This is a genomic window from Cellulophaga sp. L1A9 (assembly GCF_009797025.1).
In the GTDB taxonomy this organism is placed as follows: domain Bacteria; phylum Bacteroidota; class Bacteroidia; order Flavobacteriales; family Flavobacteriaceae; genus Cellulophaga.
This window is the reverse complement of record NZ_CP047027.1, coordinates 5017415-5072468: the sequence shown is the minus strand read 5'-3', so window position 1 is coordinate 5072468 and position 55054 is coordinate 5017415. Positions and strand designations below refer to the sequence as shown.

The 55054-nt window shown below is 33.6% G+C and carries 56 protein-coding genes, 1 tRNA gene and 2 pseudogenes (1 of these 59 only partly in view); 35 read left to right on the top strand and 24 right to left on the bottom strand.

The genetic code is table 11. The features are described 5' to 3' along the window. Positions 1-125 precede the first annotated feature (125 nt). Entirely contained in the window at positions 126-551 is a 426-nt protein-coding gene (locus tag GQR94_RS22400) for a thioesterase family protein (RefSeq protein WP_158979416.1), read from the top strand. Here GQR94_RS22400 and GQR94_RS22395 read toward each other — a convergent pair. The 4 genes from GQR94_RS22395 to ribD are packed head-to-tail and all read right to left on the bottom strand — an operon-like array spanning position 535 to position 3660. Then, positions 535-1149 (bottom strand): YigZ family protein, encoded by a 615-nt coding sequence (locus GQR94_RS22395; protein WP_158979414.1) that lies wholly within the window; start codon positions 1147-1149, stop codon positions 535-537. The genes GQR94_RS22400 and GQR94_RS22395 overlap by 17 nt on opposite strands. Beyond that, positions 1149-2012, bottom strand: a complete 864-nt coding sequence (locus tag GQR94_RS22390; protein ID WP_158979412.1) for a DMT family transporter — start codon at positions 2010-2012, stop codon at positions 1149-1151. The genes GQR94_RS22395 and GQR94_RS22390 overlap by 1 nt, the downstream gene beginning before the upstream one ends. Next, positions 2013-2615: an HAD family phosphatase gene (locus GQR94_RS22385; protein ID WP_158979410.1), complete on the bottom strand. Its 603-nt coding sequence runs from the start codon at positions 2613-2615 to the stop codon at positions 2013-2015. It lies immediately after the preceding gene. After that, entirely contained in the window at positions 2608-3660 is a 1053-nt protein-coding gene (gene ribD / locus GQR94_RS22380) for a bifunctional diaminohydroxyphosphoribosylaminopyrimidine deaminase/5-amino-6-(5-phosphoribosylamino)uracil reductase RibD (RefSeq protein ID WP_158979408.1), read from the bottom strand. Before ribD ends, GQR94_RS22385 begins: the two co-directional genes overlap by 8 nt. Positions 3661-3703: 43 nt before the next feature. Between ribD and GQR94_RS22375 the strand changes: the two genes are divergently transcribed. From GQR94_RS22375 to ligA, 3 genes are read left to right on the top strand one after another with little or no spacing between them, the layout of a single operon-like run. Beyond that, positions 3704-4192, top strand: coding sequence for a GNAT family N-acetyltransferase (locus GQR94_RS22375; protein WP_158979406.1), 489 nt, complete (start codon positions 3704-3706; stop codon positions 4190-4192). A 5-nt stretch (positions 4193-4197) separates the two neighbouring features. Beyond that, entirely contained in the window at positions 4198-5049 is an 852-nt protein-coding gene (gene prmC, locus GQR94_RS22370) for a peptide chain release factor N(5)-glutamine methyltransferase (protein ID WP_158979404.1), read from the top strand. Between the two features lie 18 nt (positions 5050-5067). After that, the gene (gene ligA, locus GQR94_RS22365; RefSeq protein ID WP_158979402.1) at positions 5068-7068 is read left to right on the top strand and encodes an NAD-dependent DNA ligase LigA; all 2001 of its coding nucleotides are present in this window, start codon (positions 5068-5070) and stop codon (positions 7066-7068) included. Between the two features lie 74 nt (positions 7069-7142). On the opposite strand, the gene GQR94_RS22360 is transcribed toward ligA, so the two are convergent. Next, the gene (locus tag GQR94_RS22360; protein ID WP_158979400.1) at positions 7143-7310 is read right to left on the bottom strand and encodes a lmo0937 family membrane protein; all 168 of its coding nucleotides are present in this window, start codon (positions 7308-7310) and stop codon (positions 7143-7145) included. A 207-nt stretch (positions 7311-7517) separates the two neighbouring features. On the opposite strand from GQR94_RS22360, the gene GQR94_RS22355 reads away from it, so the two are divergent. From GQR94_RS22355 to GQR94_RS22345, 3 genes are all read left to right on the top strand, one after another. Then, positions 7518-8522, top strand: coding sequence for a sugar kinase (locus GQR94_RS22355; protein ID WP_158979398.1), 1005 nt, complete (start codon positions 7518-7520; stop codon positions 8520-8522). Between the two features lie 91 nt (positions 8523-8613). Next, a complete protein-coding gene (locus GQR94_RS22350) occupies positions 8614-9852 on the top strand; it encodes a sodium:proton antiporter (RefSeq protein ID WP_158979396.1) in 1239 nt (412 codons plus the stop codon). Continuing rightward, positions 9849-10142 carry a hypothetical protein gene (locus GQR94_RS22345; protein WP_158979394.1) on the top strand — a complete coding sequence of 98 codons (294 nt, stop codon included), beginning with the start codon at positions 9849-9851 and terminating at the stop codon, positions 10140-10142. Before GQR94_RS22350 ends, GQR94_RS22345 begins: the two co-directional genes overlap by 4 nt. Positions 10143-10186: 44 nt before the next feature. On the opposite strand, the pseudogene aqpZ reads toward GQR94_RS22345, so the two are convergent. The 5 genes and pseudogenes from aqpZ to GQR94_RS22320 all read right to left on the bottom strand — a co-directional run bounded on the left by aqpZ (position 10187) and on the right by GQR94_RS22320 (position 13505). Next, a pseudogene (gene aqpZ / locus GQR94_RS22340) lies at positions 10187-10886 on the bottom strand (aquaporin Z). 152 nt (positions 10887-11038) lie between these two features. After that, a complete protein-coding gene (locus GQR94_RS22335) occupies positions 11039-11230 on the bottom strand; it encodes a cold-shock protein (RefSeq protein ID WP_158979392.1) in 192 nt (63 codons plus the stop codon). A gap of 136 nt (positions 11231-11366) precedes the next feature. Next, on the bottom strand, positions 11367-11813 hold the full coding sequence (locus GQR94_RS22330) for a GNAT family N-acetyltransferase (RefSeq protein ID WP_158979390.1): 447 nt from the start codon (positions 11811-11813) through the stop codon (positions 11367-11369). 12 nt (positions 11814-11825) lie between these two features. Continuing rightward, on the bottom strand, positions 11826-12734 hold the full coding sequence (locus GQR94_RS22325) for a bifunctional UDP-sugar hydrolase/5'-nucleotidase (protein ID WP_158979388.1): 909 nt from the start codon (positions 12732-12734) through the stop codon (positions 11826-11828). Between the two features lie 3 nt (positions 12735-12737). Beyond that, positions 12738-13505: a 5'-nucleotidase C-terminal domain-containing protein gene (locus GQR94_RS22320; protein WP_233268570.1), complete on the bottom strand. Its 768-nt coding sequence runs from the start codon at positions 13503-13505 to the stop codon at positions 12738-12740. A 67-nt stretch (positions 13506-13572) separates the two neighbouring features. Here GQR94_RS22320 and GQR94_RS22315 point away from each other — a divergent pair, with 67 nt between their 5' ends. The 13 genes and pseudogenes from GQR94_RS22315 to GQR94_RS22255 all read left to right on the top strand — a co-directional run bounded on the left by GQR94_RS22315 (position 13573) and on the right by GQR94_RS22255 (position 26094). Continuing rightward, positions 13573-14109 (top strand): hypothetical protein, encoded by a 537-nt coding sequence (locus tag GQR94_RS22315; RefSeq protein ID WP_158979384.1) that lies wholly within the window; start codon positions 13573-13575, stop codon positions 14107-14109. A gap of 1 nt (position 14110) precedes the next feature. Further along, positions 14111-15003, top strand: a pseudogene (dapA, locus tag GQR94_RS22310) (4-hydroxy-tetrahydrodipicolinate synthase). A gap of 125 nt (positions 15004-15128) precedes the next feature. Next, entirely contained in the window at positions 15129-15953 is an 825-nt protein-coding gene (locus GQR94_RS22305) for an outer membrane protein assembly factor BamD (RefSeq protein WP_158979382.1), read from the top strand. Between the two features lie 15 nt (positions 15954-15968). Then, on the top strand, positions 15969-16304 hold the full coding sequence (locus GQR94_RS22300; RefSeq protein WP_029665057.1) for a DNA-directed RNA polymerase subunit omega: 336 nt from the start codon (positions 15969-15971) through the stop codon (positions 16302-16304). 1 nt (position 16305) lies between these two features. Continuing rightward, on the top strand, positions 16306-17511 hold the full coding sequence (gene coaBC / locus GQR94_RS22295) for a bifunctional phosphopantothenoylcysteine decarboxylase/phosphopantothenate--cysteine ligase CoaBC (RefSeq protein WP_158979380.1): 1206 nt from the start codon (positions 16306-16308) through the stop codon (positions 17509-17511). After that, positions 17504-18394, top strand: a complete 891-nt coding sequence (locus tag GQR94_RS22290; RefSeq protein WP_158979378.1) for a DUF4835 family protein — start codon at positions 17504-17506, stop codon at positions 18392-18394. The genes coaBC and GQR94_RS22290 overlap by 8 nt, the downstream gene beginning before the upstream one ends. 110 nt (positions 18395-18504) lie before the next feature. Beyond that, the gene (gene recN / locus GQR94_RS22285; RefSeq protein WP_158979376.1) at positions 18505-20157 is read left to right on the top strand and encodes a DNA repair protein RecN; all 1653 of its coding nucleotides are present in this window, start codon (positions 18505-18507) and stop codon (positions 20155-20157) included. A gap of 100 nt (positions 20158-20257) precedes the next feature. Then, positions 20258-21070 carry an enoyl-ACP reductase gene (locus GQR94_RS22280; protein ID WP_158979374.1) on the top strand — a complete coding sequence of 271 codons (813 nt, stop codon included), beginning with the start codon at positions 20258-20260 and terminating at the stop codon, positions 21068-21070. A 67-nt stretch (positions 21071-21137) separates the two neighbouring features. Beyond that, the gene (locus GQR94_RS22275; protein ID WP_158979372.1) at positions 21138-22142 is read left to right on the top strand and encodes a glycosyltransferase family 2 protein; all 1005 of its coding nucleotides are present in this window, start codon (positions 21138-21140) and stop codon (positions 22140-22142) included. 80 nt (positions 22143-22222) lie between these two features. Then, positions 22223-23107: a CdaR family protein gene (locus GQR94_RS22270; RefSeq protein ID WP_158979370.1), complete on the top strand. Its 885-nt coding sequence runs from the start codon at positions 22223-22225 to the stop codon at positions 23105-23107. Continuing rightward, positions 23107-23706, top strand: a complete 600-nt coding sequence (gene coaE / locus GQR94_RS22265) for a dephospho-CoA kinase (protein ID WP_370458264.1) — start codon at positions 23107-23109, stop codon at positions 23704-23706. The genes GQR94_RS22270 and coaE overlap by 1 nt, the downstream gene beginning before the upstream one ends. A 64-nt stretch (positions 23707-23770) precedes the next feature. Further along, positions 23771-25369 carry a sensor histidine kinase KdpD gene (locus GQR94_RS22260; RefSeq protein WP_158979368.1) on the top strand — a complete coding sequence of 533 codons (1599 nt, stop codon included), beginning with the start codon at positions 23771-23773 and terminating at the stop codon, positions 25367-25369. An 8-nt stretch (positions 25370-25377) separates the two neighbouring features. After that, on the top strand, positions 25378-26094 hold the full coding sequence (locus GQR94_RS22255) for a response regulator transcription factor (protein ID WP_158979366.1): 717 nt from the start codon (positions 25378-25380) through the stop codon (positions 26092-26094). 54 nt (positions 26095-26148) lie between these two features. On the opposite strand, the gene GQR94_RS22250 is transcribed toward GQR94_RS22255, so the two are convergent. From GQR94_RS22250 to GQR94_RS22215, 8 genes are all read right to left on the bottom strand, one after another. Continuing rightward, a complete protein-coding gene (locus GQR94_RS22250; protein ID WP_158979364.1) occupies positions 26149-27483 on the bottom strand; it encodes a GntP family permease in 1335 nt (444 codons plus the stop codon). Continuing rightward, positions 27483-27986 (bottom strand): gluconokinase, encoded by a 504-nt coding sequence (locus tag GQR94_RS22245; protein ID WP_158979362.1) that lies wholly within the window; start codon positions 27984-27986, stop codon positions 27483-27485. Before GQR94_RS22245 ends, GQR94_RS22250 begins: the two co-directional genes overlap by 1 nt. Beyond that, complete coding sequence (gene miaA, locus GQR94_RS22240; RefSeq protein WP_158979360.1) at positions 27983-28888, bottom strand: tRNA (adenosine(37)-N6)-dimethylallyltransferase MiaA; 906 nt, start codon at positions 28886-28888, stop codon at positions 27983-27985. The genes GQR94_RS22245 and miaA overlap by 4 nt, the downstream gene beginning before the upstream one ends. After that, positions 28888-29736: an ion transporter gene (locus GQR94_RS22235; RefSeq protein WP_158979358.1), complete on the bottom strand. Its 849-nt coding sequence runs from the start codon at positions 29734-29736 to the stop codon at positions 28888-28890. Before GQR94_RS22235 ends, miaA begins: the two co-directional genes overlap by 1 nt. A gap of 3 nt (positions 29737-29739) precedes the next feature. Next, entirely contained in the window at positions 29740-31110 is a 1371-nt protein-coding gene (locus GQR94_RS22230) for an exonuclease domain-containing protein (protein ID WP_158979356.1), read from the bottom strand. Between the two features lie 111 nt (positions 31111-31221). Next, entirely contained in the window at positions 31222-31872 is a 651-nt protein-coding gene (locus GQR94_RS22225) for a YggS family pyridoxal phosphate-dependent enzyme (RefSeq protein WP_158979354.1), read from the bottom strand. Positions 31873-31886: 14 nt separating this feature from the next. Beyond that, positions 31887-32777 carry a 3-hydroxyacyl-CoA dehydrogenase family protein gene (locus tag GQR94_RS22220; RefSeq protein WP_158979352.1) on the bottom strand — a complete coding sequence of 297 codons (891 nt, stop codon included), beginning with the start codon at positions 32775-32777 and terminating at the stop codon, positions 31887-31889. A gap of 25 nt (positions 32778-32802) precedes the next feature. Then, positions 32803-33762, bottom strand: coding sequence for a Gfo/Idh/MocA family protein (locus tag GQR94_RS22215; protein WP_158979350.1), 960 nt, complete (start codon positions 33760-33762; stop codon positions 32803-32805). Between the two features lie 151 nt (positions 33763-33913). Here GQR94_RS22215 and GQR94_RS22210 point away from each other — a divergent pair, with 151 nt between their 5' ends. Next, positions 33914-34555 carry a protein-L-isoaspartate(D-aspartate) O-methyltransferase gene (locus GQR94_RS22210; protein WP_158979348.1) on the top strand — a complete coding sequence of 214 codons (642 nt, stop codon included), beginning with the start codon at positions 33914-33916 and terminating at the stop codon, positions 34553-34555. A 13-nt stretch (positions 34556-34568) separates the two neighbouring features. Here the strand turns inward: GQR94_RS22210 and smpB are convergent, their stop codons facing one another. Continuing rightward, positions 34569-35030, bottom strand: a complete 462-nt coding sequence (smpB, locus tag GQR94_RS22205; protein ID WP_041558419.1) for an SsrA-binding protein SmpB — start codon at positions 35028-35030, stop codon at positions 34569-34571. Between the two features lie 115 nt (positions 35031-35145). Between smpB and GQR94_RS22200 the strand changes: the two genes are divergently transcribed. Next, positions 35146-35883 (top strand): DUF6503 family protein, encoded by a 738-nt coding sequence (locus tag GQR94_RS22200; RefSeq protein WP_158979346.1) that lies wholly within the window; start codon positions 35146-35148, stop codon positions 35881-35883. Here GQR94_RS22200 and GQR94_RS22195 read toward each other — a convergent pair. Then, on the bottom strand, positions 35880-36413 hold the full coding sequence (locus GQR94_RS22195) for a histidine phosphatase family protein (RefSeq protein WP_158979344.1): 534 nt from the start codon (positions 36411-36413) through the stop codon (positions 35880-35882). The genes GQR94_RS22200 and GQR94_RS22195 overlap by 4 nt on opposite strands. Before the next feature lie 253 nt (positions 36414-36666). Here GQR94_RS22195 and GQR94_RS22190 point away from each other — a divergent pair, with 253 nt between their 5' ends. Continuing rightward, complete coding sequence (locus GQR94_RS22190; RefSeq protein WP_158979342.1) at positions 36667-38697, top strand: transketolase; 2031 nt, start codon at positions 36667-36669, stop codon at positions 38695-38697. A 92-nt stretch (positions 38698-38789) separates the two neighbouring features. On the opposite strand, the gene GQR94_RS22185 is transcribed toward GQR94_RS22190, so the two are convergent. Together GQR94_RS22185 and GQR94_RS22180 are read right to left on the bottom strand one after the other, a co-directional pair. Further along, on the bottom strand, positions 38790-40826 hold the full coding sequence (locus GQR94_RS22185) for a tetratricopeptide repeat-containing sensor histidine kinase (protein WP_158979340.1): 2037 nt from the start codon (positions 40824-40826) through the stop codon (positions 38790-38792). Positions 40827-40885: 59 nt separating this feature from the next. Continuing rightward, complete coding sequence (locus GQR94_RS22180; protein WP_158979338.1) at positions 40886-42934, bottom strand: tetratricopeptide repeat-containing sensor histidine kinase; 2049 nt, start codon at positions 42932-42934, stop codon at positions 40886-40888. A 324-nt stretch (positions 42935-43258) separates the two neighbouring features. On the opposite strand from GQR94_RS22180, the gene GQR94_RS22175 reads away from it, so the two are divergent. Beyond that, positions 43259-43334, top strand: a tRNA-His gene (locus GQR94_RS22175). A 109-nt stretch (positions 43335-43443) separates the two neighbouring features. Here GQR94_RS22175 and GQR94_RS22170 read toward each other — a convergent pair. After that, positions 43444-45006: a M28 family peptidase gene (locus GQR94_RS22170; RefSeq protein WP_158979336.1), complete on the bottom strand. Its 1563-nt coding sequence runs from the start codon at positions 45004-45006 to the stop codon at positions 43444-43446. Positions 45007-45162: 156 nt separating this feature from the next. Between GQR94_RS22170 and GQR94_RS22165 the strand changes: the two genes are divergently transcribed. The 3 genes from GQR94_RS22165 (at position 45163) to GQR94_RS22155 (ending at position 47624) form a co-directional block, all read left to right on the top strand. Then, positions 45163-46170, top strand: coding sequence for a 4-hydroxyproline epimerase (locus tag GQR94_RS22165; protein WP_158979334.1), 1008 nt, complete (start codon positions 45163-45165; stop codon positions 46168-46170). Between the two features lie 173 nt (positions 46171-46343). Then, entirely contained in the window at positions 46344-47237 is an 894-nt protein-coding gene (locus GQR94_RS22160) for a helix-turn-helix domain-containing protein (protein ID WP_158979332.1), read from the top strand. Between the two features lie 117 nt (positions 47238-47354). Continuing rightward, entirely contained in the window at positions 47355-47624 is a 270-nt protein-coding gene (locus GQR94_RS22155; RefSeq protein ID WP_158979330.1) for a hypothetical protein, read from the top strand. 73 nt (positions 47625-47697) lie between these two features. Here the strand turns inward: GQR94_RS22155 and GQR94_RS22150 are convergent, their stop codons facing one another. After that, a complete protein-coding gene (locus GQR94_RS22150) occupies positions 47698-48081 on the bottom strand; it encodes a helix-turn-helix domain-containing protein (RefSeq protein WP_158979328.1) in 384 nt (127 codons plus the stop codon). A 224-nt stretch (positions 48082-48305) separates the two neighbouring features. Here GQR94_RS22150 and nfsB point away from each other — a divergent pair, with 224 nt between their 5' ends. The 8 genes from nfsB to aspT all read left to right on the top strand — a co-directional run. Continuing rightward, positions 48306-48959: an oxygen-insensitive NAD(P)H nitroreductase gene (gene nfsB, locus GQR94_RS22145; RefSeq protein ID WP_158979326.1), complete on the top strand. Its 654-nt coding sequence runs from the start codon at positions 48306-48308 to the stop codon at positions 48957-48959. Positions 48960-48981: 22 nt separating this feature from the next. Beyond that, positions 48982-49911 (top strand): alpha/beta fold hydrolase, encoded by a 930-nt coding sequence (locus GQR94_RS22140; protein ID WP_158979324.1) that lies wholly within the window; start codon positions 48982-48984, stop codon positions 49909-49911. Positions 49912-49914: 3 nt separating this feature from the next. Beyond that, positions 49915-50763 (top strand): hypothetical protein, encoded by an 849-nt coding sequence (locus GQR94_RS22135; protein WP_158979321.1) that lies wholly within the window; start codon positions 49915-49917, stop codon positions 50761-50763. Between the two features lie 29 nt (positions 50764-50792). Next, positions 50793-51416 (top strand): putative quinol monooxygenase, encoded by a 624-nt coding sequence (locus tag GQR94_RS22130; RefSeq protein WP_158979319.1) that lies wholly within the window; start codon positions 50793-50795, stop codon positions 51414-51416. Between the two features lie 32 nt (positions 51417-51448). Then, entirely contained in the window at positions 51449-52306 is an 858-nt protein-coding gene (gene budA, locus GQR94_RS22125) for an acetolactate decarboxylase (RefSeq protein WP_158979317.1), read from the top strand. Positions 52307-52329: 23 nt separating this feature from the next. Then, complete coding sequence (locus GQR94_RS22120) at positions 52330-53268, top strand: NADP-dependent oxidoreductase (RefSeq protein ID WP_158979315.1); 939 nt, start codon at positions 52330-52332, stop codon at positions 53266-53268. Between the two features lie 445 nt (positions 53269-53713). Continuing rightward, positions 53714-54973 carry a DcaP family trimeric outer membrane transporter gene (locus GQR94_RS22115; RefSeq protein ID WP_158979313.1) on the top strand — a complete coding sequence of 420 codons (1260 nt, stop codon included), beginning with the start codon at positions 53714-53716 and terminating at the stop codon, positions 54971-54973. Between the two features lie 27 nt (positions 54974-55000). Next, on the top strand, positions 55001-55054 hold the 5' end (the start) of the coding sequence (gene aspT / locus GQR94_RS22110) for an aspartate-alanine antiporter (RefSeq protein WP_158979311.1). 1644 nt of this gene lie beyond the right edge of the window; only the first 54 of its 1698 coding nucleotides appear in the window; it begins with the start codon at positions 55001-55003; its stop codon lies off the right edge, out of view.

Genomic DNA, 55054 nt, shown 5'->3' with positions numbered 1-55054 from the left:
GACAAATATGTGAACAAAAAAACTAAAAAAAAAATTCATTAGTATTGAATTTTCGGTTTTTTTTTACCATGTTGCCCCCTCAAAGAAGTACAGCCTTTAAATATATAATTTTTAGTTTAAAAATAATGGATATTAACAAAATTTCTTTTAGAGTAAGATATGGTGAAACAGATCAAATGGGAGTCGTATATCACGGTAACTATGCGCAATATCTAGAGATGGGACGAGTGGAATGGTTACGTGGGTTAGGAATTTCTTACAAAGCGTTAGAGGAAAGTGGTATTATCTTACCCGTAATTTCTTTAAGTGTTAATTTCAAGAAATCTGCCTTATATGATGATCTTATAACCGTAGTGACAAACATAAAAAAATTACCGGCAGTTAAGATAGAATTTGACTATATGATTTTCAACGAGAAAAAGGAGTTGTTGGTCGAAGCTCATACCGTTTTGGCATTTATTGATGCTAAAAAAAATAAACCGATGAGATGTCCTGAAGAGTTGTTAGAGAAAATTTCTGCGTACCAAAATGCAGTTAAGAAACAGGTTTGATTTTAATGGTATGCATTTCTGAAAAAATCCCATGAATTTTTTCTTCGTCATTTTTTCGAACTGAAATAACAATTTTGCAATCCAATTCCATCTTTTGAGAAACGATGGATAGTTGTTCTTGCTTTATAATGCGCATTACTTTATCCATAGCTGCATATTCAAAAAATAGCGCAAACTGTACTTGAATAATTTTCTCTATAATTTTTGAAGATTCCAAAGCCATTTGGGCTCCAGTTTTATAGGAGCTAATTAAGCCTCCTACACCAAGTTTTGTGCCTCCGAATATACGAGCAACTGCAACAAGGACATTGGTGACCTCAAATGACTGTATTTGGCCATAAATGGGCATTCCTGCAGAATTGTTAGGTTCGCCATCATCATTTGCTCTGTAATTTTGAGTTTTAATACCTAATTGCCAGGCGTAACATACATGACCTGCCGTATGATGTTTTTTCTTTATTTCTTCTAATAGTGGTTTTACCTCGTCTTCTGATTGTATGGGGAATGCATAGCCGAAAAATTTGCTCTTTTTCTCTTTAAACAGAATTTCTTCTGAAGGTTTAGAAAGTGTTTTGTAGGTGTCTGAGGCTATTTCCATTAGAACAAAGCTACTAATATGATACTGATTACCGCCAATCCAATTCCAATCCAATTTTTAGGGATTAATTTTTCTTTAAAAAGTAGAATACCTAAAAGGGTAGAAAATAATACGGTTGCCACATTATTAATGGTGAAAATAGAAGAGCTGTCCGAAAAGTCGTTTTGTAATGCCCGCAGTAAAAAATGCAAGGTTAAATAGTTGAAAATGCCGAGAACTAGTCCGCCTAAAATATTTCGATAATTTATTTTTAGTGGTACTTTAAATGACCTTATTAAAATGAACAGGACGCCAAAAATTCCAGCTGATGTAAAGACTACAGTGCAAAAAAATGGGAATTCATGTTTGGGTACGTACGTAGCTTGTATGTACTTGATACTGGTGTCTACGAATCCAGATCCTAGAAATAAAAGTAAAGGCAGTACCAGCGTTCCTGTTTTGACGGTGATTGTGCGGTCTTTTAAGGAGGCAAAATATACAGCAATGAGCGCTAAAATTATTCCAACTATTTTTATGATTCCTAGTTCTTCTTTATACAAGATTACACCCGCAAGTACAGGAATAACTAGTGACATTTTGGAAGACACAGAAGCTACGGAAACACCAATTTGTTGTGATGTTTTTGCCGTAATATAGAAAACTAAAATAAACAAAAAGCCAAGGCTTATAGTGGGTAAAAACCAATCTTTACTGGGCAATGTTGTAAAATCTATAGATTCTTTGTAAAAGAAAGTTGAAAATGTAGCCGCAACAAAATAGTTGGTGATAATAGCAAAAAGCGTTTGAACTTTATAGGTACTATAAAGTTTAAAGATCACAAAGAGTGAACTAGAAAAGAGGATGCATAATATTAAGTCTATCATTTACAATTTGCTCTTTAATTGCGTAATATCTTCTTTGCCTACAATTAGATTCCAGCTTTTAATTCCTAAGGCAGAAGAAGTGTCTGTATTCTCTTTGGTATCATCAACAAAAAAAGTTTCCTTAGCGATAAGGTTGTTTTCTGATAAAACAAACTCGTAAATATCTTTGTTGGGTTTTCTTAAATTTATTTCGTGGGATAAGTAAAATTTTTCAAAACAGGCTTTGAATTTATTAAACCGATCTGCTCCCATATATTCAATAGCGTGATCTATATGAATTTCATTGGTGTTACTCAATAAAAATAGGCGGTATTTATTTTCGGAAGCTAATTGCTCTAGAAATTCTAATCGGTATTCAGGGAAATCTAATAGGATACTATTCCATGCGTCTTTTATTTCTTGCGGAGTAGCATCGGGGAAAATAGTATTAAGTTTTGATTTAAAATCATCAGAACTCATTAAACCCATTTCGTAGGCTTTAAAAATTTCATCTAATTCTGGCGTAATTTCGGTGTAACCAAATTTTGCCAAGGCTTTAAAAACTGCGGGTTTATCTAAGTTGATGAAAATATCTCCAAAATCAAAAATGATATTCTTAATCATTGTAATATAGGTTTAAAATGTCTTTTTCTATGTTTCTAGTTTCTTTCAAAGTGCCAAGTATCTCAGGGGCTTTTACTCCATGTTTAAAAGAAGAGTTTCCTTTAAATACACGGGCTTCATCCCATAAGTTTTCAGCAATAAAAGTTTGTAAGGTTTGTAAGCCACCTTCTATAATAACGCTTTGTATATTTTGTTCGTAAAGTGCTGTGCAAATTTGAGATGCTATATTTTTTGTGAAATCAATTTGAATATAAATTATCTCACTTTCGTATTTCAATTCCTCTAAAATCTCTGTAAAAATAATAGTTTTTACACTTTTATCTAATACATGATAGGTTGCATCAATTTTTAAGCTTCTGTCTAGAACAATACGTGTTGGGTTTTTGCCCGTCCAACTACGCACATCTAGTTTTGGGTTATCTGTTAATACGGTGTTAGTACCTACTAAAATGGCCTGTTCTTCTGCTCGCCATTGATGAACAAGTTGTCTGGAATAGGGATTGGTAATCCAAAAAGGTTGCTTTTCTTCTGTTCTTAAATGAGCATCTGGAGCAATAAAACCATCTGTAGTTTCTGCCCATTTTAAAATAATATAGGGCCGGTGTTTCTCTTGAAAGGTTAAAAAACGTTTATGGTGTTCACGGCATTCTTTTTCTAAGACACCAACTGTTACTTGGCAACCAGCGTCTTTAAGTTTTTGAATACCTTGACCCGCTACTTTTTCATGTGGATCTAAAAGTCCGACCACGACATTTTTAATTTTATTTTTTATAATCAAATCTGCACAAGGGGGCGTTTTGCCATAATGAGAACAAGGTTCAAGGGTTACGTATATCGTAGCATTTAGAAGTAAGTTCTTGTTTAGAACAGAGTTGATAGCATTTACTTCAGCATGTGCCCCCCCATATGGACAGGTATAACCTTCGCCAATAATTTTATTGTCATGTACTATAACGGCACCGACCATTGGGTTAGGAGCTGTAGTTCCTAAACCGTTTTGAGCTATTTGTATGCAACGTAAAATATAAAATTCATGTATCTTCACATCGCAAAAATAGGATATTATATAGATATCGATTTAAGAAATTATGGGAAGTATTACAATTCGAGAAATTCAACAAAAAGATAACCCAGCTGTTGCAGAAGTTGTTAGGAAGGTGTTGGTAGATTTGGGAGTGCCAAAAGTAGGGACAGCTTATGCAGATAAGGCGCTAGACCATATGTTTGAGAATTATAATGTTCCTAAAGCAACCTATTTTGTAGTGGAAGAAAATGATAAGGTTATTGGTTGTTGTGGCGTTGCGCAATTAGAAAATTATGAAGGCAATGTGTGTGAGCTACAGAAAATGTACTTCTTAGAAGAGGCAAGAGGAAAAGGAGTAGGCAAGCAAATGATTGATGCTTGTATCGCTAAAGCAAAGGAATATGGTTTTAGTAAAATGTATTTAGAAACCATGCCTTATATGGAAGCCGCCCAAAAATTATATAAGAAATCTGGATTTGAATACTTAGAAGCGCCTATGGGAAATACAGGGCATTATTCCTGTCCTGTTTGGATGTTGAAAGACTTAAAATAAAAAGGATGCTTTTAAGAGAAATTAAAAATATATTTCACCTAGAGCTTGATGTTTTGTATCAAAAAGAAGAAGTAAATAGCTTTTTTTATATGCTTATAGAGCATTATTTAGGGTTACAACGCTTTGTATTGGCAATGGAGCCCAATTTAATTATCACAAAGGAAGAAGAGACTCCATTATTTGAAGCGTTAAGCAAATTAAAGCTTCAAGTGCCAATTCAGCATATCATTGGTGTCACAGAATTTATGGAGATGGAATTTATCGTTAATGAAGACGTGCTTATTCCTAGACCAGAAACGGAGGAATTGGTACGTTGGATTATTGATGATATTAAAGACCATCAATCTAATTTAAAAATACTAGATATTGGAACGGGGAGTGGTTGTATTCCTATTTCTTTAGCGAAGCATTTACCAAATGCGAAAATATACACCCTAGATGTTTCCGAAAAGGCCATTGCTGTAGCGAAACAAAACGCTGTTTCAAATAAAGTTGCAATCCAATTTATTAAAGCCAGTATTTTAGAGATAGATGCTCTAAAAGAAACTTTTGATATCATAGTATCTAATCCACCTTACGTGCGTGAACTAGAAAAGGCGGCAATGCATGAAAATGTATTAAAGCATGAGCCAGAATTAGCATTATTTGTTACAAATGATAATCCGTTAGTGTTTTATAAAAAAATCACTGATTTTGCGACTCAAAATTTGGTAAAAGAAGGTAGGTTGTATTTTGAAATCAACCAATATTTAGGAAAAGAAACGGAACTTCTTTTAAGAGAATATAATTTTTCTGATATTGAACTGCGAGAAGATTTATTTGGCAATGACCGAATGTTGAAAGGAATAAAAAAATAAAATAACCCATCTTATTAAATGGATAGTAAGCAAAAAATAGAAGCACTAAGGATAGCACTTCGAGAGCATAATTACAATTATTATGTATTAGATACTCCTACAATATCTGATTATGATTTTGATATGCAATTGAAAGAATTGCAAGATTTGGAAGCGAAACACCCAGAGTTTTATGATGCTACGTCGCCAAGTTTACGAGTGGGCGGCATGGTAACCAAAAGCTTTAATACCGTGGAGCATGAAAGTCGCATGTATTCTTTAGATAATAGCTACTCCAAAGAAGATTTAGAAGACTGGGAAAAACGTATTCAGCGTAATTTAGGTGATGTTCCGGTAGAATTTACCTGTGAACTTAAATATGATGGTGCGTCAATTAGTATCACTTATGAAAACGGACAGTTAGTGCGAGCATTAACGCGTGGAGATGGTTTTCAAGGCGATGATGTAACGAATAATATAAAGACCATAAAGTCTATCCCTCTACGATTGAAAGGCGATTATCCGCCTAAGTTTGATATTCGTGGAGAGATTGTATTGCCTTTTGAAGGTTTTGCGAAAATGAATGCAGAGCGCATAGAAAATGGGGAAGACCCTTATATGAACCCTAGAAATACAGCATCTGGAAGTCTAAAGCTTCAAGATAGCGCTTTGGTGGCACAGCGACCATTAGAGTGTTTATTGTATGGTATTGTAGGAGAAAAAACAGGGATTGAATCGCAATTTCAAATGTTAGAAAAAGCAAGGGTTTGGGGTTTTAAAGTACCTACTGTAGCTAAACTCTGCAAGTCAACTGATGATGTGATGGCTTTTATAGAACATTGGGATGTTCATAGACATGAATTGCCCTACGAAACAGATGGCGTAGTTATAAAAGTAAATAGTTTACAGTACCAAGAAGAATTAGGCTATACTTCTAAATCCCCACGTTGGGCAATGGCTTATAAATTTAAAGCAGAGCAAGTTTCTACGCTTTTAAATGAAATTACGTATCAAGTAGGGAGAACAGGGGCTATTACTCCAGTGGCTAATTTAGTACCTGTACTATTAGCAGGAACAACCGTAAAAAGAGCTTCTCTACATAATGCGGATCAAATAGCGAAATTTGATATTCGTGAAGGAGATACGGTTTTTGTAGAAAAAGGAGGAGAAATTATTCCAAAAATTGTGGGGGTAGATTTCTCGCAACGACCAAGTAACTCCGTACCTACAAAATATATAGATCACTGTCCTGAGTGTCATACAGAATTAAAACGTGCGGAAGGAGATGCTAAGCATTTTTGTCCTAATTTCTATGGTTGTCCACCGCAAATAACGGGAAGAATTCAGCATTATATTTCACGTAAAGCCATGGATATTGAAGGTTTAGGTGGTGAAACTGTAGAACTCTTGTATAAGGAGCAATTAATTAAAAATTATGCGGATTTATATACCTTAACTAAAGCGCAAGTAATGCCTTTGGAGCGTATGGCAGAAAAATCTGCTGAAAATTTGATAAACGGAGTAAAAGCATCCGTTTCAATTCCTTTTGAACGTGTACTTTTTGCATTAGGCATTCGGTTTGTTGGTGAGACTGTGGCTAAAAAATTGGCAAAAGCGTATAAAAATATAGATGCGTTGAAAGTTGCTTCCGTAGAAGAATTAGTTAAGGTTGATGAGATAGGAGAGCGTATTGCAACTAGTGTCGTGGAGTTTTTCCAGAATGAAACGAATCAAGAAATTATTGAGCGTTTAAAAAGTTATGGTGTTCAGTTTGAGTTATCCGCAGAAAAATTAGAAAATCAGACCGAAGATTTAAAAGGGCAAACTTTTGTTGTATCGGGAGTGTTTGAAAAAGTATCCCGTGATGAGCTTAAAAAATTAATTGAAGATAATGGGGGCAAAGTAGGTTCGTCAGTTTCTTCAAAAACTACTTTTTTAGTAGCTGGTGATAAAATGGGTCCGAGTAAACGAACAAAAGCAGAAAATTTGGGAGTTGCTATTATTAGCGAAGATGATTTTTTAGCCTTGTTAGCATCCTAAAAATATATGGAAACAAGAAAAGTCAGTCTAATTAAAGACTGACTTTTTTATTGATGTACTTTTTTATTCAATGTTTATAGTGGCTTTCTGCCCGAAATTATATTATAAAGAATTACAACTACAGCAATTACAATAAGTATATGTATTAAGCTATTGGTTCCAATTCCGGGTACGACTCCTAACATTCCTAAAAGCCATACAATAATACAAATAACGGCTACTAACCAAAGAAGACTTCTCATAGTATGTTGTTTTTAAGTTATACGGCAAGATATATTTCTAGGGTATTCGTGTGTAACTGCATAAAATAAATTATTAATGCAATTCATTTCTTTTTTAATTGATGTGTTGTTACTAGTCAATTGCAAGAACATTTGTTATTAATTCATATTTTGTAGTAAAAAGGCGGAATTCTTATTTAATTTCGTAGTTCATCAAACGTTTTCGTAATGAATCAAACAATAACTTTCGGAGAAGTATTAATGCGTTTATCGCCAGAAGGGAATAAGAAATTTATACAATCAAATACTTTAGAATTTTATTTCGGAGGTACAGAGATTAATGTGGGAATTTCTATCTCTAATTTTGGAGGAAAAGTAAAACATATCAGTTGTATTTCTAATGATTTTATCGGGGATACAGCCATTTCTTATTTAAATAAGTTTGATGTAAATACCTCTTCTATTGTGCGCTCTAATAGACCATTAGGTGTTTACTTCTTAGAAGTAGGTGCTGTAATGAGACCTAGTTCAATATCGTATAATAGGTCCCATTCTTCTTTTTCAGAAATACAACCGGATATGGTAGACTGGGAAGCTTCATTAAAAAAAGCTACTTGGTTTCATTGGACAGGAATTACACCAGCGTTATGTCAAGGTGGGTATGAGACGTTGCGAGAAGGTTTAATTTTGGCTAGAAAGAAGGGCATTACCATAACAGCAGATCCAACCTATAGAAGTGGTCTGTGGAAATATGGCAGCGATGCAAAAGAAATACTTTCAGAATTATTGGAGTATTCTACTATTTTTATTGGCGGTATTAATGAAATGAATGAAGTTTTGGGGACTACTTTTAGTTACTCTAACGAAGATTTCATTGCAGCAAGCAAACAATTAATGGAGCGTTTTCCTTCTATAGAAAAGGTTTTTGATAAAATAAGAACTTCATTAAATTCTTCTTGGCATAAGATAAGAGCTAGAATGTGGAATGGTCAAGAGTTTAGAGAAACAGAAGATTTAGATATTACTCATATTGTAGATAGAATTGGGACTGGAGATGCCTTTGCAGCAGGATTAATTTATGGGTTACAAGAATTTGATGATTTTAAAGCCATGCAGTTTGCTAGTGCAGCTTGCGCTTTAAAGCATACCTATGAAGGAGATGTTAATTTTGCTACCGTAAAAGAAGTGATGGGTATTCTTGATGGAAATACCACAGGAAGGTTTAATAGATAAGAGGGATATTAAGGATTAATTTTTACTCATTGTATTATTTTTACTTATCGTTTTGTCGCATTTTTGCAAAACACCTAAACCCAACAGATTTATGGATTATTTTGTAATTATTGCCATTTTGGTATTTCTTTCGGCCTTGTTTGGCTATATCAATGTTCGTTTTTTTAAACTGCCGAATACTATAGGCCTAATGCTGATTACCATTGTTTTTACATTGGGAATATTTGCTTTTAGTTATTTTGACGATACCTTATTGAATGCTGAAAAGTATATTATAACTCAAATTGATTTTAAATCTATCTTATTAGATGTGATGTTGAGTTTCTTGCTATTTGCAGGAGCTTTACATACTAATTTTGAGCAGCTAAAAGTCCAACGAGGACCAATATTACTATTTTCCACATTGGGAGTACTCGTCTCTACATTTTTGGTAGGAACCGCGGTATTTTATCTGTTGCAAATTTTTAGTTTAGATGTGCAATATATTCATTGCTTATTATTTGGAGCTTTAATATCTCCAACAGATCCAATTGCCGTACTCGGAATTTTAAAAAAAGCGGGAGTTCCTAAGAAATTAGAAACTAAAATTGTTGGAGAATCACTCTTTAATGATGGAGTAGGGGTTGTTGTCTTTTTAACAATTTATCAATTTGCAAGTCCGTCTACGGAAAGCATTACGGCCTTAGATGTTGTAGAACTGTTTGGTGTAGAAGTTATTGGTGGCATCGTTTTAGGGTTATTATTAGGTTGGGTTACGTACCGATTGATGAAATCTATAGATGACTATGATATTGAGGTTATTATTACCTTAGCGACTGTAATGGTTGGTACTGTTATAGCGCAAAAATTACATTTATCAGCACCATTAGCAATGGTTACTGCAGGATTAGTTGTAGGTAATGATACCTTGCGAGATAGTTCAATGTCAGAAACCACAGAAACATATGTGGATAAATTTTGGGAATTGATTGATATATTGCTGAACACCCTCTTATTTGTTTTAATAGGAATGGAAATGTTAGTGCTAACGTTCAATATCAATTACATTATAGCGGGCTTATTGGCAATACCAATTATATTGTTATGTCGTTATATTTCCTTAGTATTACCCATTAAAATCTTTGAAAAGAAACTAGATTTTGTCCCGAATACGAATGTTATTATGACTTGGGGGGGCTTGCGTGGAGGAATATCTATAGCCTTGGCTTTAGGGCTTTCTGATGAGATGAACCGAGATTTATTTTTAGTAATCACTTACGTGGTGGTCGTATTCTCTATTGTTGTTCAGGGATTAAGTGTTGGGAAATTAGTAAAAAAATTAGCAAAATGATACCAATAAATTACACAGAATTTAAATATGCTCTAGAACAAAATACACCAGAGATCAATTGGCCCGAAGGGTTAAAGGCATTGTGGTATGTGGCAAAAGATGATTGGCAGAATTCTCATGCAATTGCACAAGATCTACATACTCCATTAGGAAGTTGGATTCATGGGTATTTACATAGAAAAGAAGGTGATGCCTTTAATGCAGGCTATTGGTATAAGCAAGCAGGAAAAACATATCCCACAATTAATTTAGAAGATGAGCTTCAAGAAATTGTCGAGAGTATATTATAAAATAAAAAAAGTCCCGTGTTGTAAAATACGGGACTTTTTTATCATTACTTATTTGGTGCTATAAACTTGTAAAGTAAGCCTGCTAAAATAGCGCCTATGATGGGAGCTACCCAAAACAACCATAATTGCCCAATAGCTTCTGCGCCTACAAATAGTGCTTGCGCAGTACTTCTAGCAGGATTCACAGAGGTGTTTGTAACGGGAATACTTATTAAATGTATCAATGTTAATGCTAAGCCAATAGCCAATCCTGCAAAACCAGGAGATGCATTTTTATGCGTTGCTCCTAAAATAACGATAAGAAACATAAATGTCATGACGACTTCAGTTACCAAAGCGGCTGTCATATTAAATGTATGCCCGTACTGCTCAATACCATAAAAGTTAGAAGCAAATTCACCTGCTTGCGAATATCCCGTGAAGCCTGCTTGGTTACTCACAATTAGATAAAGTATTCCTGCGCCAGCAATTCCTCCTAACACTTGAGATAGTATGTAAGGAATAACTTCCTTTGCTTCAAAACGCCCACCAACCCAGAGTCCGATTGATACTGCGGGATTAAAATGTCCGCCGGAAATATGACCCCAGCGCATATACTCCGGTTAATACGGTAAGTCCAAATGCCAAGGCAACGCCAACAAAGCCAATTCCTATATTGGGGATTCCTGCTGCTAATACGGCACTACCGCATCCGCCCAAAACAAGCCAAAAAGTTCCAATAAATTCTGCAATAAGTTTTTTCATCATTTGTGTGTTTAGTGATTTATTATTTGTTAATGGTTTTAACATTTGCAAGATAATAAAAGAATTTAAGTAACTAAACACGAAAGAGTATAAACGAAAAAAGCCCCATTCAACTTAATGAATGGGGCTTTGTAAATTCTAGAAAGTATATATTATAGTACTTTTACGTTTACCGCATTTAAACCTTTTTTACCTTCTTCTAGATCGAACTCAACAACATCGCCTTCACGAATTTCGTCAATTAATCCAGAGATGTGTACAAAGTGATCTTTGTCTACACCATCTTCAGTGATAAAACCAAAACCTTTAGTGTCATTGAAGAATTTTACTGTTCCTTTACTCATGTTAAAAAATTAATTATTAATACTAATATTAAGGCAAAGATGATGCCAAATATTTAAATAATCACTATGGTTAGGGATTTATTTTGTTTTAAAGAAAATTATTTGATTCTAAATTGAAAATTTTCAATGGTGGTCCTCATAATTTTTTTCTGAAACAAATGCTATTTTCAACCTCCTTATAGGGGCCGTAATTAGGGATTATTTCGTAGTGGTTTTTATGATATAGGGCTATTGCTTCTAATTGTCTGGTTCCTGTTTCTAAAATACAAGACGTATACTTCAAATCTCTTGACCATTGTTCCAAAGCGTTTAAAATTTTTGAAGCCACCCCTTTTCCTCTAAAGTCAGGCTTTACATACATTCTTTTAATTTCAAAGGTAGTATCAGTAAAATGTTTTATTGCTCCGCAACCGATAGGGGCATTGTTGTTATATACTACTAATACATGTGATAAATCTTCTAGTCCGTTAAATTGATTATAAAAATCATGTTCTTCGCCATCCGTAACTTTAAGATAAGCGTCTAGGGCTTTTATTAGGGCTATAAAGTCTTTGTTTGTTGCATTTGTTTTTAAAAGAATCATGGTTAAATAGAGTTAAACAGTAATGCTTACACCATCCGCTGCCATGTTTTTATTATGGTCTAAATAAAAATCAATTCGTCCTAGGTTTACGCCAAAACAACCTACTTGATTTACTAAAATATCATTTTGAATGCTATTCTTTACAACTGTTGGTTTGTCTAAAAAAGTATGAGTGTGTCCGCCAATAATAAGATTTGTGTATTTTGTTTTGGCCGCTAATTTAAGATCATCTGGTTTTTCAGAATCGTACTTATATCCTAAATGTGATAAGCAAATAATAATATCACAAGCTTCATCTTCTTTAAGAATTCTTTCGGTATCTAAAGCAATTTCGAATGGATTTAAATACTTTGTTTCTTTAAAAAGTTTTTTAGTGACTAATCCGTCAAGTTCAATGCCTAAACCATAAACCCCTATTTTAACACCATCTATAGTATAAATATCATAGGGTTTTGTAAACCCTTGCATCGTTGTATTTGTAAAATCGTAATTAGCACTTATCAATTTAAATTTCGCGTGAGGTAGTTGAGTAAAAAGGCCATCAATACCGTTATCAAAATCATGGTTACCTATGGTTGCAGCATCATATTTAAGCATGCTCATAAGTTTAAATTCTAACTCCCCACCATAAAAATTAAAATAAGGTGTTCCTTGAAATATATCACCGGCATCAAAAAGTAAGGTATTCGGATTTTCTTTTCTAATGGTGTTTACTAAAGTTGCTCTGCGGGCTATGCCTCCAAGACCAGGAAACTCAGAATGAGAACTAGGGAAAGCATCAATATGGCTATGTACATCATTAGTATGTAAAATAGTTATTTTCTTTTTTGCATCTAAAGCACAAGAATTTAAAGTCAATCCGCCAAGTCCTATAAATGCTGATGTTGCTGTAGTGTTGGTAATAAATTTTCTTCTATTCATGATTTAGTAGTCTAATTTTATAAATCGGTCATCTATAATTGGAGCAATGGTGTCTTTTTTAGAGAAATAATCAATCATTATATTTCTTATGCGGTAATCTGTTTCTGTAAATGTTACTTTATTTTTAAAGAAATCCATGTGATCTCCACCATTTACTAAATAATTAGACGTTGCAACATAGTACGTTTTGCTTTCATCAAAAAGTTGACCTTGTATGCGGATTTCGTGAATGCTATCATCTTTATTTAATGTAATTTGTAACCCGGCAAGCGGATGCGGTTTTTTAGATTTGATTAGATAGTTCACCATTTCAAGAATAGCGTCACCTTTTAAGCCTACCACAACAATCGTATTTTCAAAAGGCATAATTTCATAAGCCGTTCTAGCAGAAACATTTCCTGCTGAAATGGTACTTCGGATTCCCCCGTGATTTAATAAAACAAGATCTAAGGTGCTGCCTGTTCTGGATTTAAAAATAGGTGCGGTTAGCTCTAAAACAGCATCTGCCATTAAGTTTCCGGCAGTAGTATTTAGTGCGCCATCATTTTTAGAAATCGTTGTTGGAGCGTAGGCTAGGGTACTGTCTAAAACTTCATTAATCCGATCTCTATATGGAGCTACAAACTCTTCTATACTAACTGTACTATCAATGGTGTCTGTAATTGCAATTTGAGTACCTGAAATTTGAATTAAAACAGGTTTTTCTTGTTTACAGGATAAAAAACAAGTGATTGTTACAATTATAACAATTTGTTTAATTTTTAAAATCATTTTAGTATGTATCTTCGTGTTATAATTGCTGTGAATATTATTTACATTTGTACAAATGTAAAAATACATGTTTTTAAAAGCTTTAAAACAAAAATTAAAACAAAAATCTGCTAGAAAGTATGTAAAGCAGCTATTGTCTAGTCCCATAGCGAATGCAAAAAAAGGACATGGAATAGCTTCTGTAGGATGTATAGTAGATTTGGATAAGTTTGAGGATGTTAATTTATTTTATCAGTTGGTAGATGAATTTAAATTAAGGCCTAACTCGGTTAAAATTATTGGGTATAAAAGTTTTTACGATAAAAATTCGCCATATGCAACGCCTGTTTTTTCGGATAAAGATTTAGGATGGAATGGGGCAATAGAAAATGGATACGCATTAGAATTTTTAAGTAGAGAATATGATGTTTTACTGAATTATTATTCAGATGAACAACTGCTCTTGCAATTAATGACATTAAAAACTAAGGCAAGAATACGCGTAGGTTTTGATACTGTTGATCATAAATTGAATGATCTTATATTACAAACACCCCTTTCAGATTTTGGGTTGTTTCAAAAAGAATTAAAAAAGTACCTTAAGATATTTAAGGAAATAGAATAATATGAAAAATTTGTTTGGCACAGGAGTAGCTTTAATAACTCCCTTTAATGAAGATTTTTCTATCGATGTAACAGGGTTGCAACGCGTAGTAGAATATAGCATAGAAGGTGGTATTGATTATTTGGTGGTTCTAGGAACAACTGCGGAAACAGCTACATTAACTGCACAGGAAAAACAACTTGTGATTGAGACTGTGGTAAAAACCAATGCAGGTAGACTACCTTTAGTTTTAGGGGTTGGAGGGAACAATACTTATGCCGTTGTAGAAGAGCTTAAAACTGCAGATTTGTCAGATTTTGATGCTATTTTATCGGTTTCTCCATATTACAACAAACCAACGCAGGAAGGCATTTATCAGCATTTCAAAGCAATTGCGATGGCCTCTCCAAAACCGATTATTCTGTATAATGTTCCAGGGGAAGAACAGGCAGCAACATGACGGCAGCAACCACACTCCGTTTGGCACATGATTTTAGTACCATTGTAGCGATTAAAGAAGCTTGCGGAGATATGGCTCAAATCCATGAGATTATTCAAAATAAGCCTGAAAATTTTCTAGTTATTTCTGGAGATGATGGTACTGCATTATCAACAGTTTTAGCGGGTGGGGCAGGCGTAATATCCGTTATTGGACAAGGTCTGCCAAGTGAGTTTTCTAAAATGATTCGGTTGGGCTTAGAAGGTAAAATAGGGAAGGCGTATGAGTTGCACCATCAAATGGAGCAAGGAATGCATCTTATTTTTGAAGAAGGTAATCCAGCAGGGATTAAATCTATTTTTGAATCATTACAAATTTGTAAAGCAACAGTACGTTTACCATTGATAGAAGCAACAAAAGAATTGAAGCAAAGAATAGCTAATTTTTTAAAAACAATGGCTAAGGTTTCTGCTTAAGAAGGAGGCTGTAACTGTAATTTTAAGTTAAAAGTTAGCCAAATCGTTTGTAAAAGGAGCACTGCACGTTATTTTAGCGATAGAAAATGTTTTTTAAATCCATTAAGAATAACTAATTTTGCAGAATGTTTAGAAAAATGCGACCTTTTTTAAGTCTCTTAGTTTTAACGCTTATCTTGAGTTCTTGTAGTGAGTACCAAAAAGTACTAAAGAATGATGACGTTAAAGCCAAGTATGATATGGCTGAAAATTTTTATGAAGCCAAAGACTTCAAGCGTGCTAACAGGTTGTTAGAACAGATAACCCCTAAGTATATTGGTAAACCTCAGGGAGAACGTGTTATGTTTTTCTTAGCAGATTCTTATTATCAAATTAAAGATTATAATACCGCAGGATATCAATTTGAACGTTTTTTAAAATCATATCCTAAAAGTGATAAAGCCCAAGAATCTGGTTTTTTAGTAGCAAAGAGTTATTACATGCTGTCACCTGACTATTCTTTGGATCAAACAGATACAGATAAAGCACTTCAAAAACTTCAAACGTTTATCAATACTTTTCCTGAATCTGAGTTTATGCCAGAGGCCAATCAAATGGCTAAAGATCTTACTCAAAAAAAAGAACTTAAAGCTATTGAAATAGGTAAGCAGTTTACAAAATTAGGACAGTACTATACTTTGGATTTCTCAATTTCTGCAGCAGCAGCGATGGATAATTTCATTTTAGACTTTCCTGGATCAATTTATAAGGAAGATGCACTATTTTATAAAATGAAAGCGTTAACTAATTTAGCATTGAATAGTACAGAGCAAAAAAAGAAGCAACGTCTGCAAGATGCTAAAACATCATATAGTATATTAAAAAAGAATTTTCCTCAAACGCAGTATGAAAAGGACGCGGATAATTTGATGGAGAAAATTGAAAAAGAATTAGAAAATTATTCCAAATAAATAACAGGTTTTATTATGAACATGAACGATTTAAAAAATTCAAAAGCTCCTGTTTCTACAGTGACTATCAATAAGAATGAATTTGATGCTCCTACAGGAAACATATACGAAGCAATCTCTATAGCTTCTAAAAGAGCTGTTCAGATTAACTCTGAAATTAAAAAAGAGTTATTAGAAAAGTTAGAAGAGTTTGCAACATATAGCGATAGCTTAGAAGAGGTTTTTGAAAATAAAGAGCAAATTGAAGTTTCTAAGTTTTATGAGAAATTACCAAAGCCACATGCTTTAGCAGTTACTGAGTGGTTAGATGATAAAATCTATTACAGAAATACAGCGAAAGACTTAAAGTAAAATGTTAGGCGGAAAAAACATCCTTTTAGGAATTACAGGAGGTATTGCCGCTTATAAAACCACTTTTTTAGTCCGTTTACTTATAAAAGCTGGCGCTAATGTCAAAGTAATTTTGACAGATAGCGCCAGCTCTTTTGTTTCCCCTCTTACGCTTTCTACGCTGTCTAAAAATCCCGTATTATCTTCTTTTATTAATGAGGAAGATGGTAGTTTGTCATGGAGTAATCATGTAGAATTAGGACTTTGGGCAGATTACATGATCATAGCACCGGCAACCGCAAATACATTATCAAAGATGGCTAATGGTACTTGTGATAATTTACTTTTAGCAACTTATTTGTCTGCAAAATGTCCTGTATTTTTTTCACCTGCCATGGACTTAGACATGTATGTACATCCGTCTTCAAAAGCTTCTTTTGAAAAGCTACAGTCGTATGGTAATATCATGATTCCTGCAACTTCAGGAGAACTGGCAAGTGGCCTTTATGGAGAGGGTAGGATGGCAGAACCCGATGCTATTGTAGATTTTCTAAAGAACTTTATTGTTAAGGGGTTACCCTTGCGAGGAAAGAAAGTATTAATTACAGCAGGACCTACGTATGAAGCAATAGACCCTGTTCGTTTTATAGGAAACCACTCTTCTGGGCTTATGGGTTTTGAAATTGCAAAAGCAGCCGCTAATTTAGGCGCAGAAGTTATTTTAATTTCAGGACCTTCTCATTTAAATGTAAGTCATGATTTAATTCAGTTAATTCGTGTGGTGTCTGCTGAAGAGATGTACCTTGAAGTGCATAAGTATTTTGAGAATGTTGCAATAGCGATAGCTGCAGCTGCAGTAGCAGATTACAAACCTAAAACTATTGCCACACAAAAAATTAAAAAGAAAGCAGAAGATATAACTATTGAATTGGTTAAAAATAAAGACATCTTGTTTTCCATGGGGCAAAAGAAGAAACATCAATTTTTAGTTGGGTTTGCATTAGAGACAGAAAATGAAATTGAAAACGCAAAAGGCAAGTTAAAGCGTAAGAATTTAGATGCCATTGTTCTTAATTCTTTAAATGATTCCGGTGCTGGTTTTGGAAAAAAAACAAATAAAATATCATTCATAGATAAGAATTCTACGATTAAAGCGTTTGAACTAAAAACCAAGGCAGACGTTGCTAAGGATATCATGAATGAAATAATGACTAGGTTACATGCGTAATTTTCTTTTGGTATTAATCATTTTACTTCTCCCTATCTATAGCGGAGCTCAGGAGTTGAATGCGGTGGTTACTATAAATTCTGATCAGGTAGGACAAACGAATCAGCAAATATTTAAAACTTTAGAACGTTCTTTAAACGATTTTGTAAATAAAACAAAATGGACGAATAGGAACTACAAAGAAGTGGAAAGATTAAATGCACGTATGTTTATTACGGTCACGGAATACCAGAATAATAAATTCAATGCTAGTATTCAATTACAATCCTCTCGACCAATTTTCAATACGTCTTACGATAGTCCTGCTTTTAATTATAAAGACAACGAATTAAACTTTGAATACACAGAATTTCAGCCTTTGGTTTATAATGAAAATGTATATGATTCTAACCTAGTTAGTGTAGTGGCCTACTACGTGTATATTATGTTAGGTATTGATGCCGATACATTTGAGCTAGAAGGAGGAACAGATTTTTATAGAAAAGCACAAAATATTGTAACACAAGCACAAGGCAGTAGTGCTGCTGGATGGAGTCAAGATGCTAGTGAACGCACACGTTTTGAATTGGTAGACAATTTATTGTCTAATACCTTTAAAGAGTACAGGGTGGCAATGTATAATTACCATAGAAAAGGAATGGATATTTTGGCAGATAATAACAGCACAGGCAAACAGGTGATTTCTGGGACGATGCGATTGCTAGAAACTTTGGTAAAACGTAGGCCTAATGCCTTTCTAATCCAGACTTTTTTCGATGCTAAATCCGAAGAAATAAAAAATGTTTTTTCAGATGGCCCTAAAGTAGATATTGTCCAGCTTAAAGAAACACTTGCTCGAATAGCACCTTTGTATTCAAGTACTTGGAATTCAATCACCTACTAAGTAAAAGACAACTTCATTTATTGCGTTATAATAAAATTGTATCGTAATTGCTTAATAGTTTCAAACTCAAAGAATATAAATTATCTTTACGGCACTAAATTTTTTTAGAATTGCTGAACTCACTATCAATACAGAATTACGCCTTAATAGATAAACTAAATGTTACTTTTAATGATGGATTCACCATTATTACAGGGGAAACAGGAGCTGGTAAGTCTATTTTATTAGGAGGTTTAGGGCTTGTCTTAGGAAAAAGAGCAGATTTGAGCTCGCTTCGTGATGAAACAAAGAAATGTATCATCGAAGCCACTTTCGATGTTGAAAAATATCATTTGAAAGACTTCTTTACGGAGAAAGATCTTGATTTTGAGAAAAAAACAATTATCAGAAGAGAAATTTTGCCAAGTGGTAAGTCTAGAGCGTTTGTAAACGACTCACCTGTTACTTTGGATATTTTGTCTAGTTTAGGTGATCGGCTTATAGATATTCACTCACAACATCAAACCTTACAATTAGCAGATAATGACTTTCAATTAAAGGTGATTGATGCACTTGCAGCTAATGGTACTCTTTTAGTTAAATTTAATGAAGGGCTATCATCATATCAAAAAACACAGCGAGAACTAAAGAAGCTAGTTGCATTTCAAGAAAATGCAACTAAAGAATACGATTACAATAGTCACCTTTTAAAAGAGTTAGAAGTTGCGCCTTTAAAACTAGGTATTCTTGAAGAGTTAGAAGAGCAATATGAGCAATTAAATAATGTTGAAATAATTGAAGAGCACTTGTCTAAAGGACATTCGTTGTTAAATGATGAGCAAATTGGGATTGTAACTTTACTGACGGAACTAAAATTAGCTTCTAGTAAATTAGCAGCATTTGGTCAGCAATTTGTAGGTTTAAATGAACGTATCAATTCTGTGTTTATAGAAGTAGACGATATTTCATCAGAATTGCAAACACTTCAAGAGAACTCAGAAGCTAATCCTGAGGTTCTAGAGCAAGTAAATACCAAACTTCAATTGCTGTACAACTTGTTTAAAAAGCATAATGTAGCTGCTATAGAAGAGTTGATTGATATCAAAGAAAAATTATCGGAAAGTGTAAGCGCAGCAGATAGTGTAGAGGCTGATATTGTTTCAAAAGAAAAAGAACTTAAAACAAAAGAGAAAACTTTGGATGATCTTGCTTTAAAGATCAGAAAAAAAAGAAACAAAGTAATTCCAGAATTACAAAAGCAACTCTTAGAAAGTTTAGCGCAATTAGGAATGCCAAGTGCTACTTTTAAAATTGAAATTAATCCTTCTTCAACGTTTAATTCATCAGGAAAAGATGAGTTGCTCTTTTTGTTTGCAGCAAATAAAGGATCTAATTATGGTGATCTAAAAAAGGTAGCTTCTGGTGGAGAGTTGTCTAGAATAATGTTAACTATTAAATCTATTTTAGCAAAATACGAACAATTACCTACCATGATGTTCGATGAAATAGATACAGGGGTTTCTGGTGAAATATCTGGAAAAATGGGCGACATTATGAAAGCGATGAGTGCTACCATGCAAGTTTTTTCCATTACCCATTTACCGCAAGTAGCTTCTAAAGGAATACATCATTTCAAGGTGTATAAAGAGGAAGAAGGTATGGTTACACATACTCGAATGAAAAAACTATCAACAGAGGAGCGTATTAGAGAATTAGCAGAGATGTTAGGAGGAAAAGATATTTCTGAGTCTGCATTAGCTCATGCCAAACAATTATTGGGGTAGTCTGTATTGTAGACATCAAAATAAAACAATTTTCAAATAAACGAACCATTCAAATTTTAATATATTTGAATTTAATTAGAGGAATACTAAAATAAATAAAATGTCATACAACCTATTAAAAGGAAAAAGAGGGATAATCTTCGGAGCTCTTGATGAAAATTCAATTGCATGGAAGACTGCAGAACGTGTTCATGAAGAAGGCGGAACTTTTGTGTTAACTAATGCGCCTATCGCCATGAGAATGGGGCAAATAGATGTACTTGCAAAGAAAACAGGTTCAGAAATTATTCCAGCAGATGCTACTAGCGAAGAAGACTTGGCTAATTTAGTAGCAAAAGCTACCGAAATTTTAGGAGGTAAATTAGATTTTGTTTTACATTCTATAGGAATGTCTGTAAATGTTCGTAAAGGAAGAAAGTATACGGATGAGAAATATGATTTCACAGCTAAAGGTTGGGATGTTTCTGCTTTATCTTTTCATAAAGTAATGCAAACGCTTTATAAGGCTGATGCTATGAATGAATGGGGGAGTATTGTGGCCTTAACGTATATGGCAGCACAACGTACTTTTCCTGATTATAATGACATGGCAGATAATAAGGCGTATTTAGAGTCTGTTGCGCGTAGTTTTGGATACTTTTATGGTAAAGAAAAGAAAGTTCGCGTAAACACAATCTCTCAATCTCCAACACCTACAACTGCTGGTCAAGGGGTAAAAGGTTTTGATGGTTTTATCAGCTACGCAGAAAAAATGTCTCCTTTAGGAAATGCAACTGCTCAAGATTGTGCTGATTATACGATTACTTTATTTTCGGATTTAACGAAGAAAGTTACCATGCAGAATTTATTTCATGATGGAGGCTTCTCTAATACAGGAGTTAGTCAAGAAGTTATTGAGTATTTCAGTAAATAAAATTTAGATTTTCAATCGAAAGCCATTCGTTTATTCGGGTGGCTTTTATGTTTATAGCTATTTCAAAATGAAATTAGACTTTTCCTTTATAGTTCCTGTGTACAATAGGCCTAATGAGATTAAAGAGCTGCTTGAAAGTTTGGTAATGCAAACTTATAAAGAGCCGTATGAAATTGTTATTGTAGAAGATGGCTCAACGCTTAGTTCTGAAGCTGTAATTGCAGCATTCGAAAATAAATTATCCATCACTTATCTTCAAAAACCTAATAGTGGCCCTGGTGATTCTAGGAATTACGGAATGCGTAAAGCACGTGGAAATTATTTTATTGTTTTAGACTCTGATTGTATTTTGCCTCCGCAATATTTAGACGCGGCGGAAAAAGCGCTAGAAAAAGAATATGTAGATTGTTATGGTGGTCCTGATGCAGCGCATGAGAGCTTCTCTTTAGTGCAGAAAGCAATAAACTATGCAATGACTAGCTTTTTAACTACAGGTGGTATCCGAGGAGGTAAGACCGCCGTAGATAAGTTTCAGCCCAGAAGCTTTAATATGGGAATTTCAAGAAAAGCTTTCGAGAGTACAGGAGGGTATGGGAATATACATCCCGGGGAAGATCCAGATTTAACGATTAGAATTTGGAGCAAAGGCTTTGAAACTAAATTAATACCCGAGGCTTATGTATTTCATAAAAGAAGAATAGATTGGAATAAATTTTACATTCAAGTCAATAAATTTGGTATGGTGAGGCCTATATTGAATGCTTGGCATCCTGAAACAAAAAAAGTCACCTATTGGTTTCCCACTATTTTTTGCTTAGGTTTTTTATTATCCGTAATTTTTGCTTTTCTCGGGTTTAACTTTCCAGTCTACTTATATCTGTTTTACTTTGTGTTGTTATTTTTGGATTCTTTGTTGAAAAATAAAAATGCAGCAATAGCCTTACTTTCATTAGCGGCGGTATGTATTCAGTTCGTAGGTTATGGATATGGTTTTTTAAAATCAACAATCTTACTTAACTTTAGTTCAAAGAAAGCAGAAGAATTATTTCCTAAGCTCTTCTTTAAAAACTAATGCGGATCATGATAAAAATTAAGAAAAGCCTTCAGAAGCGAAAAGTTAAAATCTTCCTGATTTTTCTATTTTTTTCGAGCATGTCGTGGTTTATTAATAAACTTTCTGAAGACTATACCGGACGAGCGACGTTTGATGTGGTATATGTAAACGTACCAGACAGCCTGCTATTTGTAGGCGCATCAAAAGATCATATTGATGTTAAACTTAAGGCTAGCGGATTTACTTTTTTAGGTTTTGGTTTTAAAAACAAAACAGTAACAATAGACGTCTCAAAAGCAGAACAAAAGGATGATGCTTACATCGTTCCAAGAAGTGTCTATCAATTGCAAATAGAAAAACAATTGCCACATTCAATGGAATTCTTAGGAGTAGATGAAGGCGATGCTATCGTTTTAGAAATTTACGAGTTGAAGCGAAAAAAAGTTCCAGTGATGCAAAGACTGAAAATTGATTTTTCTCAAAACTACATGTTAGAAGGGGCTATAATAATAAGTCCTGATAGTATTTTAGTTAAAGGGCCAGGGAAAGTTTTGGAGGAAATTGAAAGTATCCAAACTGAAGTGAAAAAAATAAGTAACGTGACTGAAGATTTCAGTGAAGAATTGCTGTTGCAAACGCCAGAAAACACAGATAACATCACCTACCTTACCGCTAAAGTCTTTGTAAAAGGAAAAGTGGTTAGGTTTTCAGAAAAAATAATAGAAGCACCTATCAAGGTGATAAATTTGCCAGATAATTTTGAAATTAAACTATTTCCAGATACAGTAAAGATTGTCTGTAAAGCAAAAATAGATGATTTAAAAGATCTGAAAACAACTGATTTTAGTGTGGTGGCAGATTACAATTTAATTCAGGATGATGCTAAACATGCCATTGTATTAAAGTTAGAGACATTTCCCGAATATTTGAGTGATATACGGCTTATGTCTAACGAAGTACGATATATTTTAAAGCGGAAATAATGATTGTTGGTTTAACAGGTGGAATAGGAAGTGGAAAAACTACGGTAGCAAAAATGTTTCATGCTTTAGGTGTGCCTGTCTATTATTCAGATTTAGAGGCTAAAAAACTTATGGTAGATTCAGAAGTTCTTAGCGGTAAAATTAAAGCGCTTTTAGGTGAAGAATCCTATTTGGATAACAAATTAAATAGATCGTACATAGCAAATAAGGTATTTACAAATCCTGATTTGTTAGCTAAATTAAATGCAATTGTTCATCCCGCAGTAAAAGATCATTTCATTTCTTGGGTTAAAAATCAAGAATTCCCGTATATTATTCAAGAAACTGCAATTATATTTGAAAATTCTTCCGAAGATAGATTTGCTAAAATAATATTAGTTACTGCTCCAGAAAAAATTAGAATAGAACGGGTTGTTTCACGGGACCATATTTCTATTGAAAAAGTTAAAGAACGCATTGATAATCAATGGTCTGATGAAAAGAAAGCTGCTTTATCAGACTTTGTGATCAATAATTTAGATTTAGAAAAGACTTCTTTTCTCGTGGCAGAAATTCATAAACAACTTCTTAAATTATCTTCTTTTACTTCTAAATTTTAACATTTGTGTTAAGGTTAGGTTAAACGCATTAACTACTAACTGTTAAATTTTTAATTTTACCGCAATGAATAGACGCTTATTTATTCTTCTTGTCATCTTAATGAGTGTGTCTCTAATAGGAATAATTTTTGTTCAAGGCTATTGGATAAAACAGTCAGTAGAGGATAAGGAGGAACAGTTTACAAGTATGGTGACAGAGATTTTGAATAAAGTCACCGAGAAAATTGAAAAAAGAGAACTTGCAGATTATACAAGCGAACTTTTGAAAATTAGAGATAGTGCAGGTGGGCAGGCAAAGGCACCAGATCTGCTAAAGAATATCTTCTTTATGGAAAGAGATATGAACTCTAATGAAATAACGTATTATTCACACGGGATACTTGAGGAGAGTTATAGTGTCCCATCAACGTTCTTTGACACTAATAATATTGGTTTTGGATTAGATTCTACGATTCTAAAAAACTATACGAGCATACGTAATAAAACTATTTTCAAAGAAGATTATGGTTTAGACGGTAAGGCTAATATGTTAACACCTATACAGAAGTTAGAAAAAATAGGCGGATTAACCTCTATTGAAAAAGCTGCTTGGGAAGATGTTTTTAAAGAAAAAGCGAAGACGAGGCCTATTCATAAGCGTGTTACACGACAAGAGATAGAACTTTTGTTAGATATGGAGCTTAAAAATAGGAATATAAATACGGAATATGAATATGGTATTTATAGCCGAAGTCTCCCTACAAAAGTAAAGTCTAGAAAATTCAAATTTGCAAAGAGTAGTACGCTTTATAAATATCCAATTTTTAAGGATTCTGATGGAGAGAGCAATTTTGCATTGCTCGTTACCTTTCCTGCAAAAAAGAAATATTTAATTCGGACGATTCTGCCTATGGCAATTTTGTCTTTGTTATTTACCTTAGTAATTGTGGTAGCGTATACCAGTGCTATTTATCAATTGATTCGACAAAAGCAGATTTCGGAAATAAAGTCGGACTTTATTAATAACATGACGCACGAGTTTAAAACACCAATTGCCACAATAAATCTTGCAGTAGAAGCGATTAGGAATCCTAAAATTATTGACGATAAAGAAAAGGTGGAGCGGTACCTAACAATGATTAAAGATGAGAATAAAAGAATGCATGCTCAGGTAGAGAATGTACTCCGAATTTCTAAACTTGAAAAAAATCAGTTAGATATAAGTAAGGATAGAGTAGACATACACGACATAATACATGATGCAATGGCACATGTAGAGTTAATTGTAGACGATAGAGGTGGGTATATTCACCTTCACTTAGAAGCAGAGAGTAGTGAAGTATTAGCCAGTGACATGCACTTTACTAATGTTATCGTTAATATATTAGACAATGCTATTAAGTATTCGCCAGAGGCGCCTAAAATAGATGTGTATACAGAAGTTGCGAATAATAATATTATTATAAAAATAAAAGATCAGGGTGCAGGAATGAGCAAAGCTGTTTTGAAAAAGGTTTTTGAAAAGTTTTACAGAGAGCACACAGGTAACATACATAATGTAAAAGGTCACGGATTAGGATTGTCCTACGTGAAAAAAATTATTGAAGATCATCAAGGTGAAGTTTACGTTGAGAGTGAGAAAGGAAAAGGAAGTACATTCTACGTGAAATTACCTTTAATATAAAAAAAATTATGGAGACAGTAAACAAAAAAATACTTTTGGTAGAGGATGACCCAAATTTCGGTATCGTTCTTAAAGATTATTTGTCTATGAACGATTTTGACGTCGTTTTAGCAAAAAACGGAATGGAAGGTTTTGAAAAATTTAAAAAAGATAATTATGACATCTGTATTTTAGATGTGATGATGCCTTATAAAGATGGATTTACTTTAGCGAAAGAAATTCGCGAAAAAAACGAAAATGTGCCAATCGTATTCTTGACTGCTAAAACCATGAAAGAAGATGTATTAAAGGGGTATAAAGCTGGTGCAGATGATTATTTAAATAAACCATTTGACTCTGAAGTACTTTTAATGAAACTTAAAGCTATTTTACAAAGGAAAGCTTCAAGTACCTTAGCAGATAGTCGTAAGTTCGAATTTACAATCGGAAATTTCCAACTAAATTCTAAACTTCGTTTTCTTAAGTATAAAGATCAGGAGCCTGTGAAATTATCTCCAAAAGAAAATGAGTTATTACGTCTTTTGGCTTTACATGAAAATGATTTAATGCCTAGAGAGCTTGCTTTAACAAAAATATGGAGGGATGACAACTATTTTACATCTCGTAGTATGGACGTATACATCGCTAAGCTTAGAAAATATTTAAAAGTTGATGATACTGTAGAGATTTTGAATATTCACGGTGAAGGATTCCGATTAGTAGTAAAAACTGCAGAGGAGAAATAACTGTAACAGATTAAAAAAATAAAAAAGCCATTTGAGAAATCAAATGGCTTTTTTTTATAGAAAAAGATTAATGATGCAAACCGAAATAAAGCCAGTTAGTGCTAAAATGGTCGTCATCATGGTCCAAGATTTAAAGGTGTCTTTTTCCGATATTCTAAGGTATTGTCCCACAAGCCAAAATCCGCTATCATTTACATGTGAAAAAATACTGGCTCCAGAAGCAATAGCAATAACCAAACAAGCTAATTCTGGTTTGCTAAGCGAAGCTTCAATAAGTAATGGTGCAACAAGACCGGCAGAAGTAATCATGGCCACAGTAGAAGATCCTTGAATAATACGTACTATAGCCGCAGTGGTGAATGCAAAAGCTAAAACAGGAAAACCTACATCACTTAAGGAAGTAGCTAGTAATTCACCCGCTCCTGTATCTGTTAGAACTTGTTTAAAAACGCCGCCTGCTCCTGTTAATAAAATTATTGTTCCTGCAGGTTCAAGAGATTTGCTTGTGATTTTAAACAATTCATTTTTGCTCATTCCGCGTTTGATACCAAAAAAATACCAAGCTAATAAATTCGCGATAATTAATGCGGTGAAGGGATGACCGACTAATTCAATAAAATTTAATACTTGTGGATCAACATCCCCTAGGACACCACTAGTCATAAAAGTATTTAATAAAATCAGTAAAATGGGTGTGCCAATTATACCTAAGGTGATTCCTATTTCTGGCAGACGATCATGAACTGTACTTTCTGTTTCTTCAGGGGCTTCAACGTGTATTTTTTTTGCAATGTATTTTCCAAAAAGCAACCCACTAACCAAAGCGGTAGGGATGCCTACAATGAACCCTATAAGAATTACCCAACCTAATTCTGCTCCAATAATATCAGCCACAGCAATAGGGCCTGGAGTGGGAGGGATAAAAGCGTGCGTAATGGCTAAACCTGCTAATAGAGGAATAGCGTATAGTAATAATGATTTTTTTGTTTTACGCTGTAAGGCATAGATCATAGGTACTAGAATAATAAAAGCAACATCAAAAAATACGGGGATTGCGATTAAAAATCCAGAAATAACCATTGCAGAAGGAGCATTTTTTAATCCGAATTTAGAGATCATAAAATTAGCGATGGTTTTTGCGCCACCAGAACTTTCTAGTATTGCCCCAAACATTGCTCCTAAACCAACAACTGTAGCGACGAAACCTAAGGTGCCCCCCATACCATTTTTTACGGTATCAATAATTTCTGTAGCATTTAAACCAGCAACTAAGCCTACAGTAATACTTCCAATTAATAAAGCTATAAAAGCGTTGATTTTAAGCTTAAGGATTAAAAATAAAAGGATAGCTATACCAAATATAACTGCGAGGATCAGTTGAGTTTCCACTAGTTGAGTTGGTTTTTTATTTCGGTAATAATTTCTTCAGGATTTAAGCTAATAGATACTGTAATAACATTCTCCGTAGAATCAGGTGTTTCTAAAGCATCAAATTGAGACTTTAAAAGGTCTGAACGCATGAAATGATTCTCTCTGCTATTCAATCTATTATAAATAAGTTCAAAAGAGCCTTCTAGAAAGATAAAGCAGTGCTTTTGCAATGTATTAGATAACAAAGTTCGGTATTTTTTTTTAAGTGCAGAACAAGCAATTAAAGCACCTTTATTACTGTTTTCTATACCTATGCTATTTAGTTTCACTAACCAATCGTGGCGGTCCTCATCATTTAATGGATGGCCGGCTGCCATTTTATCAATATTTGCTTGGGGATGAAAGTCGTCACCATCATAAAATGGAATGCCCCATTCTTTAGAAAGTAGTTTTCCGATGGTGCTTTTTCCTGTTCCCGAAACACCCATTATATAAAAAATTACGCCATCAAACTTGTTCATTTATTATCGGTTTCAATTTTATGTACTACGTCTGTGATTTTCTCATCAAAATCTACCCAAGTAATTCCCGCTGTTTTACGAAACCAAGTAAGTTGTCGTTTAGAAAATCTTCTTGTATTTTTTTTGATTTCAGAAATTGCGAAATCTAGTTCCCAAAGTCCATCAAAATAATTAAATAATTCTTTATAACCTACAGTTTGCAAGGCATTTAACGCTTTGTGTTCTATTAGTGATTTTACTTCTTCAAGAAGTCCTGCTTTTATCATGAGGTCTACTCGTAGATTAATACGCTCATAAATCATTGCTCTATCGGCCTCAATACCAATGGTAATCGTTTTAAAGGATCTTTTGTTTTTATCTTTCTTCAAAAAGGAGGAATATGGTTTTCCTGTTCCAATGCAAATTTCTAAAGCGCGTACTAATCGGTGTGGATTATGAATATCAACTCTTTTAAAATAATCAGGATCTAAGTGTTGTAATTGCTTTTGTAGCGCAGAAATACCTTTTTCAGCAAGTTCTTTATTCAGTTTTTGGCGTACACTTTCCTCGACTTCAGGAAAATGATCTAGCCCTTTAGTAACAGCGTCTACGTAAAGGCCGCTTCCGCCAACCATAATGACAACAGAATTTCGTTTAAATAACTGCTCTAGTTTAGCGATGGCATCTCGTTCAAAGTCACCAACAGAATAAGGTTCGGAAATGCTTTTGTGTTGTATAAAATGATGTGGAGCTGCTGCTAATTCTTCTAAGGAAGGCACCGCTGTTCCAATATTCATTTCTTTAAAAAATTGTCGTGAATCTGCGGAAATTATTTCGGTATTGTAATGTTTAGCAAGAGCAATAGCGAGTTTTGTTTTGCCTATTGCGGTAGGTCCTACCACGGAGATTAAGGTTCTTTCCATTATAATTTACTTCCACAGTTATAACAATGCGTTGCATCATCTCTATGTCCTTCAGCAGAACAGGAAGGGCATGATTGTGTATTTACATGAACATATTTTCCTTCTTTTGCACTTGAATTTCCTTGTTTTTGTTTGCCAAATTCTACGGTAACTATTCCTGTTGGAACAGCGATAATTCCGTACCCCACCAACATAATTAGGGTGGCAATAAATTGTCCTTGTGGTGTTATAGGAGCAATATCCCCATATCCTACCGTAGTAAGGGTAACAATGGTCCAATAAATACTTATTGGAATGCTTGTAAAACCAGCATCCTCACCTTCTACTAAATACATAAGGGTTCCCAGAAGAACTGAGACGATTAGCACTGCAAATAAGAAAACTATGATTTTAGCCCTACTTGCTTTAAGGGCACTTTTTAATTGTGATGCTTCACCAAGAAATCTAACGAGTTTTAATATTCTAAAAACCCGCAATAATCGTAACGCTCTAATGGCAAGTAGTACTTGAGATCCGGCAAGAATATAAGAAATGTATAGTGGTATTGTAGAAAGTAAATCTATAATACCATAAAAGCTAAAGATATATTTAAACGGTTTTTTAATGCTAACTACTCTAGCAATGTATTCAATGGTAAAAAAGATAGTGATAACCCATTCAAAAGCAAGAAGAATAGAATGGTATTTAGCATCTAGTTCTTTAATGCTTTCTAACATTACTATAATTACACTAATGATAATTAAAATAATCAAAATAATATCGAAACCTTTACCTAATGGGGTATCTGCTTCATATATTATTTCGTGAACCTTATGTTGCCAACCTTTATCTGGTTTGTGTCTTCTCAAAATCTATTCCTTAATGTCAATTATTTTTTGGACTTTTCTTTTGCGTAAATAAGTTTCAATGATGTGATTCGTGTTTTCATTACCTTCCATAGGGGTAATAATTGATTCTAAGATAGGTAAATTATTTATTTGATAGTTAAGATCACAAAAACCTAAGCCTTTTAGAACGCCCTCCTTAATTAGAATAACACTTTTTTCTCCTAATACTCTACCTTTATCAATGATTGCGATATTTTTATCGGTTAAGCTGTATTTCTGGATGAGTTCTTTAACTCTAGTGTTGTAGGTTTCTGTAGCTTCTTTTGCTATACAGGCTCCTAAACATGTGCCTTCATCGAATTTAGAACAATTAGCCTTTGCTTGAGATAAACCATTTATTTTATTACAAAGTTGATATTCATCCCGTACCGCATGCAAAAAATTTTCAGCGGCAACTAAACTATTAAAAGTGGCAACCCTTTGGTGAATGGTATTATTTATTTTTTCTGCTTTTAATTGTAAATATCCTTGTTCATTTAAAGAGGCATATACTCCAAATGTAAATAGCTTTCGTTTGTGAAAAGGGTTGTATTTAGGTTTGTTGCGTCCTAATTCTTCATTTTCTTTTAAAAGTGCAATCAGTTCATTTCCTGTTTTCTCAAAAGTTACCTTGCGGGTTTCTTTTTGTATTCTTCGGGCTCTGTTGCCACTGTTTGTAAAATATTGATTGACACGTTTTTTAATATTATTGCTTTTATTTAATAAGATGATTTCTCCATCTTTGTTGTGCATGTAAAATACCCCAACTTCAGAAGGTAAATCGTCTACGATATCTAGTTGTCTTGGAGATAATTCGCCAAGAGTTTCTGCTTTTAAAACAGATTTAACAATAGTTTTATCTAAATCCTTAGAGAGTAATAATTTAAAAAGTTTTAGAGTGGCCAGTGCATCACCGTTGGCTCTATGACGATCGCTCACAGGAATCCCTAGTGATCTCACCAGTTTGCCAAGACTGTATGATTCTGCTTCTGGCAGCAATTTTTGAGCTAACTCTACAGTGCAGATTGTTTTTCGTTCAAAATTAAAGCCTAACCGTCTAAATTCTGTGCGAAGTATTCGGTAATCAAATTGTGCATTATGCGCAATTAAAACAGTGCCTTCCGTGATTTCAACAATCCGTTTTGCTACTTCGTAAAATTTTGGAGCGGTAACTAACATTTTATTAGTGATTCCTGTTAATTTCACTACAAAAGGTTGAATCTCTTTTTCAGGATTTACTAAGCTAATAAACTGATCAACCACTTGGTGTCCATCAAATTTGTGAATAGCTATTTCTGTGATACCTTCTTCATTGTATTTCCCTCCAGTAGTTTCAATATCTAATATTGCGTACATGTATCGTATTCAGAATTCATTTTTAATTAAATGGCATATGCTATCATAGTACCTTTTTTAAAGATTAAAGGTAAGTTTTTTAAACTTTTAGCCTGTATTCTTAGGGTTATTTTATCTGCCTCCAAAAATGCTACTACCAATTCTTACCATGGTACTACCTTCTTCAATGGCTATTTTGTAGTCGCCACTCATCCCCATAGATAAAGTGTCTAAATCGTCTAATTTTGTATTTGTAAGGTCATACAAAGATTTTAAAGATTTAAATTCTCTGCGAACTTGATCCTCATTTTCGGTAAAAGTAGCCATTCCCATAAGGCCTTTAATTCTTACATTATTTAAAGCTTTAAATTCATCTGAAGCTAAAATAGCTAGCAATTCTTCTTTATCTAAACCAAATTTAGTATCCTCTTCAGCAATGTGTATTTGCAATAGACAGTCTATAGTTCTATTGTATTTTTTTGCTTGTTTATTAATTTCTTTTAATAACTTAAAACTATCTACACCATGAACTAAGTGAACATATTCTGCCATGTACTTTACTTTGTTTGTTTGTACATGACCAATCATATGCCATTGAATGTCTTTAGGTAGCTCTTCCCATTTTTGGGTCATTTCTTGGATTTTATTTTCTCCAAAAATTCGTTGGCCAACTTCGTACGCTTCAATTAAATCAGTAATAGGTTTCGTTTTAGAAACGGCAACAAGGGTCACAGTTCCAGGCAACGAGGCTTTAATTTTTTTTAAATTACGAGCAATAGACATAAGATGTATGGTATTTATTTGATAAAGCTTTTAGCCACTTTTTCTGCTTTGCGCGATGCTGAGTAATCATAGAAACCTTCTCCAGATTTTACACCTAATTTCTTAGCTGTAACCATGTTTACAAGCAATGGACAGGGGGCATATTTCGGGTTTTTAAATCCGTCATACATCACATTTAGGATAGATAGGCAAACATCTAAGCCAATAAAATCTGCCAATTGTAATGGTCCCATAGGGTGTGCCATACCTAATTTCATGACGGTATCTATTTCTGCTACACCTGCAACACCATTGTAGAGCGTTTCTATAGCTTCATTAATCATAGGCATTAAAATTCTATTCGCTACAAAACCAGGATAGTCATTTACTTCAGTAGGGGTTTTGCCTAATTTTAAAGACAATTCCATAATAAGCTGTGTAACTTCATTTGAAGTTGAGTAACCGCGAATTATTTCTACCAATTTCATAATAGGAACAGGATTCATAAAATGCATGCCAATTACTTTTTCAGGTCTGCTAGTTACGGCAGCAATTTGAGTAATAGATATGGATGATGTATTGGTAGCCAAAATTGTTTGAGCATCAGTAACAGCATCTAATTGTTTAAATATTTTTAATTTCAGATCTAAATTCTCTGTTGCAGCTTCAACGACTAAATCCATGTTTTTTACGCCCGCTTCTAATTGCGTAAAGGTTGTAATATTGGCTAATGCATTAATTTTGTCAGCTTCGGAAATAACTTCTTTACTTAACATTCGGTCTAAGTTTTTGGTAATTGTAGCGACACCTTTTTCAAGAGATGCCTCAGAGATGTCAATTAAATTAACTTTAAAACCATTTTGAGCAAAAACGTGAGCGATACCGTTTCCCATAGTACCTGCACCAATAACTGCAATATTTTTCATATTCAATGTTTTGTTTTGTTTCGCGTTAAAAAGAAGCTATTATTTGTAACGCAACTCGCAATGCATTTGTTCCTTGTGCTAAGCTTACCACAGGAGTGGTATCATTTGTAATGGCGTCTGCAAAGGTTTCTAATTCATCTAAAATAGCATTGTTATTTTCTACATCAGGATTTTCAAAATAGATTTGCTTCTTAATCCCTTCTGCATTTTGTAATATCATATCAAAATCTCCAGGACTTTCAGGGGCATCTTTCATTTTTACAACTTCAACCTTTTTTTCTAAAAAATCTACGGAGATGTAGGCATCTTTTTGGAAGAAACGAGACTTACGCATGTTTTTAAGTGAAATTCTACTTGCGGTAAGGTTTGCTACACAACCGTTTTCAAACTCAATTCTTGCATTTGCAATATCAGGAGAATTGCTAATTACTGAGACACCACTTGCATTAATGTGTTTTACGGTAGAAGGAACTACGCTAAGAATGGCATCAATATCATGAATCATCAAATCTAATACCACCGGAACATCAGTACCGCGTGGGTTAAATTCTGCTAAACGGTGTGTTTCAATAAACATTGGATTATGAATATTGTCTTTAACAGCGGTAAAAGCTGGATTAAAACGTTCTACGTGACCCACTTGACCTTTAATCTTGTGTTTTTTCTCTAGGAATAGCAATTCTTCTGCTTCTTCTAGGGTATTGGTAATTGGTTTTTCTATAAATATATGTTTCCCTTTTTCTATTGCCTTTTTAGCACATTCAAAATGCGAAAGGGTAGGGGTTACAATGTCTACTACATCAACAGCATCTATTAACTTGTTGATATTATCAAAATAAGTATACCCAAACTCAGCGGCTACTTTTTTACCATTAATAGCATCTGGATCAAAAAAGCCTACTAAATTATATTTTTCAGATTGATTAAGTAATCGCAAATGAATTTTGCCTAGGTGTCCTGCACCTAAAACGCCAACGTTGAGCATAAAAAAATTATTTTTTCAAAAATACGGATACTTAAATGTATTTGCAATCAGATTATTAAGATAAAGGATGTTTTTAAACGATTGTTTTAAATTTATTAATTGAGTTTTCTAGCCCAGTTTTTTTTAACTTCGTGCCACAAAACCAAACCCATTGAGAGATACACTAAAGCATAAAGGCATGCGAAATAAACTAGCAGAAACGCTAGTGGAAAAAGGCATAACAAGTAAAAGCGTTCTGGAGGCTATTAAAACAATTCCGCGTCATTTATTTTTAGATAGTAGTTTTGAAGATCATGCGTACCAAGACAAAGCTTTTCCTATTGGAGCAGAACAAACAATTTCTCAACCTTATACTGTGGCATTTCAAACAGAATTATTAGAATTGAAACCAAATGCTAAAGTTCTAGAAATAGGAACAGGAAGTGGGTATCAAACGGCCGTTTTATTACATCAAAAAGCAAAAGTGTACACCATAGAGCGTCAATTAGAATTGTTCAAAAAAACAAAACTGTTCTTCTCAAAAATGGGGTATCGGCCTAAGAAATATATTTTTGGAGATGGGTATAAAGGATTGCCAGAAGAAGCACCTTTTGATGGAATTATAGTTACTGCAGGGGCGCCTTATGTACCTAATCCTTTATTGGCTCAATTAAAAATAGGAGGTAGGCTTGTAATTCCTGTTGGAAATGAAGAACAAGTGATGACACTTTTTATACGCAAGTCTGAAAAAGAATTTGAGAAGAAGGAGTTTGGGTCTTTTCGTTTCGTACCGCTTCTTGAAGATAAAAATTAAAAAAAAAAGAGCTTTAGTTATTAAAGCTCTTTTTGATACGATCTAAATCTTTTTTATTGTCACGGTCTTTCATTGTTTCTCGCTTATCATATAGCTTTTTACCTTTTGCTAATCCAATATTTATTTTAGCTAATCCTCTGTCATTTAAGAATAGATTTAATGGAATAATGGTAAGACCTGTGTTTTTAACCTCTTTTTCTAATTTCCTTAGTTCACCGCGATTTAAAAGTAATTTTCGCTGTGCTTTCGGGGCGTGATTAAAGTGTGTGCCGTGAGAATATTCATCAATCTGCATATTGATAATAAAAAGTTCTCCACGCTCATTAAACTCACAAAAACTTTCTGAAATAGAAGCTTTGCTTAATCGAATCGATTTTATTTCGGTACCTCCCAAGACTAATCCGGCAGTATACGTATCCAAAATTTCAAAATCGAAACGGGCACGTTTATTTTTTATATTTATTTTCTTTTGTATCACAACTACAAAAATAGTAACAATTAGATGATATACAATTGATCAAACTAATTAATACTTTATTAATTTTGTAATGATGAACCTTCTTCTGCGATTAAGGTCTTAAATCAAACTGATGAAATATTTTTTTATAACCTTTATTTTAGTTCTATCTGCTTGTAAAGATAGTGCTGATAAAAAATTAACAGCAACTGACATTGTCGATAAAGCTATTTTAGTAAGTGGAGGCAATTTGTATGAAACCAGTAAAGTTGCCTTTAAATTTAGGGATAAAGAGTATGAATATGATGCAAAAGGAGCTATCCTAAAACGAAAGTTTGTAAGTGACTCTTTAAACTATATTGATATAAAAACAAATTCTGATTTTCAACGCTATATTAATGATACCCCGGTGGTGGTATCAGATTCGTTGTCATCCGTTTATAGTGAAGCTATAAATTCGGTACATTATTTTGCCCAGTTGCCTTATCATTTAAATGATATAGCGGTGCGTAAAAAACTCTTAGGAGAGCAGCAATTGAATGGTTTATCTTATTATTTGGTTCAGGTTACCTTCAAAGAAAATGGAGGAGGGACAGATTTTGAGGATACTTATTACTACTGGTTTAATAAAGAAACATTCAAAGTAGATTATTTAGCCTATGATTATCAAACTAATGGCGGTGGCGTGCGTTTTAGAAAAGCGTACCATGAACGTTATGTAAACGGAATACGTTTTGTGGATTACGAAAATTATAAGCCAAAAAATGAAGCTGCTACAATAGAAAATATGGCCGACTTGTATGAGTCAAATCAGTTGGAATTGCTATCGAAGATAGTATTAGAAAATATAACTGTAGTTTCTGAAAATTAATCCATTTTTAAACGAATAGACGTAGCTTTACCGTCTATAATACGAACAATAAATAAGCTGCTGTTATCATAATCATCCATGGAAGCATATTTTTCTTCGCCTAACATTTTGTTGACAAAATCTGGTGTGGTGTTGCTATGGCCAACAACGAGTACGTTTTCACCTTCGTGGATAATTTTAAAATCATCAACATTCATGGTAGCCGGATCATAATTATTGATGCTTAATTCTCTGCTTACAGCGGTTGGTGCTGCCGTCATCATAGTTCTATCATAATCTGTACTATAAATAGCATTTAAATCTATTTCGCTAAAAACACGTTCCCATCTGATGGCTCGTCCTAATCCGTCTTGATTTAACTCAGGGTCTTTATTGTCAGGATTACTTCTGTCTTTTTCTCCATGTCTGATAAAGTAATAAGTAGAAACTACACGCTCCTTTGGAGCTGCTTCTATAATAGGTTTATCATCTTTACAGCTTGTAAAGTTTATTAATATAATGGAGACTAAAAGTATTTTAAGAGCTTTCATAGTGATGCTAGAATGATTTTAATGAATAAAATAAGCTACTAAATATAACTCAATATCTTTTAATATAGTATTTCTGGGAGCGATTTTAAGTTTTTAAATGTTCTTAATTTTGAAAATTCTAACAATAACGAATCAATTCGTAAGAAAATAATTTAAGCAAAAAATAGGTTGCAGATGGTCGCAAAGGGTTTTATCTTGCAGTCTATAAAAAATTGAGTATTAACAGTACATTTTAAAGGATAAATCAGGCAAGATGAACAAAAAAATAGACCAGTTAGCGGCAGATAATATTAGAGCTTTAGCTATTTCTATGGTAGAAAAAGCAAAATCTGGACATCCAGGAGGTCCAATGGGAGGAGCAGATTACATGCATATTTTGTATTCTGAGTTTTTTAATTATGATCCTTCTGATATGACATGGCCATTCCGTGATCGTTTTTTTATGGATGCGGGGCATTTATCACCTTTATTATATGCTCAATATTATTTATTAGGTAATTTCTCTAAAACGGATGTTCAGGGATTCAGACAGTGGGGTTCTGTAACACCAGGTCACCCAGAAGTAGATGTAAAAAGAGGAATTGAAAATACATCAGGCCCATTAGGGCAAGGACATACCATGGGTGTAGGAGCATCTATTGCTGCTAAATTTTTACAAGCAAGATTTGGCGACTGGATGAATCATAAAGTTTACGGATTTATATCTGATGGTGGGGTTCAAGAAGAAATCTCCCAGGGAGCAGGTAGAATTGCAGGGCACTTAGGCTTAAGTAATTTTATTATGTTTTATGATTCTAATGACGTACAATTATCTACGAAGACAGATGAAGTTACTTCAGAAGACACAGCTATGAAATACAGAGCTTGGGGTTGGAAGGTAGTAACCATTGATGGTCATAACCATGATGAAATTAGAAAAGCATTAAAAGATGCTAATTCAGAAACAGATAAGCCAACTTTAATTATTGGTAAAACAATCATGGGTAAAGGTTGTGTTACTGCAACAGGCGAAACGTACGAAGGGTATACAGAGCTACATGGTAAACCAATTAGTGATACTGGAGCAGATTTTGTAAAAACATTAATTCATTTAGGAGCAAATCCTGAAGATGAATTTGCAATTTATGCAGATGTGGAGGCGTCTTACAAAGATGTTATCACTAAAAAAATAAAAGAAGCACAACTTAAAAAGCAAGAAATTCTAGCTTGGAGAGAAGAGAATAAGGAGCTATCTACTAAATTAAATTCTTTCTTAGCGGGAGAATTACCTGAATTAGATTTTGAAGCTATTGAATACAAAGCAGGCCTAGCAACAAGAGCAGCTTCTGCAAATGTTTTAGGTTATTTAGCGGGAAAAGTAGAGAATATGATCGTTTCTTCTGCGGATTTATCAAACAGTGATAAAACAGACGGATTCTTAAATAAAACTCATTCTTTACAAAAAGGAGATTTTACGGGTTCATTCTTACAGTCTGGTGTTGCAGAGCTTACTATGGCAGCTATGGCTAATGGAATGGCATTACACGGCGGTGTAATTCCTGTAGTAGCTACATTCTTTGTGTTTTCAGATTATATGAAACCAGCGATACGTTTAAGTGCTATTCAAGAACTTCCTGTAAAGTTTGTATGGACGCATGATGCATTTAGAGTAGGAGAAGACGGCCCAACGCATCAGCCAGTAGAACAAGAAGCTCAAATTCGTTTGTTAGAAAAACTGAAGAACCATAGTGGTGATCCTAGTTTTATAGCTTTACGTCCAGCAGATTCTGCTGAAACTGTAGTGGGATGGAAAATGTTATTAGAGAATGATAAAGTACCTTCAGGTTTAATACTTTCAAGACAGGGTATTAAAGATATAGCAGCAACAGGAGCTTCTCGATATGAAGATGCTTTACAAGCTGAAAAAGGAGGATATTTGGTGCTGAAATCAGAAAATCCAGTGATTACTTTAATTGCAAATGGATCGGAAGTTGCTACATTGGTAGAAGCAGCAGCATTGCTTAAAGAACATAAAGGCCTTGAAGTGAATATAGCTTCTATTATATCAGAAGGATTATTCAGAAAACAATCTAAAGAATACCAAGATAGCGTTATTGCTACAGATAAGCCTGTATTTGGTTTAACAGCAGGATTGCCTGTTAACTTAGAAGGCTTGGCAGGTGCTCATGGAAAAGTATTTGGTTTAGATCATTTTGGATACTCAGCTCCAGCATCTGTGCTTGATGAAAAATTCGGATTTACAGGAGAAAAAGTGTACCAACAAGTCGTTTCTTTCTTGGGATAAAATTTTAAGTATATGATAAAAAAAGCCTAACATTGATGTTAGGCTTTTTTTGTATTTAAAAACTAAGGCAATAAACCAACAGAAAAAATGTATTAAATAGCTTTAGGTATAGTGAAGTAAAATGTACTTCCTTCATTAATTTTGCTCATTACAAAAATTTCGCCACCATTGTTTTCAACCATTTCTTTACAAAGTAAGAGTCCTAATCCAGTGCCTTTTTCTTTATTAGTTCCGTAAGTACTCTGAAGTGCAGAATCGGGCTTAAAAAGGTTATTCTGTATGTCTGGAGTTATTCCCACCCCTGTATCTTTTATTCTAATTTCGAGATATTCCTTTTTTAAATGGGCGTCTACAATAATACTCCCTCCGCAAGGTGTAAATTTAATGCCGTTGTTTAATAAATTTCTGATAATTAAATTAAACTGATTACTGTCGCAATTTACTTCAGCATCCTTCGGTATATTATTACGAATAGAAATGTTTTTCTGATTTGCGTTTTCTTGCAAAAGTTTAATGCTGTTGTTTATTTTTTCACTAACATTGAAATTAATAGGATTATTCACAAAACCATTCATTTGTGACTTACTCCATGATAATAAATTATTTAAGGTGAAAGACATGGCATCGACATCGTTATATAATTTCGGGGCAAAATTTAAAAATTCATTAGGTTTTATGTCGCCATTTTTAATTAAAAGAAGTAAGTTTTTTAGAGCATTGATAGGCGATTTTAAATCATGACTAATAATGGAAAAAAGTTTTTCTTGAGTTTCATTGGCATATTTTAGTGTTTTTTCACTGTTTTCAAGTATTTCCGTTTTCTCTTCTAACTGGCTATTTAAATGGGTGATTGTTTTGTTGTTTTTATAGCCGTAATATGCAATGAGAATAACTAAGAACACAATAAATAGGCTGAAAACAATATATGTTTTTTGTTGTTTGATAGTTCTCTGACTGTCTAATTTTAGATCATTCTGTTCTTTCTGAAAATCAGTTTTTGCTTTCAACAGTGCCAATGCATTTTGTTTACTTTGAAGTGCTACGCTGTCTGTAATGTTTTTAAATTTTTCCAAATAGAAAAGGGCAGATCCTTGATTCTCTTTTTCTTTATTTAATTGATATAAGATTTCAGAAAAGTTTGCAATTGCTATCTGATTTTTATTGGTAGTAGATAACAAAAAACCTTCTTCTGCTAATTCTTCTGATTTTTCTGAATTATTTAGTTGTTGGTAATATTTAGTGTAACCAAGCAACAAATCTTGTTTTAACTTTTCATAAATTAGATTCTTTAATAGATCATCGCTTAAATCAAGAAAAATTATAGCTTCTTCCGGAGATTTTTTATTCAATAGTAAATTTGCTTTGGTAAGGTAAGCGTAGGCAAGCCAAACTTTTCTGTCCTCATCAATAAAAATCTGAATACTTTCATCTAAAAGAATGGCTGCTTTTTCAAACTGATTTGTCTTATTGTATAAATAGCCTAAATTACTTTTTACTACTCCTAACCAGAATTTTTCTTTTAAATTATTAGCGATATCGAGCGCTTTTATGTAATATCTTATAGACTCATCATTATCACCTAAAACAGAGAATAGTGTTGCTAAGTTGGAGTATAACTTTGTTTCTTCTAAGGTATTGTTAGATTTTTGGCAAAGTAGTAAAGCCAAGTTGTAGTCTTTATAAGCGCCTTCGTAGTCGTCTATATATGTTTTGTAAATTGCCTTGATGTTGTACGCTGAGATTAAGGTGCTGTCTGCTTTAATATCCGTACTAAATTGTATCGCTTGATCAATTTTTTTTAAGGTCTCTTCTGTGTTTTTAAAAGCAATAATTTCACTGAAGGAAGAGGCTAGAAGTGCTTTGGCTTGGCCTCTTTTATAATTGATTTCTTTACTTAATTTGTATCCTTCCTCGCTAAGTATGGCTACACTGTCAAAATTCGTATATCTTAATTCCCAACCTAAAGAATTTACTAAATTGATATAAGCGCTGGCTTTCTTTTTATTTTGAAGTCTGTGAGCTATAATCTCTGAAAGAATTTTTTGTTTTTTTTCTTGAGCTTGAAGCTGTGAAACATTTGAAGAAAAAAGAAACAATAAGAAAATAATCGTAATAGTGTTACATTTCATAGTATCGCAAAGTGGCTGGCTTTGCTGAAATTAAAAAAATAAAAGGGAATTAAGAAATTTTATTTCTTATTATTTTCTCGTAGAGGAATTGTAAAATAAAAGATACTTCCTTCGTTTATTTCACTAACTACAAAAATTTCACCATCATTGTTATTCACCATTTCTTTGCAAAGAGAAAGTCCTAAACCAGTTCCTTTTTCGTTAGAGGTACCATAAGTAGTTATTAATGTAGTGTTTTTGGAATTAAAAATCTCACTAAGGATTTCAGGAGACATGCCAACACCTTTGTCTTTAATTGATATTTTAAGAAAACCATCTTCTTTAATGGCATTTACACTAATCACTCCATCTGGGTGCGAAAACTTTATAGCATTACTTAAAAGATTTCTAATCACAACATCAATCTGATTGATATCTGCCCATACAGCTGTATTTGTTGGACTAGTGTTTGTAATGGAAATTCCTTTATTATTAGCAGTTTTCTTCAGTAATTTAATGTTTTCTGTAATTAATTCGTGGATATCAAAATTAGATGGTTCTGTTTTAGAGCCTGTCATTTGTGTTCTACCCCAAGATAATAAATTGTTTAATGTAAATGAAATGGCATCTACGTCATTTTTAACTTTAGGGGTAAAATCTAAAAATTCTTCTTGTGTAATCTCGTCCTCTTTTAGCATGCTTAAAACACTTGCTAATGCATTTATTGGACCTCTAAGATCATGACCAATAATTGAAAATAACTTGTCTTTAGTAGCGTTTATTGCATTTAACTCTTCTTCTCTTTTTTCAAGAGCTTTTGTTTTCAATCGGAGTTCATTATTAAATTTCTTACGTGCTTTAGATTGTTTGCGCAATAAAAATATGATCAAAGCTAAAATAGCAAGGATGATAAGGCTTAAATAGATATAGATGTTTTGTCTTGCTTTTGCTTTTTCATTAGCTAGTTCGACATCTTTTTGTTGTTTTTCGAACTCTAATTTGGTTTTTAATATGCCAAGGCTATTTAAATTTTCTTTACGAGAGATAGAGTCTGATAAAAGTTTGTATACTTCGTGATACTTTAAGGCGCTGTCTATATTGTTATTGTTCTTATTAATTTTGTATAACAGATTGTTCGATGTTTTTGAATCATCTAAGAGGCTTAACCTTTTTCCAATGTCTAATGAGGCAATTGCGTTTTCTTCAGCATCAACATAATTGTAGAGCTTAAAATACGCTTCAGATAAAGAGTTTAAGAGTTGCGCTTTGCTTCGGTCATCATTTAAGTCCTCGTGTAGTGTAAGCGCTTTGTCATACCAGTAGAGGGCTAGTTTGGGCCTATTTTGCTTTAAATACAGATCTCCTTTTACCATGTAGGAGTACGCCAGCCAATCATCAATTTTTTTCTCCTCAAAAATGACGATACTACTATCTATATATATTTTAGCATTCTCAAAATCTTTTAGTTTTACATATAAGTCTGCAATGTTACTGCTGCTTTGTGCTTTATATACGTCTTCTCCTAATTGATGATTTAATTTTTGAATTTCTTTATAAATTATCAAACTTTGTTTATAGTCTTTTTGTGCAAGATATAAGTGAGCGATGTTTTCTTTTACAAACGATAAGTTTAAAATATCATTTGTAGCAGTGGCAATTTCAATAGCCATTAAATATGCTTTTAGTGCTTCTGCGTGATTACCTATATCATAATTTAAGATACCAAGTCTGTTTAAAGCTAGTATTTGAAGTTTGGCGTCTTTATTTTTATTAGCGATAACGTATGCTTTTTCTAAAGATTTTATGGCTTTATCGTTCTCGCCTTTATAAGATTGGCAATGACTAATGCCTGCAAGAGCTAGTACACTACCTTCGACATATTTAGTTTTAGCACTTAATTTTTGGGCTTTTTGAGAATAATAGTATAGACTGTCAATGTTTTTAAAGTAATATTCTTTTCCTATTGAATTTAATAGGTTAATATAGTTGTGATCAGCAGTGTCAAAATTTTCACTTTTCTGAAATTTATGTACTTCTGAATATAAACTGTCTAATTGAGTACTTTGGGAATAGGTGAAAGTAGGGTTGAAAAATTGTAAGAAGATAAATAGAACGAAAGGTCTCTTCATATAATTATAAATGATAAAATAGTCAACCATATTTGGGAAAAATGTTGAATGTCTTTTTTTTTATAAATGTAATTTAGAACTACTTGATTGGAAAATTTTTGTTGTGAAACGATGTTTTTAACTGGTATAAGTACAAAGTTTTATATAAATAAGCTTTTTCTTAAGGAAAATTACTTCTTTAATAGGATTGTTTCATATGGAAAATGCTTGATTTTTAGTGTAATAATGTAGTGGGGGACACTTTTTTGAAAATTTATTTAAAATAGTGATTATTTTATTTTGCAAATAGCATCTAAAAAATTAACTTTGCAGCCGCTTACAAATGGTGGTTGTAGCTCAGCTGGTTAGAGCATCGGTTTGTGGTACCGAGGGTCGCCGGTTCGAACCCGGTCTTCCACCCAGAAATAAAGCCTTATCAATTTTGATAAGGCTTTTTTTGTGGCTATAATTAAAGAAAAATGCCTTTGTAAGAATACAAAGGCATTTTTTATTTTAATATGTGGTAAGTGCTATTTATTAGCCTTATCTACCACAAGTCTATCTTTTCTATTGGCAACTTCCCAACCCGTGTAAAACACTAAACGAGCTCTATTTTCAAGCAAATCATAATTAATCTTGTCAGGAGTATCTCCTGGAGCATGGTAATCGTCATGTGTACCGTTGAAATAAAAAATAATAGGAATATTGTTTTTTACAAAATTGTAATGATCACTTCTATAATAAAATCTATTTGGATCATTTTCATCATTGTAGGTGTAGTCCAAAGCAATGTTCATATACTTTTCATTTACCTCTTCTGATATGTTGTGTAAATCTGTACTCAATTTATCAGATCCAATTAAATAAATATAATTGCGATCTCCTTCTCTTTTAGGGTCAATACGGCCAATCATATCTATGTTTAAATCCGCAACAGTTTCTGATAAAGGAAAAATAGGGTCAAAGTCCGTATAGTACTGAGAACCTAATAAGCCTTTCTCTTCTCCTGTAACGTGTAAAAACACAATAGATCTTTTAGGACCTTTACCTTCATCTGCAGCTTTCTTAAAAGCCTGCGCAATTTCTAACAAGGCTACAGTACCTGAACCATCATCATCAGCACCATTATTTATTTCACCATCTTTTGTAACACCAATATGGTCTAAGTGTGAAGATATAATGACGTATTCATTGGGCTTCTCAGAACCTTTTAAAATAGCAACAACATTTTCAGAATTTATGTCCTCATCAGAACTTTTAATAGCTAAGTCTATTTTAGAAGGAACGATTTTCGCTTTATTTTCAGATTTGATGTTTGGTAAGATCGCATTTGCGATATTTTCATTAATAAAAAAGTTAAAGAAAGTATCTGAATTATCTTCTTTAATTTCCATTCTTCCGCTGTCATTCTTTTTCATGTAGTCAAAACGACTCTCAAAACGTGCAAAATTGTTTTCATCAAAATATAAAACGCCTTTAGCTCCTTTAGCCTGAGCAGCTTCAAACCTTTTAGCCACGGATTCAGATAGGTTGCTCCATACAGATTTTTCGGCACTGCCAGAAATGACATAGGTTCCATCCGCATTCATAGGTTCACCCGCTTTTATCAAAACTATTTTATCTGTAACATCAATAGAACTATAATCGGAATATTTTTCGTCTTCGATTCCAAAACCAGCATAAGCAAGTTCACTATAATTTCCTTCAGCAGCAGTGAATGTTAAAAGACCTTCTCCGTTTTTGTACGTTTTTCCATTAATTGTAATAGTGCCTTCAGGAAGTTTACTTACTGTTAATGGTACGTTTTGAAAATAGTTTCCATCGGCCTGTGCTGCAGGGATTCCCATTTTCTTATATTGTTCTTCAAGATATGCCACAGCTTTTTTCTGTCCTGGCTTTCCAGTTTCTCTGCCTTCAAATTCATCAGAGGCATAGATGTACAAATGATCTTTTAACTCTGCTTCCGTAATAGTTTCCGCAAAAGGTTTCGGGTTCATTGTAGCGATTGTTTCTGTTGTCGTCTCAGAAACGGTTTTCTGTGAAGAATTACAAGCCATGGCTAGTAAGGTCACAACAAATGCTATTTTTTTCATTTTGGTGCTCAATTATATAATTAGTCTTTTCAAAAATAATGAAAACAATGAACTTTTGAGTAATCAAACAAAAAATCTATGCTAGTGAAAAGCAGAATGAAGGTTTAATCGTAAATTGTTTGTTGAAAGAGCATTAAAACTATTTATTGATATACTATGGCTAGCAAAACTTTTTTTTGTGTGGATGCACATACCTGCGGAAATCCTGTACGTGTAGTAGCAGGAGGGGGACCTAATTTGACAGGCGAAAATATGAGTCAGAAACGGCAACATTTTTTATCCGAATATGATTGGATACGAAAAGGGTTGATGTTTGAGCCGCGTGGGCATGATATGATGAGCGGTAGCATTTTTTACCCACCCACTAACCCTGAAAATGATTTTGGAATTTTGTTTATAGAAACTAGCGGTTGTTTGCCTATGTGTGGGCATGGTACTATAGGGGCAATTACTATAGGGATAGAAGAAGGATTAATAACGCCTAAAACGCCAGGTAGTGTGCGGATGGAAACTCCTGCAGGTTTAGTATTAATTGAGTACCAACAGACAGGAAAGAAAGTAGATTGGGTAAAACTCACAAATGTAAAATCATATTTAGCGGAAACTAACTTAACTATAGATTGTACAGGTCTAGGAGAACTAATATTTGATGTTTCTTATGGCGGGAATTTTTATGCCATTGTAGATCCGCAAAAGAACTTTAGAGGGATCCAAGAGTACTCAGCGGGCAAATTAATTCAGTTTAGTCAAGAAATTCGTTCTAAAATTAATGAAAAATATCCAGGAGCATTTGTGCATCCAGAAGATGAGACTATTCGAGATGTAAGTCATATCCTATGGACAGGAGATACTATTGCACCAGAAGCAACAGCACGTAACGCTGTATTTTATGGGGATAAAGCAATTGATAGATCTCCTTGTGGAACAGGAACTTCTGCGCGAATGGCACAATGGCATGCTAAAGGAAAATTAAAAAAAGGCGATAAGTTTATTCATGAAAGTTATATAGGGTCTCAATTTATAGGGCAGATAGAAGCCGAAACTACTTTGAAGAATAAAGTAGCCATACTTCCGAGTATTCAAGGTTGGGCAAAAATATATGGCTATAATACAATACTTATAGATGACGACGACCCCTATGCACACGGGTTTCAAGTGCTGTAAGAAACATCTTATTTCTTTCAATTTTAATTTTTTACTTCTTATAATTGCATAATGTAGTTGCTGTTTTATTAAGAGAGTTTATGCGTTCAATTTAAAGTTAAAAAGAGTGCGATTATTAATTTTAGCGCTTAAAATGCGGGGCTAAGAGATGTATTTCTTATAAATTCCGTAGCTTGGAACCGATAATTTTTTTTAGGGTGAATCAGGATATAGAAAAATACGTGTTTAAGGAAGGTCTTCCTCATGAGTTTGAAATTAAAAGCTTAGCGACTTTATATAAAGATTTCCACAAGGATTTAATTAAGCCGCATAGAACAGATTTCTATCAAATTATATGGTTCAAAAAAGGAATTTCAAAACATATGGTAGATTTTAATCTTATTAAAATACAGCCAAATACACTTTTATTTGTAGATAAAAATAGTATTCAGTGTTTTGATGAAACAGTACAAATAGAAGGTGAAATTCTTTTGTTTACGGATAACTTTTTTTGCAAAACAGAAGAAGACACTCGTTTTTTAAGAAGCAGTATGCTGTTCAATGATTTGTATGCGATCTCTACAATTCAAATTCAAGAGCGAACATCTCTTTATCATAATTTATTTCGTTTTATAGCAACGGAGTTGCGTAAGGTCACAGATATTTATCAGTCAGATATTCTTAGAAATCACCTTAAAAATTTGCTGTTATTTTCAGAAAGAGAAAGGCAAAATCAGCATAGTGCTATTATAAACAAAGGATCAGATTTAGATTGCGTAATTAAGTTTAGAAACCTGTTAGATAGGCAATTTCATTTTCAGAAATCGGTTACCAAGTATACCGATCAATTAAATGTTACTCAAAAACGTTTAAACAATGCCACCTTAAAGGTTATGGATATAACTCCCAAACAAATGATTGATGCCCGAGTTATCCTAGAGGCCAAACGCTTATTGGTGCACACAGCAGATAGTGTAAAGGAAATAGGGTATACCCTTGGATTTGAAGAGCCGACTAATTTTGTAAAATATTTCAAAAAGCACCAAACAACAACGCCAATAGAATTTAGAAATAAGTTTGGAAATTAATTTTATATCGGGCGTAAAAATACCATTTTAAGTAGCTTTTTTATCATAAACGTTTAACTCTCTTAGCGCAAATTTGCGGTATAATTTAACCCCAATAAATTAAACAAATTTGACGAGATGAAATTATTAATTGATGTATTAGGATGGTCAGGTTCTGGCTTTTTAATTCTTGCTTATGGACTAACATTAGTAGAGAACAATAAGTATGTTAGTTACTCGAAATATTTAAATCTTTTTGGGGCGCTCTTAATAGCCATTAACTGTTACTACTACAATGCCATACCTTCATTTGTTTCTAATTTAATTTGGTCTGTTATGGCTACCTTAACCATATATAAAACAAAAAAACGCGAACGTTATTTTGTAAAGCCTAAATTTAAGATGTAAGTTGTTTTTGTACTTAAAGGAGGATGTTTTTTTGATTAAAATGCAATTTTTGAGTAATAAAATAATCTAATATCTATTCATCAAACAAAAACTCACCTTTGGTTTCGGCCGCCTGTAATCCCCAATCAACAATAAGGTTTAGAATTGGAACCAATGTTTGCCCAAACTCCGTAAGCGTGTATTCTACTTTTAAAGGTGGTTTTTTAGTAAACACTTTTCTATTTACCATACCATCCGCTTCTAATTGTTTCAATTGTAAGCTTAAAGTACGTTCTGTAATACCAGGAATTTCTTTACGCAACTCGTTGTAGCGTTTTTTGCCGCCTATTAAATGGGTTAGTATAACACTCTTCCATTTTCCACCTATCAATTCCATTGCTGCGCTCGTTGGGCAAAATGATATTTTATTATTGATTTTAATCTTTGGCTTTTTCTCAAACAGTTCTTTTCTGTCCATTTTTAAAATATTAAATATCTTACAAAGATATAAAGCTTTACTATAGTATGCAACTATACTTTTTATAGTAAAAATATTATTACTTATAGTGCTGTATTACAATGCTTTATTATTATATTTTTATACTATACTTCTTGACCGTTATTGACACGTACCAACTCTACACTTACATTTGCACTATAATTTTGATAGTATTATAAATCAACAAGTTAAATAATAGTAAAATGAATCTAACAGAAATATTAAACCACCGATACTCTGCAAAAGAATTTGATGCAACTAAAAAAATATCAGATTCAGATTTTCAACAAATAAAAGATGTATTGCGTTTAAGTCCTTCTAGCGTGAACCTACAACCGTGGCATTTTTTAATAGCAGATACTCAAGAAGGTAAAGAGCGAATTGCAAAAGGGACACAAGGGTTTTTCAAATTCAACACACCAAAAGTTTTAGACGCATCTCACGTAATTGTTATCGCAGCTCGCACAGATGCAGACGAAGACTATATGAATAGCATTTTGGAGCAAGAAGACCAAGATGGTCGCTTTGCAGCACAAGAGTTTAAAGATCAAATGCACGGTGGTCGTATGTTATTTGCAAATATTCACCGCTACGACCTTAAAGATTTACCACACTGGATGGAAAAGCAAGTGTATTTAAATATGGGCGCATTTTTATTAGGTGCAGCTACCTTAGGTATTGATGCTTGTCCAATGGAAGGTGTAGACGTAAAAGCCTTAGATGAAGAGTTTGGCTTACGCGAAAAAGGTTTCACCGCTCTAGCGGTTGTGTCTTTAGGTTATAGAAAAGACAGTGACTTTAATGCAAAATTACCAAAGTCAAGGTTTCCTGAAGAAACAGTTATTACTCAGTTATAATCAATCTTAAAACCTAAAAAATATGAAGAAGCTTTTAAAAATCATTGGTGGAATTATTGGAGTATTAGTGATTGCTGTAGCGGTCATATACTTCTTCTTTCCAAAGGTTCTTGTAGACCAAACCAATGCCAGTTATGCTCGTGCTGCCAGTCTTGAGAAAAAAACGATTGAAATAAATGGCTACACAGTTCATTTCTATGAAAGTGAAGGGGAAGATGATAAGCCAGGCTTTGTTCTTGTTCACGGGATGGGAGATGATAAAAGTAGTTTTTTACAAACGGCTAAATTTTTATCAGAAGATTATCATTTAATTCTACCCGATTTAGCGGGTCACGGTGAAAATGAAAGAAAAGAAGGACTTGATTACTCCATAGACGGACAAGCAACTTTTCTGAAGTCCTTTTTAGAAAAACTTGGCGTGAGTCAATTTAACCTTGTTGGTAACTCAATGGGCGGACATACCGCTGCTGCATATGCCATTAAATATCCTAATGACCTTAGCAATCTGATCTTACTAGATGCTGCGGGTATTAAAATAGATGACCACGTTGTGTATGGTGGTTTTGGTAAGAAGATTGAAAACAAAGAAGAATTGGAAGCTGTGCTTTCGCGCGTCTTTTATAAAGTGCCGGACCTCCCAAGTCCAATAGCAGATTATATGATTGAAACGGTTAACAACAGTAAAGATTTTGTTGATGGTTCTTTAATTCCTGCAATTAAAAACGGAAAATATTTCAATCTTAAAGATGATGTTCAATCCATTAAAGCAGCAACATTAGTATTACAGGGCAAACATGATGAAGTAGTAAGTTTTAACGTGGCTGAATACTACAGAGACCACATCCCCAATGCGAAGCTAGTAGTTATTGAAAACGCATCGCACTCTCCACAATTAGAAGTTCCGGAAGAAGTAGCTAATGATATTAAAAAATTCATTTCTAAAACTAAATAAATTATGGAAACAGATACAAAAATTGTTCACGCAGCTATCGTACAATATCACCGTTGGTATCTTTTTTATGAACGTGATTTTGAAAACAAACAGCGACTAGAAAATCAGTTAGAAATTTTAGCAGATGATATAAAAATGAAATCTGCAGCTGGAGAAATGCAAGGCAAAGAAAATTATCCTGAAAGATTAAAAGTTTATAAAGAATGGAAAAATGCGCATCATATTCAAAATATAGCAGTTAATAAATTAGAGGACGGTACTGTTAATTTAGAAGCTGATATTATATATCAAAATTTAAAGTCAGACGGTTCTAATGATAGTTATCCTTTGCATTACAGCACATTTTTAAAAGAGGTTCCTGGTGCACTTTTACCTGTATTTACAGAAATCAATATTAAGCCTTCTGGCGAGATTAAAGACCCAACGTTTGAGGATGCTTATCCAGAAAACCGAATGTTATCTCTTATGCACTACTGGCTCTTAAATATGGAACAGTTAGATGGTAATGTTGCGCCTTTTAAAGAGTTATTAGCAGAAGGTTTTAAACTTAATTTTTTAACAAATAGCGAACCTATTGTTACCATAAAGCAATTAGAACAATGGTTAAATGGTACACCAAAACAATTGAAGGAAAGCAGTCATTTCCCAGAGAACTTTACGGTAAAAGTAATTTCAGAAAATGAATATGAAGTCAAGGTAGATTTTGTTTGGAAAGGCATGACAAAAGAGGGTCAAAAATTAACTGCAACTACCGCGCACCATTGGATTGTACAGGATAATCCAAATGACAGGTTTGCAAAAATAAAAGAAGCTACAATCATTCAAAAAGTGCCACTTACTCCATTAAAATAAAAGATACTTCAATTATAAAGAACATTATTATGAAAAGTACAATAGTAAAATTTACAGCAAAACCAGAACACAAAGATACGTTTGCGTCAACGCTTAAAGAAGCACAAGCTGCAACCCAAAAAGAAGCTGGAAATAAAGAGATTAAAGTATTTGTATCTAAAGCAGAAGACAATGTGTTTTTTGTTTACGAACGTTGGGCAGACAAAGCTGCTATTTCATCTCACGATAACGAACCACACACCAAAAAGTTAGTGGAAGTAGGACAGATCGCCCTACAGTCGGCTCCTGATTTCTACTTTTTAGGCGATACAAATCAGCTTCCAGATCATTCTAAATCTGCAAATTCTGAAGATGAAGTATTTATAATTTTCTTCATTTTTAAACTAAGAACCGAATTTAGAGAAGCACTTATTGAACAGTTTGAAGATCACATTACCCACACAAGAAAAGAGGAAGAAGGCAACATCCTTTTTGATTTATATACAGTAGATAATCAAGAAGATACCCTAGCAGTTTACGAGCATTGGAGAAAAGAATCTGATATTTGGGACATTCACTTTAATCAACCTTATGCAGTAAAAACAGGCAAACTAATGGAAGAAGCTGTCATTGGTGACTTAAAGCAGTATATGAATTTCGTTACAGAAATTTAAGAGAAATCAATATTCAACTAAAGAGCACTATTATGAAAAAAGCAATTCTATTAGTTTCCTTGGCAATTTTAGCAAGCTGCGGAAATCAGGACAAAAAAGAAGCAGTTTCAACTACAGAAACTCAAAATCACGAACATCCGCATCCACACAACGTAGATGAAAACGGATTAGCACCACATACGGAAAACACCATTCATCAATATGCGCCAACGGTTGCATTGTTAAACAGTATATATGAAGGTGATTTTACGCCAGAACAAATGGTACAGCAAGGTAATATCGGTATTGGTACCGTAAATCACCTAGCAGGTGAGCTGGTTGCTGTAGATGGTGTCGTATATACTATTGATGCGGAAGGCGGAATTAAAGAGGCTCCAGAGAATTTAGAATCGCCTAATATGACGATGATAAATTTTCAACCCAAAAAAACGGTAACCGTTGAAAACATTACTTCATACGAAGCACTAAACGAAGAACTTCAAAAATACTCTACTTCTAAAAATAGTTTTTATGCCTACAGAATTAAAGGAGAGTTTGGATATCTAAAAATGGCATCGGCACATAAATTAGAAAATGAAGATGTTTCTCTATTTGAATATTTAGATACAAGGGTAATGTATACTAGAGATAATATTAAAGGAACTTTAGTAGGCTTATTTACGCCAGATTATATTGGAAACGTAGTGATACCGGGAATGCACTTTCACTTTTTATCTGAAGATATAACACTGGGAGGGCATTTAGAAGATATCAAGTTTGATAAACTTCATGTAGAAATTCAAGAAATAAACCAAGTAAAATTACAACTTCCTCAAACCGAAAAATTCAGAAACAAAACGTTAAAGCAGGGTGCTTCACCAAAAGCAACCGCAAAGCAAAACGGAAAATAAAATTCAACAGAAAAACGCACACTATGAAAGCAATAGTATTAGAAAAAGCAGGAGGACCAGAAAACCTTCACTTAGCAGAAGTAGCAAAACCAAGTATAAAAGATAACGAAGTATTAGTAGCGGTAAAGGCTATTTCATTAAACCCGGCAGATGTAAAACCAAAGTATCAAGATAAGATGCTGAATATGATGTACGGAGAAAAACGACCTGTAATTTTAGGCTGGGACATAGCAGGAACCGTTACAGAAGTCGGTGCTGATGTTACCAATATAAAGGTAGGCGACAAGGTCTTTGGTATGGTGAATTTTCCTGGGGTAGGTAACGCTTACGCGGAATTTGTTGCTGCGCCAGAAGCACATTTAGCTACAATGCCAGACGACGTCTCTTTTGAAGAAGCTGCAGCTACAACCTTAGCTGCTTTAACTGCACTGCAAATTTTGGAAGGAAGGATAAATAAAGGAAATAAAGTACTTATACAAGCAGGTTCTGGTGGTGTTGGTCATTTTGCTATTCAAATTGCAAAAGCAATGGGAGCTTTTGTGAATACTACTGCCTCGGCAAAAAACAGCGAATTTGTTACGTCTATTGGAGCAGATAACGCAATTGATTATCATACTCAGAAGTTTGAAGAAATTTTATCTGATATCGACTTTGTGCTAGATACGCAAGGTGGCGAAGTATTAGAAAATTCCGTAAAAGTCTTGAAAACTGGTGGTACAGCTTATACAACGTTAGGTATGGACATAGATGATGTAAAAGCGTCAGCCAAAAAGGAACACAAAACCGTTTCAGACATTTTAGTACACTCTAGTGCTGAAGATATGAACACCTTAAAAAAAATGCTAGAAAACGGTAGCATTAAACCAAACATTTACAAAACGTTTGCTTTTGAAGATATGGCTGCCGCCCATACTGAAGTTGAAAAAGGAAGAACAGTGGGTAAAGTAATCGTTAAACTATAAAGTTTTCCCAATTTTATTACATCCAATTCGTAAGATTGGGGCACTAGTTATTTCCTTTTATGTTAAATAAGAATTCTTTGTAGCTATTTAAAGACTTGTGAAACAGAAGGTTCGAAAGAATAAATGGGAAAAATATAATTTGACTTCGCCACTAATAAATAACTAATTAAATACTTAATTAAGCCATTTTTTTAAGACTGATGTAGATCATGCTCTTTACTTCTCTATAGGGATAATTTTGTCGTAGAAATCTTTGGAGCTGCTCTGTGTTTGTTAAAAAAAACACGAACAAAGTTCTTATTGAATTAACGTCAAAGCAGGATATACGGTGAATCTTTATTTATAAGTTAAGTATATAAAGTTTAACAGTATTACCATTTAGGAAAAATAGAATAGTTCAAATCACATTCAAACAGATTTATATAAGTCAATTAAATACCAACAAATGCCAAATAGTTTTAGACGAATACTCATGCTATGTATTTCTATGATAGCAGCAAATGCTTTTTCACAAAGTAAGGATCAAAAGAATATTTCAGATACGTTACTTGTAACACACAAAGATGTTCAAGACCCTATCAAAATTAAAAGTGAAAGAGCTGGTTTTAGAGCGTCTGGAAAGACAAAAAAAATAGCTCTTGATTTCATTGGTTATGTAAAACTAATTGGAGGTCTTGACTTAGGGAACATTCAGAATACAAGTGAATTTTATCCCAGTAAAATTCCAATTTACCCAACCTTGCGTGAAGAAAAACCACGTAGTTTTTTAGATGCTAGACAAACGCGGCTAGCTGTAGATGGTGAGTACGAAATATCCGATTCAAACAAAATGCACCTTTATGTAGAGATTGATTTTTTCAATACAGAAGCGGAAACCAGTTTTGTTCCTCATTTAAGACATGCGTATGGGGAATACAAAGGATTTTTAATAGGGCAAACATGGAGTACCATGAAAAACGGAGCAGCTTTTCCTGTACAAGTAGATTTTGAAGGGCCTAATAGTATTACTGGTCCAAGAAACCCCATGGTTAGATATACGCATGTTATTAACAATAAATATTCATATGCCGTAGCTATGGAAACTCATAGTGAAGATTATACTCCTTTTGATACAAATCCGGATGATACCATGGCGTATCTCTATGTACCTGATTTAATTGGTTACATACAAAAAGGAGGAGCATGGGGAAATCTTAGAATCAGTGGTATTTTAAAAAACATGTCCTACACAAATGCAAATTCTAGTGCTATTAAAAGTATGACTGGTGGAGGTGCAGAAATTTCTGGTATTATTAAATTTTTTAATCGAAATGAAATGAATGATGATGTTAGGTTCGGGTACACATATGGATTAGGAATTGCATATTATATAAATGATTTGAGAGGACAGGGTTTGGATGCTGCTCCTAATGAGAATGGTGAAATGACTTCAATTCCCGCAATGGGAGGATTTTTGGCATACAAACATTCATGGAGTAAAACAGCTACATCCAGTGCTGTATTTAGCTTTACAAGTATTGATAATTCAGACTACACTAATGATGAAATGTATGATTTTTCATCCTATGGAGCTGTTAATTATATATGGTCTCCTATAGATAGAATAGATTATGGTGTAGAACTCATTTATGGAAAAAATCAAAATAAATTAGGAGATAATGGCATTGGGTATCGCGCTCAGTTTATGGCTATCTATCATCTTTAATCTAGAATAACTAATCAATATAAAATTATGGATATTATTTACGATCAACTTAGAAACTTCCCTTATTTCACGCTATTTCTA

What these genes read in the sequence shown, in the direction of transcription:
- GQR94_RS22400 (WP_158979416.1), top strand. Translation starts at nt 126, where the DNA reads ATGGATATTAACAAAATTTCTTTTAGAGTAAGATATGGTGAAACAGAT.
- GQR94_RS22395 (WP_158979414.1), bottom strand. Translation starts at nt 1,149, where the DNA reads ATGGAAATAGCCTCAGACACCTACAAAACACTTTCTAAACCTTCAGAA.
- GQR94_RS22390 (WP_158979412.1), bottom strand. Translation starts at nt 2,012, where the DNA reads ATGATAGACTTAATATTATGCATCCTCTTTTCTAGTTCACTCTTTGTG.
- GQR94_RS22385 (WP_158979410.1), bottom strand. Translation starts at nt 2,615, where the DNA reads ATGATTAAGAATATCATTTTTGATTTTGGAGATATTTTCATCAACTTA.
- GQR94_RS22375 (WP_158979406.1), top strand. Translation starts at nt 3,704, where the DNA reads ATGGGAAGTATTACAATTCGAGAAATTCAACAAAAAGATAACCCAGCT.
- prmC (WP_158979404.1), top strand. Translation starts at nt 4,198, where the DNA reads ATGCTTTTAAGAGAAATTAAAAATATATTTCACCTAGAGCTTGATGTT.
- ligA (WP_158979402.1), top strand. Translation starts at nt 5,068, where the DNA reads ATGGATAGTAAGCAAAAAATAGAAGCACTAAGGATAGCACTTCGAGAG.
- GQR94_RS22360 (WP_158979400.1), bottom strand. Translation starts at nt 7,310, where the DNA reads ATGAGAAGTCTTCTTTGGTTAGTAGCCGTTATTTGTATTATTGTATGG.
- GQR94_RS22355 (WP_158979398.1), top strand. Translation starts at nt 7,518, where the DNA reads ATGAATCAAACAATAACTTTCGGAGAAGTATTAATGCGTTTATCGCCA.
- GQR94_RS22350 (WP_158979396.1), top strand. Translation starts at nt 8,614, where the DNA reads ATGGATTATTTTGTAATTATTGCCATTTTGGTATTTCTTTCGGCCTTG.
- GQR94_RS22345 (WP_158979394.1), top strand. Translation starts at nt 9,849, where the DNA reads ATGATACCAATAAATTACACAGAATTTAAATATGCTCTAGAACAAAAT.
- GQR94_RS22335 (WP_158979392.1), bottom strand. Translation starts at nt 11,230, where the DNA reads ATGAGTAAAGGAACAGTAAAATTCTTCAATGACACTAAAGGTTTTGGT.
- GQR94_RS22330 (WP_158979390.1), bottom strand. Translation starts at nt 11,813, where the DNA reads ATGATTCTTTTAAAAACAAATGCAACAAACAAAGACTTTATAGCCCTA.
- GQR94_RS22325 (WP_158979388.1), bottom strand. Translation starts at nt 12,734, where the DNA reads ATGAATAGAAGAAAATTTATTACCAACACTACAGCAACATCAGCATTT.
- GQR94_RS22320 (WP_233268570.1), bottom strand. Translation starts at nt 13,505, where the DNA reads ATGATTTTAAAAATTAAACAAATTGTTATAATTGTAACAATCACTTGT.
- GQR94_RS22315 (WP_158979384.1), top strand. Translation starts at nt 13,573, where the DNA reads ATGTTTTTAAAAGCTTTAAAACAAAAATTAAAACAAAAATCTGCTAGA.
- GQR94_RS22305 (WP_158979382.1), top strand. Translation starts at nt 15,129, where the DNA reads ATGTTTAGAAAAATGCGACCTTTTTTAAGTCTCTTAGTTTTAACGCTT.
- GQR94_RS22300 (WP_029665057.1), top strand. Translation starts at nt 15,969, where the DNA reads ATGAACATGAACGATTTAAAAAATTCAAAAGCTCCTGTTTCTACAGTG.
- coaBC (WP_158979380.1), top strand. Translation starts at nt 16,306, where the DNA reads ATGTTAGGCGGAAAAAACATCCTTTTAGGAATTACAGGAGGTATTGCC.
- GQR94_RS22290 (WP_158979378.1), top strand. Translation starts at nt 17,504, where the DNA reads ATGCGTAATTTTCTTTTGGTATTAATCATTTTACTTCTCCCTATCTAT.
- GQR94_RS22280 (WP_158979374.1), top strand. Translation starts at nt 20,258, where the DNA reads ATGTCATACAACCTATTAAAAGGAAAAAGAGGGATAATCTTCGGAGCT.
- GQR94_RS22275 (WP_158979372.1), top strand. Translation starts at nt 21,138, where the DNA reads ATGAAATTAGACTTTTCCTTTATAGTTCCTGTGTACAATAGGCCTAAT.
- GQR94_RS22270 (WP_158979370.1), top strand. Translation starts at nt 22,223, where the DNA reads ATGTCGTGGTTTATTAATAAACTTTCTGAAGACTATACCGGACGAGCG.
- coaE (WP_370458264.1), top strand. Translation starts at nt 23,107, where the DNA reads ATGATTGTTGGTTTAACAGGTGGAATAGGAAGTGGAAAAACTACGGTA.
- GQR94_RS22260 (WP_158979368.1), top strand. Translation starts at nt 23,771, where the DNA reads ATGAATAGACGCTTATTTATTCTTCTTGTCATCTTAATGAGTGTGTCT.
- GQR94_RS22255 (WP_158979366.1), top strand. Translation starts at nt 25,378, where the DNA reads ATGGAGACAGTAAACAAAAAAATACTTTTGGTAGAGGATGACCCAAAT.
- GQR94_RS22245 (WP_158979362.1), bottom strand. Translation starts at nt 27,986, where the DNA reads ATGAACAAGTTTGATGGCGTAATTTTTTATATAATGGGTGTTTCGGGA.
- miaA (WP_158979360.1), bottom strand. Translation starts at nt 28,888, where the DNA reads ATGGAAAGAACCTTAATCTCCGTGGTAGGACCTACCGCAATAGGCAAA.
- GQR94_RS22230 (WP_158979356.1), bottom strand. Translation starts at nt 31,110, where the DNA reads ATGTACGCAATATTAGATATTGAAACTACTGGAGGGAAATACAATGAA.
- GQR94_RS22225 (WP_158979354.1), bottom strand. Translation starts at nt 31,872, where the DNA reads ATGTCTATTGCTCGTAATTTAAAAAAAATTAAAGCCTCGTTGCCTGGA.
- GQR94_RS22220 (WP_158979352.1), bottom strand. Translation starts at nt 32,777, where the DNA reads ATGAAAAATATTGCAGTTATTGGTGCAGGTACTATGGGAAACGGTATC.
- GQR94_RS22215 (WP_158979350.1), bottom strand. Translation starts at nt 33,762, where the DNA reads ATGCTCAACGTTGGCGTTTTAGGTGCAGGACACCTAGGCAAAATTCAT.
- GQR94_RS22200 (WP_158979346.1), top strand. Translation starts at nt 35,146, where the DNA reads ATGAAATATTTTTTTATAACCTTTATTTTAGTTCTATCTGCTTGTAAA.
- GQR94_RS22195 (WP_158979344.1), bottom strand. Translation starts at nt 36,413, where the DNA reads ATGAAAGCTCTTAAAATACTTTTAGTCTCCATTATATTAATAAACTTT.
- GQR94_RS22190 (WP_158979342.1), top strand. Translation starts at nt 36,667, where the DNA reads ATGAACAAAAAAATAGACCAGTTAGCGGCAGATAATATTAGAGCTTTA.
- GQR94_RS22185 (WP_158979340.1), bottom strand. Translation starts at nt 40,826, where the DNA reads ATGAAATGTAACACTATTACGATTATTTTCTTATTGTTTCTTTTTTCT.
- GQR94_RS22180 (WP_158979338.1), bottom strand. Translation starts at nt 42,934, where the DNA reads ATGAAGAGACCTTTCGTTCTATTTATCTTCTTACAATTTTTCAACCCT.
- GQR94_RS22170 (WP_158979336.1), bottom strand. Translation starts at nt 45,006, where the DNA reads ATGAAAAAAATAGCATTTGTTGTGACCTTACTAGCCATGGCTTGTAAT.
- GQR94_RS22165 (WP_158979334.1), top strand. Translation starts at nt 45,163, where the DNA reads ATGGCTAGCAAAACTTTTTTTTGTGTGGATGCACATACCTGCGGAAAT.
- GQR94_RS22155 (WP_158979330.1), top strand. Translation starts at nt 47,355, where the DNA reads ATGAAATTATTAATTGATGTATTAGGATGGTCAGGTTCTGGCTTTTTA.
- GQR94_RS22150 (WP_158979328.1), bottom strand. Translation starts at nt 48,081, where the DNA reads ATGGACAGAAAAGAACTGTTTGAGAAAAAGCCAAAGATTAAAATCAAT.
- nfsB (WP_158979326.1), top strand. Translation starts at nt 48,306, where the DNA reads ATGAATCTAACAGAAATATTAAACCACCGATACTCTGCAAAAGAATTT.
- GQR94_RS22140 (WP_158979324.1), top strand. Translation starts at nt 48,982, where the DNA reads ATGAAGAAGCTTTTAAAAATCATTGGTGGAATTATTGGAGTATTAGTG.
- GQR94_RS22135 (WP_158979321.1), top strand. Translation starts at nt 49,915, where the DNA reads ATGGAAACAGATACAAAAATTGTTCACGCAGCTATCGTACAATATCAC.
- GQR94_RS22130 (WP_158979319.1), top strand. Translation starts at nt 50,793, where the DNA reads ATGAAAAGTACAATAGTAAAATTTACAGCAAAACCAGAACACAAAGAT.
- budA (WP_158979317.1), top strand. Translation starts at nt 51,449, where the DNA reads ATGAAAAAAGCAATTCTATTAGTTTCCTTGGCAATTTTAGCAAGCTGC.
- GQR94_RS22120 (WP_158979315.1), top strand. Translation starts at nt 52,330, where the DNA reads ATGAAAGCAATAGTATTAGAAAAAGCAGGAGGACCAGAAAACCTTCAC.
- GQR94_RS22115 (WP_158979313.1), top strand. Translation starts at nt 53,714, where the DNA reads ATGCCAAATAGTTTTAGACGAATACTCATGCTATGTATTTCTATGATA.